We start from the raw sequence: 57,671 nt of genomic DNA on the forward strand, positions 1-57,671 counted from the left end.
TTCATAGGCCTTGGCGGCGGTTTCCAGTTGGTTGCCATGGTACTCAGCATTATTGCTGGATAAGTCGAAGACACCATTGACCTGCAAGATGACATCCTGCAGTTGCTTGTAGATCGCCAGGGAGCGATTGCTGCGGCCCTGAGAGGCCACCAGGAAGATCGGGATATCGAAGCCGGTGCGCTTGATGGCATCCAGCACTCCGGCGGCCAAGTCATCAACGCAGAGCACGGCGACAGCGACATCGGTAAAGTCCGTCTGATCGAATCGGACGATTTCGCGGGTATTACGAAAACACTCCCGGACCGCATCGCTGGCAGCGATTTTCAAAGCGTTCATATCCAGAGTCTCTCGGTCTGCTTGACGTTGAAGTTCCTGGGACGAGCACCTTCAGTGGCATCATGTCCCGGAGTCCGGAGCGATTGCCCTATTGGGTATAGTTCATTTTTACAATCTGTTACCCCTTGTCGAAATTTTATCGGTGAATGAAACACCCCATCGGTTGCCTCCAACCTTTGGGGTGCTGCTCATCCAGCCATCAGCTGCGCCCGACGGAACCTGTCACGGGCAGGTTCCCGAGCAGCTTGAGCCCGGTGCTCTTCACGAACGTCTCATAGTCCATCGGCTTCTCGATCCGGGTTTCTGCGTTAGGCAGCACGTAGGCCCAGGCACGTTGGGACGACGCGTCGTACACCAGCTTGAACAGGCGAGTCGGCACCCAGACCTGGTTGTCGCCGATGGTGGAGTGGCCCGGGTCAAAGAGCGGACCGGTAAAGACAAACACGTTGCCATCGGCGCGCTTGGCAAACTTGCGGACATCAGACTCGACCTTGCTCCAGATCTTGCGGTTGTTGGTCGGGTCTTGCGGCACCATGTTCGACAGCGCAAAGGATTGGGCCATCGCATTGGGGTTCGGGGCATCGGCTGCCGGGGATTGGTGGCCACGGTCCACGGCCGGGTGCTGGCTGCGGTAGTCGCTCAACTCGGCGCGCCCACTCTTGGGAATGCGTGGGTCCGGGTAGAACTGGTTGGTGCGCTCCTCCCCTTTGGCATCCTGCAACTGGGCCGCGTTCAGGCGTTCGACCACCACCAGCGGGGTCTTGCTGGTTTGCGAGTACAGCACCGCGAAGTTGTCGGAACACAGCGCCAGGGGTTTCATGGAGGCTGGTACTGTGGCCGTGTTGATCGGTTTCGCTGTCGGGAACAGGTCTGCGCAGCCGTCAAACGATGCCTGTTTCTGTTTGCTTGAATAAAGGTCCAGGGCCGCGTTCTGGCTGATCGAGCCCGAGCGGGACGCTTGTTCATGTTGCGCGGTGGGCGGCTTGAGGAGGTCCAGCAGACTACGGGCTTGTGCCCCGGTCGAGAGCAAAACAAGGGCCGACAGCCCAACTGCAATTTTGCGTAGGTACATGGGTTAAATCTTCGAATGGGATTGAGGGGTAAACGTACGGCGAGGCCCGATTCACGGAACCGGGTGGGGGGCGTTGCCTGTTATGTGGCGGCGATCATGCTTTCGCTGTCCTTGATCAAGTTACCGATGCGGGGCCGGTCGGTTCGACCGCTGAGGGTCGTGCGGGGTGTATGGACCACGACAAGATCGGTTAGTGCAATGCCGTACTCAGCAGCCATATTATTGTGACGCTGTGGTGGATGACTTATCCAGCACCGCTCGATACCCTTTCGCACCCTGGTGCCTGACGGCCGTTCAGGCCAAACGACACTTCATCCAGACGAACCAAAAATGAAATCCTCCGCAGGTTTGCTGTTGTCAGGTATCGAGCTGGACCGTGCCAGTTCCATCCCCTTGTACCGCCAACTCTACTTGCAGATTCGCAAACAGATTCTCAGTGGCAGAATTCAGGGAGGCGTGCGCCTGCCGTCCACCCGGACCCTGAGCAAGGAACTGCAGCTGTCGCGAATCAGCATTCTCAATGCGTTCGATCAACTGATTGCCGAAGGTTTTCTGACGTCGCGGACCGGGGCCGGAACCTATGTCGGCCATGAGTGGGAAAGCCGCGGTATCGATGACGATGAGCACAAGCGCCAGCCCCCTCGCCTGTCCGACCTGAGCCAGTCCATGCTGTCGTTGCGCAGCGATCATTTCCGCGGTGTTTCCTATGCCGACTGGGCGACCGGGAGCCCGACCTCGTTCCTGCCCAGTCACAGCGCCTACGATGCGTTCCCGCAATCGGTCTGGAAGCGCCTGTTGAACCGTCACCTGCACAAGCCGACCAAGGCCATGCTCGGCTATGGCGAACTACAGGGATTGCTGGCCCTGCGCGAGGCGATTGCCGAGTACGTCTTCGATGCCCGTGGCATTGATTGCAGTGCCGAGCAGGTGGTCATCGTGTCCGGCGCCCAGCAAGCCTTCAACCTGCTGGGCATGCTGCTGCTCAATCCGCAGGACAGTTTCTGGATGGAGGATCCGGGGCATATCGCGGCACGCATTGCGCTCCAGGCCCAAGGTGGTCAGGTCGTGCCGTTGCGTATCGACGAACAGGGGATCGATGTCCAGCAAGGCCTGACCCTGTGTCCTGACGCCCGCCTGGTGTTTACCACACCTTCCCGCCAGCACCCCCTGGGCGTCACCATGAGTTATGGGCGACGCCAGGAACTCATCGACTGGGCCGCCCAGAATCAAAGCTGGATCATCGAGGACGACTGCGACAGTGAGTTTCGCTACAACGGCCGCCCCCTGCCGGCACTCTATGCCATGGACCAATGGGCCCGGGTCATCTACGCCGGCACCTTCAGCAAAGTACTGTTCCCCTCGCTACGACTGGGTTACGTGATACTGCCGAACGCCTTGATCGAACCCTTCTGCACCCTGCGGGCGGTCATGGATCGCAGCCCGCCCACACTGCTGCAGGCCGTCACGGCGGACTTCATGCGCGAGGGCCACTTTCTCGGCCATATTCGTCGAATGCGCGCGCTGTACCAGGCTCGCCAGCAGGCACTGGTCGAACACCTGCAGAAACGGCTGGGGACTTTCTTCAGGATCACGCCGGTGGAAGCCGGCATGCACCTGATCGCCTGGCTACCCGCGCATCTCGATGACGACGCCCTGGCCAGAGAACTCGGCCAGCATGGCATTCATACCTATCCCCTAAGCGACTACTGCGTCGAACATGTGTTGCCGCCGGCGCTGTTGATCGGCTTTGCCAGCACCCCTGAGGACCAGGCCGAAGCGCGCGTCGAAGCGCTGGCCCAGGCGCTGGACAAGATGGGCTATCTGCAGCCGGCCACTTGACGCAAGGCAAGTGGTCTTATGATTTAACTGATAATGGATCTATCGAGAGTTCCTGACTGGCGCGATAAAGGCTGCGCCGGTAGACCCGGTGTCTGAACCAGGAACGACTCGAATGAACAATAAGATCCAGGAACGATTCAACGCCCTGCTCAGCCATAAGGCTGTCGAGGCCGAGGCTCCCCCCCTACTGACCGAGGCACTGGCCCGCCAGTTACTCGACCGACTGGCGCAACTGCGCCTGTTTGCCCATGCCTACCCCTTGCTGACCAACCTGACCCACGGCCGTGTCACACCTGCCGACCTGCTGGACTTCGCCTATCGCCACGAACTGCAGGGCCTGAGCCTGCACTTGCTCGACGGTGAGGAAAACAGCCTGAGCCAAATGACAGCCGCGCAGCTTCAGGCGTTCGCTGCCAAGGCCAATGCCTTGGGGCTCGATGTGCATCTGGAAATCAGCAGCACCCTGAAAAAGGATGTCGATCAAGTGATCGCCATAGCCAGGGCGCTGGGCACCCGCAACATCCGTGTCTACTCACGCTACGAAGGGGCGCTGTCCCAGGTCATGGACGTGATCGAGTCAGACCTGCACTACCTCGCGCAACAGGCAGACGAGCACGACCTGTTCTTCGACTTCGAGCAACATGAAGAACTCAAGAGCGGCGAGATCGCGCAACTGCTGAGCCGGCTGAACCACCCTCGCCTGCACGCCCTGTTCGATTTCGGCAACATGATCAATGCCTGCGAACAGCCCCTGGCGGCACTGCGCGCCCTGGCCCCGCACATACGCCAGACCCACCTCAAGGGTGTGCGCATCGTGCCTGAGCAAAACGGCTTCGGGCATTACGGCGTGCTGCAAGGCAGTGACGAAGACGACCTGCCCAGCGCACGCATGTTGTTCGAACTGCTGATGCTCGGCCAATCAACCCCGCAAGTGATCGCCTTCATTCTCGAGCAGGAAAACCACTACGTCGCCCCGGCGTTCCGCCAGGTCGACGAAGCCGCCGACCCGTTCATTGCATACCGGGAAATGAGTGAAACAGCGCTGCCGGAGGGCTTCTCGCTGGAGCGAATGCTGGCCGATGAGCACCGCTGGGCAAACAACCAGGTCGCCTACGTACGCGGTCTGCTGGCCGAGTTCCGCACCCTGGCCGAGTTGACCCTGGCCCATTGCGCTAACGCCTGAACCTGACGTGCCCATCGGCACTGCCTACCCAATCAAGCCTGGAGAACAATAATGACATCCCACGACAAGGCCAAATGGCTCAGATTCCTGATTCTCATCCTCGGTGGCGGCACCATCTACAAGCTGGCGAATCTCAAAGACGCCTTCTATATCCCCATGCAAGAGTTCATGGGGCTGTCCCACACTGAAATCGGCGTGCTGCTGAGCGCCAACGCCATCATCGCCACCGCGCTGTTCGTGGTGGGCGGCATGCTCGCCGACCGGTACGACACGCGCAAGCTGATCCCCCTCGGCCTGATCGGTACCGGCGGCCTCGGGCTCTACCTTGCGACCTTTCCGCCCTTCAGCAATCTGCTGGTTGTGTTCTGCCTGCTGGCCGTGTGTGCCGACTGCCTCTTTTGGCCTTCGCTGCTCAAAGCCATCCGCAACCTGGGTGACGACAAAGAACAGGGGCGCCTGTTCGGCTTGCTCGAAGGTGGGCGTGGCGTCATCGATACCCTGGTCGCCTTCTCTGCGCTGGGCGTCTTCGTCGCCATGGGCTCCGGTGAAAACGGCCTGAAATCGGCGATCTTCTTCTACTCGGTCATCGACATTCTTGCCGGCACCCTGACCTGGCTGCTGCTCAAGAGCGGCAAAACCCAGTCGACCGTCAAGCCGAAGAACGGGTTGTCCAACCTGCTCGAAGCCATCAAGGTGCCGGGCATCTGGCTGGTCAGCCTCAACGTGTTCATGGTCTACATCGTCTACTGCGGCCTGACCTATTTCATTCCCTACCTCAAGGAAATGTACGAACTGCCCGTGGCCCTGGTAGGCGCCTACGGCATCATCAACCAGTACTTCCTCAAAATCCTGGGCGGCCCTGCCGGTGGCTTCATTGCCGACAAACAGTTCAAGAGTTCCAGCCGCTATCTGAAGTGGGCATTCCTGGCGTTGTTGCCGCTGATGGGCGCCATCATGCTCATCCCGAAAAGCCCGGATTACATCTACGCAGGCATGGCGGCCACCCTCTCCTTCGCGCTGATTGTCTTTTCCATGCGCGGCGTGTTCTGGGCCCCCATGGGTGAAGTCGGCATTCCCCAGCACATCACCGGTTCAGCCTTCGGCATCGGTTGCCTGATCGGCTATGCGCCGGGCATGTTCGCCTACGTCATCTATGGCGCAATCCTTGACCACTTCCCGGGTCAACAGGGCTACAACTACGTGTTCTCGTTGATGAGCGTATTGGCCATTGTCGGGTTCATGGTGTCCAGCCTGCTGTATCAAGCGGTCCGCAAGAATGCCACGTTCACTGGCAAGGTCAGCGCCGCGCAAGCCTGAACATAGGCCGGGTGTATACGCTGCGGCGGTAACCGAATCCCCTCGGTTACCGCCGCACGGTGCCGCCATCAAAAGGCGAAATCGGCCTCGTCCATGGCCATCAGGCAATGGGCTCCGCCTCGCAGGCTTTCGCGGTGGCCACTGGCACGGGGCAGCACCCGGCGCCAGTAAAAATCCGCCGCTTGCAGCTTGGCCCGGTAGAACCCAGGTTCGTCGGTGCCTGCATCCAGTGCGGCTTGGGCACGCACAGCCGCCTGCAACCACAGCCCGCCCACCAGCACGTAAGCGCTGTACGCCAGGAAGTCCACCGACATGGCGCCGATTTCCTGCACATCACGCCGACACGCCTCGACCACTTCGTTACCCAGTTCACGCCACTCGGCGAGACGCTGCTGCATTGCCTCGGCCATTTCCCTCAGCGCTGTTTGCGAGCCGGCCGCATCGACATGCACGGCCAGTTCATCGATCAAGGCACCCAACTCGGTGGCGCCATCGCCCAGCACCTTGCGCCGAAGCAGATCCAGCGCCTGGATACCGTTGGTACCCTCGTATAGCTGGGTGATGCGGCTGTCGCGCATCAGCTGCTCCATGCCCCACTCGCGGATGTAACCGTGGCCACCGTACAACTGAACGCCCAGGCTGGCGACTTCCTGGCCGACGTCGGTGAAGAAGGCCTTGACGATCGGAATCAGCAGCGCCGCCCGACGACTCGCCTTCTGGCGAGCCTCAGGTTGCGGGTCGCCGTGTTCGAGGTCCAGTTGCAGGGCGGTGTAGGCCGCGAGCAAGCGGCAGCCTTCGCTCAAGGTTTTTTGCGTCAGCAGCATGCGCCGGACATCGGGGTGCACGATGATCGGGTCGGCACTCTTGTCCGGCGCCACCGGACCGCTGATGGCCCGCGATTGCAGACGCTCGCGGGCATAAGCGAGGCCACCCTGGAAGGCGGCCTCGGCGATGCCCAGTCCCTGCAGGCCAACCTGGAAGCGTGCATCGTTCATCATGGTGAACATGCACGCCAGCCCCTGATTCGCTTCACCGATCAACCAGCCTTGTGCGCCGTCGAAGTTCATCACACAGGTGGAAGCACCCTTGATGCCCATCTTGTGTTCCAGTGCGCCACAGCTCAGCGAATTGCGCGGCCCCGGTGTTCCATCGGCCGCGGCAATGAACTTGGGCACCAGGAACAGACTGATGCCCTTCACCCCAGCCGGAGCATCCGGCAAACGGGCAAGGACCAGGTGAATGATGTTGGCGGTCAGGTCCTGTTCGCCGCCGCTGATGAAGATCTTGCTGCCGCTGACCTGATAACTGCCATCGGCTTGAGGCTGGGCGCGGGTGCGCAGCAGGGCAAGGTCGGTACCGGCCTGGGGCTCGGTGAGGCACATGGTGCCGGACCATTCACCACTGACCATTTTTTCCAGATAAGCCTGTTTGAGCGACTCGCTGCCATGACGATGCAGAGCGAGCACCGCGCCTTCGGTGAGGCCGGAATAAATGCGAAAGGACAATGAGGCGGCCATCAGCATCTCGTGAAAGCTGGCCGAAACCAGCTGCGGGAAACCCTGGCCGGCGAACTCCTGCGGCCCGGTCATGCTGGCCCAGCCGTTATCGACGTACTGCCGGTAGGCGTCGCGAAATCCCTGGGGCGTGGTGACATGGCCGTCGATCAGCTGACAACCCTGCTCGTCACTGTTGCGGTTCAGCGGTGCGACCACTTCGCCGGCGAAGCGGGCGGCTTCTTCGAGGACGCCGTCGATGGTTTCCCGGTCCAGGCCGTTGTTCAACCGCTCACAATGCCCGCTGACATCGAACAGTTCGTGCAGCACAAATCGTATGTCGCGCAGGGGAGCTTGATACTTCATGGCAGGCCTCGTGGGTTGGCAGAGTGGAAAAGATTGCCGTCACCCTAAGCAGGTGCCTACTATTTTTGAAATTTCATTTTCATATGCCTGGTATTTGTAATTTGAATTTAAAAAGCTTCGATCTGAATTTGCTCCGGGTGCTCGATATGTTGCTGCGCGAACAGAACGTGTCGCGAGCGGCCGAGCGCCTGGCCCTCAGCCAGCCCACCGTCAGCAATGCCCTCGCCCGCCTGCGCTCACTGTTCGACGATCCCTTGCTGGTGCGGGTTGGCCGTCACATGCAGCCCACTTCCCGGGCGCTGGCGCTGGAGGGGCCGATTCGCGCGGCCTTGCAACAGATCGAACAGACACTCAATGCCGGGGAAACCTTCGACCCACGCCTGAGCCAACAGCAGGTGCGCATCGCCCTGACCGACTTTGTCGAACAGCTGTGCATGCCGCCCTTGTTGGCGCGCCTGGGAGAACTGGCGCCAAACCTGCGTGTCGACGTTGCTCACCTCGCCCCCAGCCTTCCTGCCGAACTGCTGGACCGGGGTGAACTGGACATGGTTCTGGGACGCTTCGAAGAAGTGCCGGCGCGTTTCACCCGCCGGGCCTGGCACAGCGAAACCCTGCGGCTGGCGGTGCGCAAGCAGCATCCGCTGGCACATCACACACTCACACTGGATGACTTCCTGGGGCTGCGCCATCTCTGGGTGAGTGGCGGCCAGTCGCGCGGCATGGTCGATCAATGGCTGGGCAAGCAAGGCCTGTCGAGGAAAATCGTCTACACCACACCCAACTACCTGCAGGCGGCGCACCTGGTCGCCCATTCAGACTTGAGCGTCGTCCTGCCGACCCAGTTGGCCAATCAATTCGCGCAGCTGTTACCGCTGCAGGTGTTCGAATTGCCGTTCGACGTCGGCTCGTTCCACCTCGAACTGGTGTATCTGGCGCAACGCCAACATGAGCCGGCGCTGGCGTGGCTGATCGAGCAAATCCTGGCAGTGCGGCCGACTTGAACGGACGATGGTCTGGCTGATCATCGGTGGTGTCTGGTACACCCGTGAAACTGTCGGATCGCTATGCAGTGAACTACTGTCAGTCATGGGCGTGGCGCCCACAGCCAATCTCCAGATATCCGTTGAGTTGCAGGGTTTCCAACCGACTTATCACGATGATCACGGAACCAGGCCGATGGAAAAAGATGCAAGAGTCGAATCAAAAAACCAGACGTTTACCCCGCCGGAAACTGAGGCCCCGGGCGAGCCAGCCCCTGTTCCCGGTGTGGCTGGCAATGGCATCTGGCGCATACGCCTGGGGGGCCAGGCGCGCAACCTGAGCCACTCGACCCAGTTTGTCATTGCCGCCGCGGTGATCCTGGGGCTGACCATGTTCTTCGTCGGCAATCTGGTGAGCGAACGGATAGAAAACGCCGCCGTACATAGCGCAGCAGAAGCAGCCGCCCAGTACATGGATACGTTTCTGGAGCCCTATGTGCAGGAGATGAGCCGGGACAACGCCCTCTCGGTTGCAAGTGTCCAGTCCCTGGACCGTCTCGCGGAAAACCGTTCGCTCAAACAGCACATTGTCTCGATCAAGATCTGGCGAGCGGATGGCACGGTGATCTACGGCACGAACAAAGCCATCACCGACCGAAAATTCCCACTCGATGAGATCACCGAGGCACTCAAGGGCAATGTGGTTACCGACCTCAAAGACCTGGACGAGGATGAAAACGAGTTCGAGCGCAAGCTCAACGTGCCGCTCTATGAGATCTACGCACCCCTGCGGGACTCACGTACCGGAGAGATCATCGCGGTGGGCGAATTTTATGAAAAGGCCGACAGCCTCAAGCGCGAGATCGATCGCGTCCGGCAGCAGGTATGGGTGGACGTAGGCACCGCGACACTGGCGATGCTGACGCTGCTCTTCTTCATCGTGCGACGCAGTGACAAGATTATCCAGCGACAGCAAGTGGCATTGCGCTTGCGGCTGCAGGAGCAAACCCGCTTGCACATCAGCAATGCCGAACTCCAGCACAAGATGGCGACGGCTACCCAGGAGTTTTCCCGGGTCAACGAACTCACCTTGCGGCGCATTGGTGCAGACCTGCACGATGGGCCTGCGCAGTTGTTGACCTTGATTCTGATCCGCCTCGACGACCTGGCCGAAAACTGCTCCACTGTCGATCAGGAGTCTCTGGAAACCATTCGTGGCGCCGCCACCGACGCATTGAGTGAGGTCCGCGATTTATCACGGGGCCTGGCACTACCGGAAATCAACGACTTGAGCCTGGAGGAAGAGTTGCAACTGGTCGCGCAACGGCACGAGCAACGCACTGGCACCAGGGTCACATTAACCATGGATCAGCTACCGGAGGCCGCGCCACTGCCGCTCAAACTCTGTTTGTACCGTTTTGTGCAAGAAACCCTCAACAACGCTTACCGTCATGCCAACGGCGAGGGTCAGGTCATCCGGGCGCAATACGTTGATGAGGTACTGAACATCAGCGTCAGGGACGGTGGTCCGGGCATGACGGAGGACGCCATGCTGCTCGAGACATCCGGCAGAACCCGATTGGGGCTCGCCGGCTTGCGTTATCGCGTTGAATCCCTGGGCGGGTTGTTCAGCATCGACTCCAGCGCCTCGGGTACGTCGGTCAATGCACAGTTCAAACTCTAGTCAGAGCCGCTGCGGGCATCCATTTGTGTTTTCCCTTCGCCGTTGTGAAGGCGCCCGACGGCTTCGCGCTCCCAATGACGCCGTAGAGCCGTGACCGCTTCGACGCGATTTCGGGCGTGCAGTTTGTGCATCACGCAGCCCATGTGGTGCTTGACGGTTTTTTCGCTGATCAACAGCCTTGTCGCGACTTCCCTGTTGGTCAGTCCCTTTGAAACTTCTCGAATGACCTCCTCCTCGCGGTGGGTCAGATCAAAATTGGGTGTTTGCGCTTCGTGCTTCTTGCTGTTACTCAGCAGTTTGTCTGCAAACTCGGGGGTGATATAGGTCTCACCCTTGGCAACCGCCCTGATTGCCAGGATCAGTTCCGGTCCGCTGACGCCTTTCAACACATACCCGCGCGCGCCGGCATCCAGTGCCAGAAGGGCGTCATCTTCGGATTCCGAAACCGTCAGCATCAGCACCTTCACATCCGACAGTTCAGAGGAAATGAACCGTACCGCGGCAAAAACATCCCCCGGCATATTGACGTCCATCAGCATCACGTCCGGGCGCACCCTCTGGGCAATATCCCTGGCATCCTGCGCATTGGCGCCCTGCTCCACGACTTGAAGATCCGCCCGTTTCCTCAACGTATTGGCAACGCCCTCACGCAACATCGGATGATCGTCGGCTATGCCGATGCGAATGGATGGACTCATGACCCGCTCCCGAAAGGATAAGCACTCGAACATTAATTGATTAATAGCAGGGAACCGGGGGTCACGCCGCTCACCAATCGTATGTCCCAGGTGCCAGGCGTTCGAAAGTCAGACTTAGGTCGGATGAAACCGGATCTTCATCCAGCAATTAACCTTACAAAACACTTTACCTTTAGAGTTCAACTATTTGTTTTAAAAGGTTATTAAACAGATAAACAAACAAAGGGCTTGATAAAGCCCGGATCTGCCTTTCATCCGACCAACAGTCGCTCTTCTGCCCTCAGGCACAGCCCTGGATCGCCACTGTTTTACAAAACCGGTGGCGCGGACGTTCCGCTAATCCTCGAGGAGCCAATAATAGATCCGCCCCTTTATGCCCCTTCAAGTTGATCGCGCAAAAACTCGATGAACCGCTGGGTTTTCGCCGGCAACAGACGCGTCTCGGTCAGCGCATACACTGAAACCGCAGTGGCGTGCCATTCAGGCAAGACCTTGAGCAGCTTTCCATTGATCAGGTCTTGTTCAGCGATGCCTTCAGGCAGCAAAACGATACCCAGGTCCAGTGATGCCAGGCGTCTGAGCATACCGACGCTGTTGAGTTCGAATCGTCCGCCCACATCGACCTCCACGCGCCCTGCGTCGCCGGACAACGTCCAGCGGTCTGCACCTGGACCGCGCAATCGCAAACACTCGTGGCGGCTCAAATCCAGAGGCTGCTGCGGGGCACCGGACATTTCCAGATACTTGGGCGAGGCATACAGGCCGCGCCGCAAGCTGGCGAGTTTGCGGGCAATCAGATTTGAGTTCGGCGGTTCTCCCATTCGGATCACCACGTCCACCGGATCACTGATCAGATCCACCTGGCGCGGGCTCAGATCGAACTCAAAACTGATACCGGGATAAAGCCGGGCAAACTCCGCGATCAATGGCGCCAGGTAGACAGTGGCGAAGTCCACCGGCAACGAAGCCCGGAGCAACCCGCTTGGCCGGGCCAGCATCTCCCCCAACTGTTCGTGCGCCAAACGGGCTTCATCGACGATCCGTTTGCAGCGCTCAAAGTACAACTGGCCAGCCTCGGTCGGTTCGATCTTGCGTGTGGTGCGGTGCAACAGCCGCAAGCCGATGCCTTTCTCCAGCTCGCTTATACGCCGGGACAGGGTCGAGTTGGGGATCCCCAGGGTTTCTGCCGCACGACTGAAACTGCGCGCCTTTACCACCTCGACAAACAGCGCCATATCGTTGAGATATTCCACGGCATTATCCCATTAGTGGATTAGTCATTTCTTTTTTCGCGGATTTATCCCGAATTCGAATTGATCAATCATAAACACATCACCTAACTTGCTGTCAGGAGAGTCATCATGAGCTACGAAAAATTCAGTGCAGACAATGCCGCCCTGCTGTTGATCGATCACCAGGTGGGGACAATGGGCTGGGTCAAATCCATTCCGTTCCAAGAGTTGAAACGCAATGCCCTGATGCTCGCCAAAGCGGCCAGTATCCTGAAACTGCTGGTGGTGCTGACCTCCAGCATGGAGGAGTACGCACAAGGCCCGCTACTCAGTGAACTGGAGCAGATCCTGCCTGCCGAGTTCGCTTCGCGAGTCAAACGCCTGGGTATCGTCAATGCCATGGACGATGAAAACTTCGCCGCCGCCGTCAAGGCTACCGGGCGCAAAAAACTGATCATTGCCGGTGTCACCAATGACGTCTGCACCGTTTACCCGGCCCTTAGCCTGGTACGTGACGGCTTCGAAGTTCAGGTAGTCGCTGATGGCGGTGGTTCACCCAGCGTCATGGCCGATGACATCGCCCTGCGCCGGATGGACAAGGGCGGCGTGACATTGACCACCACCAACCAACTGATTGCCGAACTGGCTGGCAGCTGGGCGACTCCAGAAGGTGGGCAGTTGGTACAAGTGCTGATGGAAGCGCTTCAAGGTTAAGACGTTTACGCGGTGTACCCGCAACAGTTACATCTGTCAGCCCGTGTGCGCAGCCTGATCGATTTCCTGGTTGAGCGTTTCAGGCACATTGACCACCTGGATGAAACGGCAGGCCTGCACGACTGAACAGCCTGGCCCGCAGTCACTTCGGCCAACCGCGGGCAGCGATGAAGCCGGGGTGAATGACAGCATTCGGCCATCGATACATTCAGAAAGCGGCCACTTCTTTTGGCCCGGACACCCCGCACAATCGCACCCTGTATTGGGGGATATTCCCCGCCATCGGGGGCCTTCACCCTGGCTGCCCATACGCCAGTTTAAAGCCGGCAGGCAAGGGAGCGAGGCGTAGAGCCATTAGTCACTTGCTGTCACTTTTGGCGGGAAATATGCATCACTCCCATCCCGGCTCGACATCAGACATTTCGCCAGCCGGGCTGGAGGCAGTGGCTCGATGCCCATGCATTGCCACGCTCCGAGGAACCCGTCAGAGGTGTTTGCGATGAAACTAGATACCGGAAGGTCGAAACCTAGTGCATTGTCCAAAACCAGACTGGCGCTGAGCATCTCTGCTGCCGTGATCATGTTGGGGCTGGGCTTGTCCCAGACCCAGGCAGTCCCCCTCGACAACACCGATCCACCGCCTCCTACCGACCCATCGGCGTTCACCAACCCGCCCGCCGACCCCGATGCCGCATCGCGGGACTTGCTCAAGCTGCCTCCCGCAAACGTCGGCGCCTTCGACTTACCCAATGGTGTGACCGGTAACCGCAAGACCCCCTTGGTCGACAATGTGCTACCACCCGATCAGCAAACCAGCTTCAATATCCCCACTAACGGTAATCCCAGCCCGGTGTTCGGGGTTCAACCGTTCACACAGAAGCTTGAACTGTTCGAGGAATTCGGCTCGAACAAACTGGATGCGACCGACCCGCCATCACCTGTTCCATTTCCGGTTCCGACGGTGGGCCCCGCACCGGCGCAAGATCCATTGAAGGTGGCGCGTAGCGGCCCGTCGCCGGATGCGCTGGACGCTTTTCTCAGGCAGCCGGCATTGACGCCCTTCCCGACAGAGTTCTCCAATGTACTGGACCGCAATCCCTGGAAGGCGCAGATCGAGGATTTCCTCAATCGCCGAGTCGATTCGCCCGCAGAGGGCCGGCCGCCGGGAAAAGGCTGGTCGCACCAGCGTTTCAATGAGTTTTTCCCGCGCGACGCCTTCAAGACGGTGCAAGCAGGCGCGCACGTCAACAGCGGCTTGCGTGATCGTATGCAACGGCATAACTACGCCGTGGGGGAATTTGCGCCAGGCGGGCTCTATCACAACACCAACGGCAACCCGGCCAACGAGGGCACGACCAAGGGCATTCAAGTGCAGTTTCACGAAAACTTTCCTGTCCAGGACCATAATGCGTTGTGGACATTCGATGGCACCTTTCCGCCCAAACTGCTTCTAGTACGCTATGGCCAAGCGATGCTGATGCGTCATTACGATGCCTTGCCCATTGACCCATCGGCCAACCGGGGCTTTGGCCTGCACACCCTCACCACCCACGAACACAACGGCCACTCGCCCGCCGAAAGCGACGGCTTTACCAACGCGTTCTTCTTCCCGGGCCAGTACTACGACTATCGCTGGCCGATCCAGTTGGCCGGTTACGACACCATCAATACCAGCGCTGAGGATCCGCGTGCGGCATTCCCCTGCGACCCCGGTGAAATCCTGTTCGTCAACGACGCCAGCCCCGGCTTCAAGACCTGCAACAACGGCACCATCAAGATCCGTGGCGACTGGCGCGAAACCATGAGCACCCACTGGTTCCACGACCACATGCTCGATTTCACCGCGCAGAATGTCTACAAGGGCAATGCGACGATGATGAACTACTACAGCGCCGTGGACCGTGGCAACGAGTCGGTCGACGACGGGGTCAACCTGCGCGTGGCCAGCGGTTCGGCGTTGGGCTGGGGTAACCGTGACTATGACGTCAACCTGACGATCGCCGACAAGGCCTGGGACCAGGCCGGCCAGTTGTGGTTCAACCCCTTCAACACCGACGGTTTTCTCGGTGACCAGGTGCTGACCAACTGGGAGTACAAACCCTTCCTGGACGTACGTGCCCGCCGCTACCGTTTGCGCATTCTCGACGGATCGGTTTCTCGCTACTTCAAGCTGGCGCTGGTGCGTCAGGTCAATGGTAATGGTGGCGAGTTTCCTGGCCCGAACAACTCCGGGATTTCCTATAACCGGGTGCCGTTCCACATGATTGCCAACGACGGCAATATCATGGAGCACGCGGTGCCGTTCGATGGCAGCCTGGACCTCGATGGCGACGGCGACACACAGGACAACAATGCCATTCTGCCGATGCTGGGCGTTGCCGAACGCTATGACATCGTCGTCGACTTCGCGAAAAACGGCATCAACCCGGGCGACAAGATTTTCTTCGTCAACATTGAGGAGCATGAAGACGGCAAGCGTCCAAAACGTGACATTCCATTGGCGGATGTACTCTCCGAGAAGTACCTGCCCGTTGTCAGGCAAACCAGCAACGGGCCACAGTGGGTCAACGGTGACCCGGGCGTGGGCCTGTTCCTGCAACTCAACGTCCAGCCTTACACCGGCCAGGATGTCAGCATGAATCCGGTCGACTTCGAGCCCGCCAAGCCTGGCAAGCCCGAGGGCAGGTTCATGATCCCCTTGCCCTTGCATCGTGATGACCCTGCCGATATCGCCCGGCTTGCCCAGGCGCGGCACCGCACCTTTATCTTTGGCCGCTCCAACGGCACGGACTTCAAGCCCTGGACGATCAAGACCGATGGCGGCAGAGGCTTCGGCATGGACCCGCGCCGGATTTCAGCCGCGCCACAACTGGCCACTGGCCCGACACCGGCAGGGTTCAAGGGTGAAGGCACGCTGGAAATCTGGAAGATCCAGAACGGCGGCAATGGCTGGACTCACCCGGTGCATGTGCACTTCGAGGAAGGGGTCATTCTCACTCGAGGTGGCAAACCGCCGCCAGAATGGGAAAAAGGCGCGCGCAAGGATATCTACCGTGTAGGCCGCGATTCCGACAGCCTCGACGATGTCGAAATGGCCATACACATCCGTGAGTTTGCCGGTACCTACATGGAGCACTGCCACAACACACAGCATGAGGACACGTCGATGCTGCTGCGCTGGGACTCTGAGCACCCGGGCCAGTTCCAATTGATGCCCACACCCTTGCCTAGCTGGGACGGCGTGAAATTCGTGGCCTCGGTTGCGTTACCGACATTCCGTACGGGAGATGGCGTCGGGCCACAGGCCGGGGTCAACAATGACCAGGAAGATAGCAGTGGTAGTGGTAGTGGCAGCAGCAGCAGCAGCGGCAGCGGCAGCGGCAGCGGCAGCAGCAGCGGCAGCAGCAGCAGCAGCGGCAGCGGCAGCGGCAGCAGCAGCAGCGGCAGCGGCAGCAGCAGCAGCAGCAGCAGCGGCAGCGGCAGCAGCGGCAGCGGCAGCAGCAGCAGCAGCAGCAGCGGCAGCAGCAGCGGCAGCGGCAGCAGCAGCAGCAGCGGCAGCGGCAGCAGCAGCAGCGGAGGTAGCGGCAGTGGCCGTGTCAGCGGAGGCAAAGGCTAGCATCGTCTATCAAACGGCTGATTATGTCGTCAGTGAACTGCCGCAGTTATTTATTCAAGCAATAACCAAAGGTTCACAAATGCTGACTTAATGAACATTCAAGCGTGGGAATATCTGGAGCCATGAATTCGCTCCCGCGCTTGATCCGTCACCAGTTGCACCCTTCCCTCCCGAAGGTGCGGGCCCGTCCGTTGCCGCGCCTACCCACTTGAGGGCAGCGGCAGCGATTCTCGCCAGCATTCATCACAGGATCAGTGAAAACGTCGATCCGGGCGACCCGGTTGAAGGCAACGGCGACGTCCCAATATGCGAAGAAACTGTCCCGCTGCGCCCATGGCAACGCGCCCGCGATACCTACTATAGGACCGGCCTCTCTGCCCAATCGGCAGGGTCGGTTACCTATAACCGGATGCACATATTGCGCACCGCCGTACAAGCACGGACTGGAGACAACAATGACAAAAGTCGCCGCAACCCAAGACACTCCTACACCCCTCACCCCCTCGGCACCTGCCATTATCCGGTCGTCAGTGCGCCAGCATTCGATCAAGGTGCAGATTTGCTCCCCCGCCATCGGTGCCGAACTCAGCAACATCAACCTGGCCGATGCGGCCCAGGACCCCGAACTGATCGCGCAAATCCGGGCACTGTGGTTGAAGCACAAAGTGCTGTTCTTCCGCGACCAGGACATCACCCCCATGGAGCAACAGCACTTCGCCGCGCAATTCGGCGAACTGGAAGGTCATCCCCTGGCGCCGAGCCATCCGGAGGCGGACAAACTGCTGATGCTGTACCGCAACCTTGACCCGGGCAAGCCCAAGAGCTTTGTCGAAAAGGCCAGCCGCGAAAACCTCTGGCACACCGATGTCACCTTCAAGCAGGCACCGCCTCGGGGAGCGATATTGCGCTGCGAACAGGGTCCTGAATCCGGCGGCGATACCCTGTGGTCCAACATGGTGATGGCTTACGCGAACCTGCCCGAAAGCATCAAGCAAAGGATCGAAGGTCTGTACGCAAAGCACAGTGCTGACCAGACCTTTGGCGCCCAGTTGCCCCGTGAACAGCGTCACGCCATGGCCGCGAAGAATCCCGCCGCTGAACATCCTGTGGTGCTTGTTCATCCCGAAACCGGCGAAAAGGTGCTGTTCGTCAACTCCGCGTTCACCACCCATTTCTCGAACTTCTTCAACTTCGAGGACATCCGCTACGGCCAGGACTTCATGCCGGAGGCTCATCACCTGATGAACTACCTGACCTCTCAGGCCGCAATTCCGGAGTACCAGGTACGCCTGAAGTGGCGAACCAACACGATTGCCATGTGGGACAACCTGCAAGTCCAGCACTACGCCGTGGCCGACTACGGCAATGCGCCAAGAAAGATGCTGCGCGCCACCCTCGCAGGTACCGCGCTCAGCTGATTCGAACAGTCTCCCCAGATCCACCAGAGCACCCGACCATCAGCGATTGTCGGGTGGCCCTGGCTGCCGATGAATACTCGATCTGAACCGCATCAATGGAGATAGACATGCTCTACGAACACGTCGACACCGCCGTCATCGATGGTCAATCGCTGCCGTGGGTACCCTTTACGCCCTATGCGCAAAACGTCCTGCTGAAGTACTTCAAGCTCGACCCGATCCGTGGTGAATGGATCGTCATGATGAAGGCGCCACTGGACATGCAACTGCCCAGGCACCATCACACGGGGACTGTCATGGTCTACACGATCGAAGGCCAGTGGAAATACAAGGAGCATGACTGGGTCGCCGGCCCCGGCAGCATCGTCTACGAGACGGCGGCATCGGCTCACACGCCTGAAGTCGTCAGCACGGGTGGCAATGACGGATACGTGCTCACGCTGGTTCATGTGACGGGCGATCTCGCGTTCCTGGACGGCAACGACAACATCGTCGCGCTCGAAAACTGGAAGTCTGGATTGCATCGCTATCTTGCTTATTGCGAGCAGCATGACATCGCACCGAAAGACCTGACGGCATTCAACTGAGTAACAGTCATTGCTGCGAAAGGAGCGAATGGGGGGGCGAGCACTCAAGCGCGCCCCCATCGTCAGAACTGCTCGAGAAACGTCAGGAGCAGTTCATTGACATGATCGGCGCTTTCTTCCGCGGCGCTATGACCCACGCCGGGTAGCAGTACCTTCTTCTGTAACCCGGGTAGATAGGTGTCGAGTTGTTCGTAGAGCGCGCGGATTTCGACCGGCTCCAGTGACGGGTCGGCGGCACCACCAATGAACAGGCTCGGCTGGCGTACCACCGCACCGTCGAGAAACGCGGTGATCTCCCAGTTCCGGTCGCGACAGCGGTAGTAGTTCAGGGCACCGGTAAACCCTGTGCGCGTGTACTCAGCGACGTAGTAGTCGAGCGCCCGTGCGCTCAACCACGACGGGAACTCGCCCTTCGGTTCAGTGAAGGCGTTGAGAATCGGCTCACCAGGCTCGACGAACAATCGCCAGCGTTCAGCGCCGACAGCGCTGCCAGAAATCGAGTAGAAGACGCTGCGCAAAGTCTTGCGCGGATCGCTGGCCAACTCGCGGTCCGGCTTGTCGAGCTGCTGGAAATACAGGTGGTGATACACCCTGCCCTTTGCCATTGCCTGCAAACCTGTGGTCGGCTTGACCTTGCCGCGCGGAGGCACCGGCGTATTGAGCATCACCAGGCCACGGAACAGATCCGGTCGCAACATGGCCGCCGCCTGGGCCACCCAGGCGCCCAGATCGTGCCCGATAATCACCGCGGATGTTTCGCCCAGACTCGCCATCAAGCCCACCATGTCGCCGACGGCCTGACTCATGTCATAGGCTTCAATGGCATCGGGTCGATCGGTTTGGCCAAAACCCCGTTGATCGGGGACCACCACCCGATAACCGGCCTCGGCCAACGCCACGATCTGGCGCCGCCACATGTACCAAAGGTAGGGAAATCCGTGCAGCAGGATGACGAGCGGGCCCTGTCCCTCGTCGATGTAATGCATGTGTATGCCGTTGAGTTCGGCAAAGCGGTGGTTGAATGCATCAGGGTCGTCGGCATCCACCTGCTCCATTGCAGCGAGCGGCTGACCGACGCGCATTGCAGTGTGCGTATCCATTATCTACCTCCGTCTTTTTGTAGTTGTCGACTTGAAGGTAGCCCTGGGAGGCTGTCATGCACTAAGCTCCTCAGGACACAATCTTGTGAAATTGGGACACGGGGACGCATGTATACCCTGACGCGAAGTGCCAGCCTTACCGCCTATGAGCAGGTTGCCCGCTCAGTGGGGCTCGATCCATTTCGCATGCTGCGGCTGGCCAGGTTGCCGACCAGTGTCCTCGACGATCCGAACATCATGATCAGCATCGATTCGGTGGGTTGGCTGCTGGAGGAGTCAGCCCGCCTGTCCGGGCAAGAATCCTTCGGATTGTTGCTCGCGCAAACGCGGCAACTGTCCAACTTCGGCATGCTCGCGCTGCTCATCCGCGAAGAACCGACACTTCGCGCCGCCTTGCAATCCTGCGCGCGCTACATGCGGTTGCATAACGCCGGAGTGGAGTTGCGACTTGAAGATGCAGGCGACCTGGTGCTGCTGCATGTGGGTGTGAATATGCAGGGTGGTCACGGTGTCTGGCGCCAGGCCATCGAACAGTCGACGGGCATTGGATTGCGGACCTTGAGCGTGCTCACGGGCAATACGTTCCGCCCGGTAAGGGTCAGTTTTACCCACGAACGTCCTTCCAGCCTTGAAGTGCACCACCGCGTGTTGGGAACAGCGATCGAGTTTTCCCAGGAATTCAATGCCATCGTTTGTCGGGCCCGCGATCTGGACATGCCAATCCCTGCGGCTGACCCTGCGTTGCATCGTGAGGTGAAGCGATCGCTGGACCTGCAGTTGGCTAACCTGCGCGACGAACCGACGCAGCGGGTACGCCAGATCGTCAAGATGCTGCTGCCAGGCGGACTGTGTTCTGTCGATGGGGTGGCCCAGCATCTTGGCATGCATCGACGCACCCTTAACCGACACCTGGCGGCCGAGGGAGAGAGTGTCACAACGATCATCAATGCTGTTCGTGCTGAACTCGCCGAAGAGTATCTGGCCAACAGCAAACGCCGACTGTATGAGGTGGCCGAACTTCTTGGCTTTTCCTCGGCCGGTGACTTTTCACGCTGGTTCCGCAGCCAGTTTGGCAAGACACCCTCGGCTTGGGCCGCCTCCTGCCGGGAGAGCAAGGCGACACCTGCGCATTAACCCACCTGCCATGCTCCAATCCGAGACGCGTTACCTGTTCGACGATGGCAATGACGTGTTCATTCTTTGTAGTAAGCGCTAGCGTCGTCGAGTTTCAACTTCGCGGGTACCGCCTGCTTCGCCGTTTCGGATCCGGTCGACAGGGGTACGCTCTGCGTGACGTTGGACATCCGGGTGATTTCCACCTGCACTTTATCCTTGCCGAGCAGGTAGTCGGCCAGTTTCTGGGAAAACGGCCAGTAGTTCAGATCGGCTGTCAGGGTCAGCGGCCCGACGGCGTCGGCCGGCACCAGGAAGGAGAACTCCCCGATATCGTAGCCCTTGGGCAGAATGCGGTTGTCCGAGAGAATCTGCGTGGCGTTCCAGACCTCGACGTCCAGCGGATTGCCGTCCTTGTCGCCTATGTGCACCTTGAAATTTCGTGTGTTGACCTCGGTCTTGCCGTCCTTGATCGAACCCAGGCGATAGATCTCGCGACCACTGGCATCCTGCACCCGAAAATCGATCCACATCTCCCGACCCTCTGGAAAGCCGGTCGGCAGCTTGTGCCCGGCGCCGACGTTGGTCACTTTGACGGCTACCGAGGTGTATTGCCCGGGCGTCATGGCTGTCGGCACTTGCTCGAACTTTATGTCCCCGGCGCGCGTGAGCATGTCGCGTGCGCGTTGCGCGCCCTCCTCCTGACCGAGATGCTTGAGCATCATCGCGTTGGCCCCGCTGAACCAATGCGAGGCGACCTCCTCGCGGTCAGGCCCCATGATCGCGGCCTTGCCCGCAAACCCCGGCATGTGGCAACTCTGGCAAGTCACATTGTTCAGGCTGTAGGTGCTCTCCTGCCATTCATCGTAGGTGCGCTCCACCGCCACGCTGCTGAAGGGGTGCGTGACGTTGTGGCAGGTGCCGCAAAAGTCCGAGCGGGTGTGCAGAGCGGAATACACGGTGTCGTGATAAGGCGAAACGGCATCCCGGCGCGGGCCGAACTTGGTCGGTTTGCCGTGTGCTCGCGGGCTCAGGACATAGGCGCCGTTGTCGAGGCCCGTGCGGGCACTGATGTTGTGGCAGGTCTCGCAATCGACCCCGGGCATCGGATGGTTCTTCGCACTGTCTTCAATCGAGGAGCGGTTGACTTGCGAAGTGATCTGCCCGGTCGTGAGACCGATCGGGGTATGGCAGCCAGTGCAGAAGTTATCGACCTTGCCCTCGGTGGCTGAACTCGCACGCTTGAGCAAGGCCCGATAGATGGGTTCATCCCAGGCCTGGGACATCATCGACGAGCGCCACTGCTTGTAGATCTCCGTGTGACAAGCGCCACAGACCTGGGCATTGTCAAAGTCCTTCACATTCAAGATCAGGTTGCCGGTGGTGTTGGCCCGATGGGGAAAGAACGGCATCCCGCCAATCACATGCATGAGCCTGGAGCGTGCCGGCTCCACCCACTTATCGTTACTTTGATTGTCATTGCCCTGAGGTTCGTCGGCCGCCACCAGCGTTACCGTGAGCAGGCAAACCATCGTCCATGGAATGATCAAGGCCGAAAACGGGTGCAGCGCTGGCTTGGAGTGCTTCATAACAACTTCCCCTGGACAGTTGCAGAGGATGACTGCGGCACTTCCATTGAGTAGCCAGGGGTATTTCGTGATGCAACCCAACGGTTACATCAATCACTCAATGGGGGGTACTTACAGCTCCACGGCGTCCCGACACCTTTCATGAACGGGATACCCTCGCTCAGCAATTACCCTGCCATCGATGTAACAATACTTGTCGGCACGCCTGAACGCCCCGCAAACATTGCTCGAAATTAGAAATTCCCGAGCTGATGGAGACGCGAATCCTGCTGGGGAATCGCGCCCATTAGCGGGGGGAATTCACGCCGAAATCGGGGGGATTCAGATCAATGGCCAGTCCTGCGGTACAACCGCCGCACAACATCCGATAGCCGTATTACCCTGCGCAAAGGGTTTCTGCGCACAGTGCACCTCGCAAATCCGGGGCCACTCACTTTACTGGATACGACTTACTCTCTGTCCTTGGTCGACCGGATGAGACTGCCCCGTAACTTCACAATCGCCTTCTGCATCTGCACGAAGTCGTCGGGGTCAAGTCCGGTTTGCGGGAAGCCGTCTTCGGTGAGGCCTTCACGTAGTTTTCGCCCCTCTTTGGTGAGACTGATCCGCACCTGGCGTTCGTCTTCCGGGTCGCGCTGGCGCAGCAGATAACCCATCGCTTCCAGCTTCTTCAGGATCGGCGTGAGGGTATTGGATTCGAGAAACAGCTTTTCGCCGAGGCTGCCAACGGTCTGGTTGTCTTCCTCCCACAGCGCAACCAGGGTGATGTATTGCGTATAGGTCAGGCCGAGCCGTTCGAGCATCGGCTTGTAGGCCTTGCCGAAGGCCAGGTTGGTGGAATAGACCGCAAAACACAGGAACTCGGAGAGTTTGAGATCCAGGGCGGATGTCTTGTCGGTGTTTTTCATGGGCGTTCTCTTGGTTCAATCTGGCGAGGCTGAAACTATACGTCGTACGCGATGGTATCGGTAGTGCGTATAAACACCGACGGCCGGCTCACCGGGAAGATCCCCGGTGAGCCGGCCGTGCAGTGGGTTATGCCGTCAGGACGTTGATGTCGACATCAATGTTGCCGCGTGTGGCCTTGGAGTAAGGGCAGATGGAATCGGCGTTGTGGGCCAGTTCAGTCGCCACCCCTTGGTCAAGCCCCGGCACTCGCAGGGTCAGTCGGGCCTGGAGGAAGTAAGCCGCGCCGGTCTGGCCCAGATCGACTTCAATGTCGACGGCGGTGTCGGTCGGCAGTGTCACTTTCATCTGCTGGGCGGCCAGCCCCACCGCTGCGATATAGCAGGCCGACCACGCTCCGGCGAACAGTTGCTCGGCTTTCGGGTGTGGCTGGACGGCAGTGAGCACATGTGCCGGTGTGTCGCTGCCGGGGGACGACAGCACGATGTCGAGGTTGCCGTTATGGCCGCGCGAGGTGTTGCCTGCGCTGTTTCGAGTGGTGTGGGTTTTGCCGCTGGCCAGTACTTTTTCGATCTTGCTCATGGGGACTTCCTCAGGGCTTTATATTTCGTGCGATTATATCGCATGCGTCGTTTGTGATAATTAAAAGACAACGTTCATCAATTGGCGTGTGCAATGATCCAGTTGTTGCCGTTTTGGCCATGGGAAGCGTGAGCGGTCGAGATAAACATTGTGCGGCTGCTTCCGGTGTTCATGGCTGAATCTCCAAACGGTCAGGGTTGTCGTTATTTTTTATCGCTTTCGATCAGATCGCATGCGATGCATTAATACTCAACCAAAGCCCCAATGATGTCAAAGCCTATTTTATGCCTTGGCGATGAGCGGTAGACGCGAGACCAACCCCGCTGCCCTCCTCCTTGTCGAAAGGATGAGGGGCTTCTCAGCGTTTGGGCCGTTGGTTAAGCGCTTCGGATCGCTTTCACGCGCGACGATCAACGCGTTGGCGCTGAAATGAAATGGACGTATTTCACACGAAAAAAACCGGCCATTCGAGCCGGTTTTCTTTGAACTCTGATATCCACACGCACAAAAAACCCCTCACGAGGAGGGGGTCTGATGTTTGAGCGGTTCAGACGGTTTCACCCGCCTCTTCCCGGAATTTCGTCAGCTCAGCGCAGCGCAGGAATACCCGCAAACAGCCACGAAGACTCTTGAACCGGAGTCGCTTCGTTGCGTTTACGCGCCCACTCGGTCAGCGCCACCATCATCGCAAAGCCGAGCACGATCAACACCGGATAGGCCATCAGCAACTCGGTGAGCGAATACTTCCAGGCCAGCGGTCGACCGACACCGAGCATGGCGGCATACAACCAGGACACGCCCGACAGTGCGCCAGAGAACAGGGCAAACATTCGTACATTGACCTTAAGATCAAGCAACGAACTGGCCTTCAACATTGCAGGCAATACGTAGCGGTGCAACAACATGCCGTTGAACGTCAGCAACAATACAATAATAACTTTGGCTTGAAGTTTCGGATTGGCAAAATAGGTCATGCCTTTATCAAGGTAATCAATGCCTATAATCGCAGCTCCGGTGACCCACAAGAATATCAACGCATTGGCAACAGACTTCTGAAGACTGGCCATATGTTCATTATCGTGCCCCGACGACACACGACCTTTCAGTAAGTCCTTGACCATTGCGGCATCGCTGGCGAACACCAGGCCAATCGCTACGCAGCAAGCCAACAGATGAACGTACACAACGCCTAAACGCAAAAACTCCATGGATTCTTTCTGGCCGATCAGGCCGATCATTGTATTAATATCCAAGACTACATCTCCACTTATAGCAGCAGTGCAAATTGACCATGCCCCAGGCATGCGGATTATTGATTCGCACCTGCAAGGTCAAGTTGGCAAAGATTGAAGCAACTAAATAATTTGGTATTACAAGAGAGAGCGACTCGCCCAGCGAGTCAGTGATGACGGCATACTATCACTCCAGGTCTCAGGTAAAAAAAATCCCCATGTGCATTCCATTCAATGCAGATGAGGTATACGTCCATTTTTCTAGTGAGTGCAGCGGGAACCTAAGGATCCGCCTGCTGGGAAATCAGAGCCCAGCATATCCCGATCGTTCATTTTTTGAGCAAAAACATCGACAAACGGTACTGTTTCCAGCACCTGGGAACGCCTGCCTCTTCGGCTGAAACCCGCGTCGCTACGCAGCTGAATCGTTTCCTGTTCCATGCGGGAAAAAAAACCGCTATTGCGCTGAACTTTCGTCGCCAGACCCGACCAGTGGCTCAATTTCCTACCGGTTACCGGCAAGTTCGAGTCGCCTGCAGTCATCCGCAAACCACTTCGAATTGAGCGCTCATTCAGTACTGGCAATACAGCATCCAGAATCGGAGCTGCTACGCTTGAAAAACAGCTTCGACACTTTCCAGGATGCCAGTGCACGCGCGCCCTGGGGGCTGATGGAACAGTCGCATTACCAGATCCTGTGCCCGAGCGAGTCAGACTTCGTTGAGCAAAGGAGTGGACATGCCCCCCCGCAAAAGCAAATCTGCCGACGGCCTGGCAAAGCCATCGGACGACACCGGTGACGATTCGGTCTTTCTCTCGCGCAAGGAGCGTCTGTTCGCAGGCGAGCAACTACGCGAACGCCTGCCGCATTCGGTTCACGCCGAATGGAAACCACCCGGCAAGCGCCGCGACCCTATCGAACTGCTCGAAGAGTCCAACCGCTTTCGACTGCCCAACCTGGTGCCACTGCGCTACGGGCGTATGCTGCGCAGTCCATTCACCTTTTTACGCGGCTCCGCGGGGTTGATGGCGCATGACCTGGCCACGACCCCAACCACTGGCGTAAAGGTGCAAGCCTGCGGGGATTGCCACCTGATGAATTTCGGGTTGTTCGCGACACCTGAGCGCAACCTGATTTTTGACATCAACGATTTCGACGAAACGCTCCCGGCCCCCTGGGAATGGGATGTCAAACGCCTGGCGATCAGTTTTACCGTGGCCGCGCGCGATAACCGACTCAACGATAAAGACGCACGGGACATTGCCGTCAAATGCGCTTGCGCTTACCGCGAGGGCCTGCGCAAATTTTCGAAAATGGGCCCGCTGGATGTCTGGTATGACCGCCTGGATGCCCAAACGATCATCGATATGGCGCCCAATGCCGAGATCAAGAAAATTCGCGAGCAAGTGATCGCAAAGGCCAGGTTGCGTCTCGGTGATTACCTCTACCCCAAGATCAGCAGCGAAGTTGGAGGGCGGCGGCGACTGATCGATCAGCCGCCTTTGCTTTTTCATGTGTATGAAAAGGGCTTCAAGCAGCGAGTCCGTAGCGCATTGCATGATTATCGCTTGTCGCTGCCCCATGAACGACGCGTGCTCTTCGATCGTTACCGTCTCGAAGACATTGCCGTCAAAGCGGTCGGGATCGGAAGCGTGGGGACCTATTGTTTCGTCGGGCTGTTCTTTTCCGCGGAAAACCACCCCTTGCTCCTGCAATTCAAGGAGGCCTGTCCCTCGGTATTGGCACCCTATGCAGGCAACAGCGACTACGAGAACCAGGGGCAGCGTGTTGTCACGGGGCAGCGACTGATGCAGTCCTCCAGCGACATCTTCCTGGGCTGGACACGCGGACAAAATGGCCGGCACTTCTTTGTACGCCAGTTGCGGGACATGAAAATGTCAGCGCCCATCGAAGGCGTTTCCGCGGCACGGATGAAGATGTACGCCGAGTGGTGTGGTCATACCCTCGCCCGTGCCCATGCCAAATCCGGGGATGCGGCGCTCATCAGTGGTTACTTGGGCAAGCTGGACTCTTTCGACCAGGCCATCGGCAAATTTTCCATCGCTTATGCCAATCAAAATGCGAAAGATCATGCTGCGTTGATAGCTGCAGAAAAATCAGGGCGGATCCATGCGCTCAGGGAAGAAGAGTAATGAGGCCGACCCAAGAGCCTATCCATGGCCCTGCGAGCAGCAGAGCCATGGATGGGCCGGATCAGCCGCGAATGAACGTCAGCAGATCCTGTGCGGGTACTCCCCTGTCTGGTCATGCCCAAGGTCAGCGCCCTTCCAGCTTTTTCACGACCTCATCGGTCGTCATCAGGCCGTTGGCGATGTAGCGGAAGTTGACCAGCGCGCTACCGTATCCATCGCCGTCAGGCAGCTTCGGGCCGGCGACGGCGTCACGTACGACAACCACCTCGAAACCGCGCTCCAGAAACTCGCGAAGGTGCGATTCGACGCACAGGTTGGAGGCCATGCCCGCCAGGATGATTTTGTCGACCCGCTGCTTGCGCAGCTGCAGCATCAGGTCGTTGCTTTGCGGGCCATACAACTTGTGCGGTGAGGCGACGAGGGTCTTGCCGTCTTCGATGAAGGGTTTGAACTCCTTCATGAAGTCGGCACCCGAATTGCGGAATCCATCGAGCGTCAGAGCGCCCTTGCGGTCGAACATACCCAGCTTGTGCTGAACGGTCTCCGCTGGCGCCTCAAACTTCCACTGATGATCTTGGGGATAGTAGTAGTGTGGCGAGATGGCGACGGTCGCTCCGGCCTGCTTGAACGCCGTGAAAAGCCGGGTCAGATTTGGCACCAGATTCTGCTCGGTAACGCTCTGGCCGAAGACCGACCAGCCCGCTCCCTCAGGGCTCATGAAGTCGATCTGCGGGTCGATCACGACCAGCGCGGTTCGACTGGAATCCCATTGAAAAGTGGAAGCTGGCAGCGCCGGTTTGGCTGGATCGGCGTAGGGGTTCTCGGCGGCGAAACCGATGCCGGGCGCCATCAGGATCGCCCCCAGCAAGGTGGCGCAGGAGATGAGTCTGGCAGGATGAATTCGGTTGAAGGTCATGTTGCACGTCCGCAATGTGGGGGTGGTGCAATTACGGTACGGCGAGAAGACGGCACGAAATGGACATATATCCCTGGATTTCGGCCGACAAGCCCAGGCACCTTGCATGAGGCGGTTGGGTTCAATGCCCCCACGTGACCTTCCCGACAGCAAGCGCGTACCATGACCCCATTCAGACTGTGGATGTTCCGTGCATGCAGCGTCACATATGTTTCCTGGTCTATCCGGGCTTCGTATTGCTCGATCTGAGTGGCCCGCTCGAAGCCTTCTCCAACGCCAATCGCGCACGCCCTCCCGGCTATCGATTCACTGTCGCGTCCCTTGAGGGCGGATTGATCAGCGCTTCGAGTGGACTGCAAGTCGCGACCGAGGCCTTGCAGGTGGTCGACCAACTGGAGCGCCTGCGTATCGAGTCGGCGCGGCCACTGGTCGAGGACGGCCTGCAGACATTCGAAGAGATCGCCAGGTGCTTCGGATTCGGCGATGCCGACCACATGCTTCGCAGCTTCGTGCGAGTCGTGGGGCGCACGCCACAGGAACTGCGGCGCAGCGCCCGTCAGGCCAAAGGCAATGGTTCCGGGAAAAACGCCGATCCATCGCCCGCGTAATCGAAGACGTTTACAAGTCCCGGACCTGGCTCAAGCCAGCAACTCTGTGATCCACCGGGCCTGCCGCGCGATGTCCTGCACCGTTTCCTCGGGCACGGCCTGCTGCGACTGGGCAAAGTGGCTCAGGGTCTTCTGTTTCTGGCGCAACTTGCGCTGCCACTTGACGAGGAACGCCGGACTGCGGGCCTGCATCTGCAATGGGCCGAAGTACAGCTCTTGGGCGGTGTAGATCACCGGTCCGGAGTGCTCGGCGACGATGATTTCATAGTCGAAACGATTTTCTCGCAGCACTTCCTCGCAGAGGATGCGGTAACCATTGTCCATCAGCCACTGGCGCAGTGGCTGCTCGCCACCGTTGGGTTGCAGGATCAGGCGCTCCTGACCGCTCAGGTACGCCTTGCCGCTGTCGAGGATGTCGCGGATGGTTTCGCCGCCCATGCCGCAGAGGCTGACCGCCGTAATCCCGTCTTCCGGCTCGATTGCCGCCAGGCCATTGGCCAGGCGCACGGTAACTTGCAAATCCAGGCCGTTCTCGCGCACGGTGCGGTTGGCCGCGTGGAACGGCGTCAACGCCACTTCGCCGGCTACCGCCGCCGCGATGGCGCCACGGCGCATCAATGCCACCGGCAGGTAACCGTGATCCGAGCCGATATCGGCCAGGCGCGCACCGGCTGGTACATGTGCCGCCACGCGCTCCAGGCGCATGGACAATGTCTGATCGTTCAACTGCGGCCCCTATTCACCACGAACGTCCGGCGCCTTTGGCCGGATCGGGGCGTGATTCTGCGGAGCAATGCCGTGCATTTCAAATTTATGTGACAAGGGCCATGGCCCCTTTCACGCAATCACTCGTGCATACACCGATCTGTCGACGTTGCCACCGGACAGAATCACCCCCACCCTTCTTCCCGACATGGCTTCACGTTCCGAGATCAGCGCTGCCAGCGCTGACGCACCGGCTCCTTCGGCAAGGTTATGGGTATCGGTGTAATACACGCGCATGGCTTCGGCGATCTGGTCATCGCTGACCGATACGATCCGCGCCGCACCTGCCGCGTAGACGGCAAAGGCTTCGGGAATCGGCTTGCGCACGGCCAGGCCGTCGGCAAAGGTATTGGCCGAGGCGGTTTCGCGAATCGCGCCAGCGTCAAACGACAACTGTGCGGCCGCCGCCTCCGTGGAAACCACGCCAACCACCTCTGTTTCCAGTCCCAGCGCATCGCGGGCGGCGATCACCCCGCAAATCCCCGATCCACAACCAATCGGCACATAAACGGTGTCCAGGTCCGGCGCTGCGGTGAACAGCTCCAGCGCATAAGTGGCGACGCCTTTGACCAATTCGGTGTGAAACGGCGGAACCAGGAACAGGTCATGCGCTTGCGCCAGGCGGGCAGCCTCCTCACGGGCATCATCGAAATCGCGGCCATACTCGACCACTTCAGCACCAAAACCGCGCATGGCGTTGTTCTTTTCTACCGAGTTACCTTGCGGCACGACGATCAACGCCTGCAACCCCAGTGTGCGAGCCGCCAGTGCCAGGCTCTGCCCATGGTTGCCGCGGGTAGCGCTGACAATGCCCTTCGCGCCCGGGTGCTCGCGTTTGAGCCAGCGCATGAACGTGATACCGCCGCGCACCTTGAAAGCACCGGTAGGCGTGTGATTTTCGTGTTTGACCCACACCGTGCAACCCAACCGCTGAGCCAGCAAGGGCCAAGGGTACTGGGCGGTGGCGGGCATGACCTGGTAAACCTGGCGAGCGGCCTGTTCGATATCGTCGCGAGTCAGTCTGTGCATGAGGGGTCCCCCTGAGATTTTGCCCAGTTTGAACAACGGCGCCGTATACCGGCTTTCAAAAAACTGACCTGACTTTTGTCCCCTCTCTTCACTACTATGGTGTCCATGAGTCATCGAAATCGCCCGCCGCCGCCACTGCTGTCCGAACCGGTCCGTCGTATCGAGGCCGGCCCATGGGCGATCGAATTGCTCCCCGGTAGCGCCTACGCGACCCGATATGTCGCGACCCAGGCGGGAATCGGCTTCGCCTTCGACAGCCAGCGAGGCCTGCACGCCATCGGCAGTGACCGAATACGCCCCTTCGATGCCGTACCCAACGGCCTGGCGTTCGTTCCCGCCGGGTGTGACGTGTTGTCCGAATCCCCCCAGGGCGGTGAATATCTGCGGGTGATACGCACCGACGGTATGGCGTTGGTCGGGGATCGTGCCTTCAACAATCGCATCGACCGGCAGGCCTCTGCCCTCGCGTGGCGAATGCGCGCCGCGCTGTTGCTGGCCTCTGTGGAGGACGATTGGGAAGCCTGGGCACTGGCGTTGTCCGAGCGGGCGACGGGTAGCGAAGCGGTGGCGACAGCACCCCATGGCGCGATAACCGGTAGCCGGATGCGCTTGCTCGATGAGTTCATAGATACAGGCCTCGATGGCCCGTTGAGCGTACCGGCGATGGCGGGCCTGCTCGAATTGTCCGAAGGATATTTCATGCGGGCCTTCAAAAACGCCACCGGCAAAAGCCCGCACAGTTACCTGATCGACCGACGCCTAGCCAAGGCCCGCGCCCTGATGCGCGATTCCACCGCCACCCTGACGGAGATCGCCTACGCCTGTGGTTTCAACTCCCAGGCGCACATGGCGACCACCTTCAAGCAACGCCTTGGAGTGAGTCCGGCGCAGTTGCGTCAGTCTTTGGGGTTACGTTAGCGCCAGGTTATCAGCCGGTTTTTACCGATTGGCGACTCAACCGTGCTGCTTTCGGCCAGGCAGGGCCTTACAGGCATTGAGGGAAACGCCCAAAAGAAACTGTGGAACCCAGGGAATCGAACAGTGTCGCAGCGGTCCAACACGCGGCAGGACAATGGGTGCAAGATGCCCAACGTATCGCCTGCCGACCGCCATTGCCCATGGGAGAACCCATTGTCAGCTGTATTTTTGCGTCAAGTTTTCCGGTTAGCGATCGTGCTCTTTTGCGCAGGCACCTCGTCCTCGGTTTTCGCCTGCCCGGCCGGGCAGTCCCAGGTCTGCATGGTCGCTTGTTTTTGTGCTCCAGGTTCCGAAGAGGAAGCGGGATCAATCTTCGACGACATGAACCAGATGGCGGCCTCTGGGTTGCAGAGCTGGATTGTGCAATCGCGCGACTCTGCGGCAACGGGCGATATCCGGCCAATTCCGCTGAATATTCGGGCCCAGCTCGAACCCTGGTACGACATTCAAGTGCTCGATTCGGCGCGCTACAAGGTCGGCGATGATGTGGAACTGAACGCCGCAAACACCATGCTGCAGAATCCCGATATCCGTGCGGTCACCCTTATCGACATCATCGTCTTTCGAAATGCCGAAGATGCACTGAACGATGTCGCGCTGTGGGCACATGAATTGAAGCACGTGCAGCAGTACCAGCAATGGGGCAATCACGAGTTTGCCACTCGCTATACCCGTGATTACGAAGCCGTCGAGGCGCCTGCCTACGAGATTCAAGCCCAGGTCTCCAAAACGCTGCGAGCCAGCCAGGCTCGGGTAGAATCGCCTCGGCTTCCTTGAGTTCAAAGGGTCAAGCCTGGTCAGGTAACCATGCAGAGCTGGCACCGGCCCCACTCATGCGGATTGTCTGCGCCAGGTGCCGGGGGATGTACCGAACTGGCGTTTGAATGCGCGACTGAACGCGGCTTCGGAATCGTAGCCAACGGCAAAGCCGATTTGCGCCACATTGCCGCGACCTTCGCGCAACTGTTGAGCCGCCACGTGCATGCGCCACAGCGTCAGGTATTGCATCGGTGGCTGTCCGACCAATGCCGTGAAGCGCTCGGCGAACACCGAGCGCGACATGCCCACCTCGAGCGCCAGGGCTTCTGCGGTCCAGCCTTCGGTTGGGCGAGCATGCAGTAGCGCCAGGGCGCGCCCGATATGCGGATCGCGCAAACCCGCCAGCCACCCGCGCCGCTCAGCGGGAAGGCTGGCGACATACTGGCCGACAGCCTCGACGAATAGCAGTTCGGATAGTTTGGCGATGACCGTTGTCGAGCCAACGCGTCCCGCCGCGATTTCACTGACAGCAAAACGGAAGGAGCTTTCGATCCAGATGCCTGAAGCCGTCGCCCGCAGGTCCAGCTTCAATAAGGAAGGCAGCGACGAAAGCAGCGGGCTGAAGGGAGTTTCCGAACCGAGGAACCCGCACAACAACTGCGTGGCCTCGCCGCCCCCGCCGTACTTGATCCTCGAAATGCCGCCGACTTCTGGCGGCTGGATGACTTCTCTGGCCGGCATGGGCGCAATGCCCAGGTCACTGCCAAAGGAATGAGCGTCGTTGCGAGGAAGCAGAACGAGTTCGCCAGCCCTTACCTCGATGGCGGCACCACCGTCGATTTGAATTTGCATGCACCCCGCGGCGACAAAGTGCGACGCAATGATGTGTCGAGGTGCCGCCAGGAACGGTTTGCAATCATCCGCCGAGATTCTGCCGTTGATGCACCAGGGCGCAGTGAGTTCCGCCTCGAGGAAGACCCCTCCAGACAACCGAATCACACGCAAGACATCAGAAAGCGCATCCAACACTTGACCGCCCTCCTTTCCGGAGTCCGGAGCAGGTATTCAGGCGCACCGGTCATTCACCGCCTGAACTGCGACGCCTAGATTAGCACCAACGCGGACTCAGCGATCGAGATTGTCCCCAGAGGTTTCACCTGAGGTCATTGGCTCCGACGTCACCCGAAATTGCCCCATTCCAACTCAACCAGGGCAGCAGGAGATCCATATGAACAGCGTCGTTACCCTACCCGGCTCAGCGTCAGGCACCACCGCCCGTTATGCGCAAATGGTCAGCTCTTCGAAAAAGTCCGAATGGCAGATCGATCGCGATCTGCTCCAGGACCGCAGTTTCGACTTCTCGCGCAAATTCCTCCCCGACGGACTGTCGCAGATCGATCGCCTGACCTTTCTCGATGGGGCCGAGGCGCGCCTGCTCAGCCAGATTCAGGGCCGGACCTATGCGTACATCTTTGGCCTGGTCGAGCGTTTCATCAGTGCCAAGATGCTCGATCAGGGTCGGGCCCATGTATTTGACAATCAACTGGCGCTTGAAGCGCTGGTGCGTTTTTCCAACGACGAGATCAAGCATCAGGAACTGTTCCGGCGCATGGAGACGATGATGAGTTCGCATTTGCCAGCAGGATATCGTCAGGTTGCCGATCCAAACGAGGTGGCGCGTGCGGTACTGGCGGCCAGCACCTGGTCGGTGCTGGCGCTGACCTGTCATATCGAGCTGTTCGTTCAGGCGCACTACGTGCAAAGCATCGCCCCGCGCGAGGAGTTGTGCCCGCTGTTCAAGGATGTCTTCAAATTCCACTGGAAGGATGAAAGCCGCCACGTCGTACTCGATGAACTGGAGTGGCGGGACGAACACGCGAAACTCTCGCCCGCCGAGCGCGACCTGGCAGTGACTGATCTGATTGCGCTGGTGGCGGCCGTGGACGCAATCCTGCAGGCACAATCGGCAGCCGATGCCGACTATTTCATCAGCAATGTTTCACGATCGTTCAGTGTCGATGAGACGGCGCAAATCAAAGCCTGCGTGCTGAGCGCCTACCGCTGGCAATACATTATCTCGGGCGTACGGCATCCACACTTCGGCCGACTGCTGACGCAGATGACAACGCCCGCACAGATGTCCCGGATTCAGACTGCACTGGCACCCATCATGAGCAATTGACCGACAGCGTGCGACCGACTGCTCGTCGGTCGCGCTGCGGGATGACGTGCTGATAATGATTGATTGAGGATGGCGGCCATGACGATACCGATGTGGATGCTGCTCGGGTTTGCGACCTGGACCTTGCTGCTGTTGATGGCAACCGTCGGGGTCTATCGCTGGGTCGGGATCCTGTTCTCCAGTGTTCCGATCGCCTCTTTCCGCAGCGATCGGCTCGAAGGCGAGGATTGGTATCGGCGCGGGACCAGGGCACACGCCAACTGTGTGGAAAACCTGCCTGTCTTTGGCGTCATCGTATTCGTGATTACAGCCCTTGATGTCAATGGCTCAGCAGTGAACTACTTGTCCACGCTCGTCCTGATCGCTCGCGTGTGCCAGTCACTGGTTCACGTATCCCATGAGCAAACCAATGCGTTCGTGGCGATTCGGTTTACCTTCTTCAGCGTTCAACTGGTGTGTTTTCTTGCACTCGTTGTCATAGCCGCTTGTTATGGAATATGACTATCTGCCCGCTAGTCCTCAAAACGCCCCGTGGAATCTCGATCGCGCTCGTAATGTCGAGTGAGCGCAAACGCCGGCAACCAAGCCTCGCGCCGTACAGTCCAGCTCTCGTAGGTTGGCGTCAACTGGTCAGGGGCATCCAGGGATCCCAGGTTCACTTCGATTTCGTCTGCGCTGCGCGAGAACACCGACGAACCGCACTGCGGACAGAAATGCCGCCCGGCGTAGTCACGGGTTTCGCCCTCGATTGTCACTGCATCCTGATGAAATATCGCGGACGCGTGGAACAGCGCCCCATGATGCTTGCGGCAGTCGAGACAGTGACAAACGCCAACCCGGAACGGGCGCCCCGACGCAACAAGGCGCACCTTGCCGCACAAACAACCGCCGGTGAATCGGTCCATGGGGTGTCTCCTCCAGGCCGTCCGAAACGGCGTATCAGCGTGGAAACAGGAGCGTCACGGCGGCGCGAAAGCCCCAGCCTTGCGGGCCGTCTTCCGGGCTGTCGAGCCAGTAGCGCGGGCCGGCCTGCACCGTCAATGGTTGACCGCCGATCTTCAACAGTTGGGTGACTGTGAGGTTGACCGGTACCGACCATTCGCGCGATTGCCAATTGTAGGTCGACTCGGTGTTCACCCCGTAGGTTGTGAGCGTATGGGTGGTGTACGAGAGGAAGGGTTGCAGGAAGGTCTGGTTGACCTTTTCCTTGTTGTCCGGCGGGCTGTCGTCCAGGCCCCAGATATGGTTGGCCAGAATGCCTCGGGTCCAGCCATTGGACTGCTTCAACGCCACCGCCGTCGGGCCGAGGCCCCATTGCTCGCTGCCGAGCAATTCATCACTGCCGGTCGGTATCAATAACGCCGGGCCACCACCGAGTATCCAGCCACTTTCCGTGGGCTTGGTTGGTGAAAAGAAAAAACTCTGGGTGATATCGCCGCTGCCGGATTTGTCCGCCGCGCCATTGGGGGCCAGGCCGTGCTGGTCGATGATCGGCAGAATGGTCCGGGAAATGAGGTTCCAGTCTTCGTTCAAGGCAAACGGCAGCACAGGCTGGATATTGGTGACGCTGTGCATGCCCTCCCCGGTCGGCCCCATCTTCTGGTCCCAGTTGTACTGCACCGGCAGGCTGTACATCGCGGCGACCGGGTTAAGGGCTTTCTTGGCCAACTCTGCCGAATCTTCGGCCTGAGCCATCGGGATGAAGCCCAACGCAACGACGAGTGTCGACGCGGTACACATCCATCCTTCTTTCAAATCCATCTCACTCACCTGTAGACGCCAAAACCGGCGTTGCAAAGGGTTAGCGTAGGCGACTGTGATCGATGTGCAATTTTTCCCGGCTCCGTGTTTAACAGTTTTTGAGAGTTATTGATTCGGATTATCCCGCCGCTACGGGCAGCATTCGGCCCGCATTGACCGGCGTGCAAGCACCTGCTTTGCGTAACCGACCGGCGAGTATCAGTGCCTGAATACAAGGCACCCGGACCAATGCCCGGGGCCAGGTCGGAACCCGAATGACAACTTTCATCACTTGAGAACCAAACACATGGGCATGTCGAACAAATGGATTGCGGGTATTGCTTTGAGCTGTGTATTTCAGGTCGGCTGTGTCTCGAAAGTCGCGCAGCAAGAGCAATACTCGGGCTTCCTGGGCAATTACCAGGGCCTGGAGGAGCAAACTACGCCGAGTGAGCAGAAAGTATTGCGCTGGGTATCGCCCGGGTTCGATCCTCGTGCGTACTCCACTGTGGTGTTCAGGCAGATGGAACTGTACCCATCGCCGCAGCCGACCGCGCGCGTCAGCCTGAAGACCCTGCAAGACCTGCAATTGATGGCCAGCGACAGCGTCAAGCTCGCCTTTGCCCGCCGCTATACGATCGTCCCTTATCCGCAGCTGGCGCCGACCGATTCGCGGTCGCTGATCCTGCAAGCGGCGATCACTCACGTCAGCGCCAATAATGAAGGCATGCACTGGTATGAGGCTGTTCCGATCGGCGCCATTGTCGGGGCGACACAAGCAGCCACCGGGCATCGGGATCAGACCGCCGAGATGTACATCGAAGCCAACCTGATCGACGCCAAAACCGGTATGCCGGTCGCGAAGATCGTGCGCAAGGTATTCGGCGAGACCGTCAAGAATGCCGAGCAGCCGATTGTTGCCAATGACTTCAAGGTTGCACTCAAAGGCATGACAGACGATATGCAGGCCCTCCTCCTCAAGCGTTGACGCTCAGGCAGACCCCATCGCAAGCAGACCGGCATGGGGTTTCAATGTGATACCCCGCCGCGTTTTCCCTCTGACAAACCGTTAGCCGTGCCAACGCCTGACGCGAGACTCATGATGAAAATACCGGCCCATACCCTGGCGATCCTGATGCTGTTGCTGAGCACCAGCGCCCTGGCGGCGACAGTGATTCCCCTCAAAGGTCAGACCTCCCAGACCATCCAGCAGGACACCAGTGCCTGCCAGTCCCAGGCCAACGCGCAACATCCGGTGCAAAGCACCGTGCCCTCCGGTGGCCGGGTCAAGGGCGCCGCAACCGCAGCGGTAGCCGGTGCGACGGCGGCAGAAGTTCGCGGTCGTCAACATGAAAACCTCTATGACCAGATCGACGACGATACCAAGCAAGACTATCGCCAGAACCGGGCACACAGTGCCGCAGTTGCCGGCGCCGTCGTGGGGGGCTCCAGGCAACGCCAGGAGCGCCGGCAGAATCTGAGTGAGAGCGAACAAAGCGTTACCGCCAACAACTCCGTCTACAGCAGCTGCCTGCAACAACGTGGCTACGATGTCTTGCCTTGATCGGCGACGACAATGGCGTGAAGCGTTTGTCTCCCTGTAGTCATGCTCTCTTCCTGGTTTCTGGCCGCCTGCGCCTTCTTAAAAAAAAACCCCGGGCCCTTTATGAAAGGACCCGGGGCAAAGCCGTAGAACGAGAGGTGAGGATCGTTTACGCCGCGACAAACAAACCAAGACCGCGATGTGCGTCAACGCTCCTCGAGATCCATTTAAATCGGTAACGTCCCTGGTTCAAAGCTAATAAGAATCAAAAATAATCCTTAACAAGCCACGCACACAAAAACACAATCATTTATTTGTATCCTGATAGTTCAGGCTGCAATTGAAGCCTGTCGAAACAGCCAAGTTAGTTCATTCAGGCGTGGCTGCGCGCAAACCCACCTGCCCCAGCTTGCAGTTTTCGGATAGCGCAGTTAATCCATTCCAAGCATTATTCGCGGTGTCCAAATCGAAAACCATGGGTCAACCAGCAATGCTTTTCCTTTGTATGATTGAACTGATACCTCTGACAGGCAGGGCTGTTTGCCGAACCGCACGCCTCTGAAACGAGACATTCCAGCATTGTAAATGCAACACACAGTGCTCCTTCCGCCTGGCCCTCATCTTCGTTCACTTCCCAGACCAGAATGTACCGAGCCAAATCCGGCCCCTATACTCAGGCCAGCACCGCCTGAACGGAAGATTTCTATGAGCTACACCTTCAAGTTGAAAAATGGCGCCGTGGCGGTATTCGACCCCGACAACGCCATGCTTTCCATTACAACACCCCATGGAGATGTACAGAATTCCACGCTAGGTAGAGCTGAGTCGCGTCTGTTGGACCTGCTGCTCATGGAGCCAGGTGTCACCAAAAGCCGCGATGAAATCATCGACTACACCTGGAATGACCGCGTGGTTGCCTCCGGCAGTTTGAACCAAACGGTTTTCTCACTACGCAATATTCTCAATGACAGTCGGGATCACGAGATCTTGATGACTGTTCCTCGACGAGGATATTGCTTCAACCGGCAGTGTGTCGTCGATGCACAAGCAGATGTACCAGCACCCGGAGCGGAAACAGCGCAGCCACCCGCGCCCATCACTGAGCAACTACCGCCACCGGGTGGTGATGAAATACTGGCACCTTCAGGTAAAATCAGTAAATCCACCCGCATTACAAAGGCCCAACTGATCGCTTATGTCGTTACGTTGGCAGTCGTTGCCTTTACTATTTTTCAATTCGACTTCGACGCGCCAAAAATTGAAATTTCCAGTATCGACAAGAATGGACTGGTCATACACGCCGTGGGCAGCGATCTTGCCGAGGCTCAAACGCTGATGGATCTGTCGGTCAAACAAACTGAACAGCTACCGCCAAACCTGAAGGGCCAGGTCTGGATCAACCTGTATAAAGCCAATTATTCCGTTTCGTGCATCCGCCAGGATCAAAGCACTGCAAATCTGCAATTGAACAGCAGTGAAAGAGACCTCGCCTTGATGATTCGTCAATGTTTGGAAGTCACCTTATGAAGTTTGAATTTCCGCAAGCCGTTCACTGGCCTCTTATAGGCTTGATCAATGCGATCTGCATTTTTTTTCTTGTCTACTCTCCTTCGCACTACATGGAAAATATCAGCTACCAGACAAAATCCCGACAATGGCTGGAGGATCTCAACCAACTCAACACCGAAGAGTACCTCACTATCGGGCATGGCCGGCTCACTGGAACCACGCTGGAAAGCCTGAATGGAAAAATCCGCAATGCGACCATCTCGGCCAATATAATCGGAGAAAGCAATACACACGTCGAGATCAAAGTCAGCAATATCAAACTCAGCCAGGACAATGAACTTTTTGCCATTGAAAAGACCCCTGACCTGTTCTTCAGGCGTCAATACGTCTTGCAGGAAGGCGCCATTCTAAACTACGAATTGATCCCGACCCAGGATAAAAGCGCCGTGTGTTTTTACATCCATGAACTTGGCCGCTTGCGCTGCATGAACCATTAATCAGCCTCCCGAACCGACTCGACACCCGCCTGGCACAGGTTCTCATCAAAGATTCTTCAAACAAAAATAATACTTATTGATTTGAATCAAACGTCCCTCCTGCCAAAAATCCCTCGCCGATAATCCTTGGAATCGAGCCTGCTTGACTCTCGCCCGGGACAATGCCCTATACAGGAGAATCAAGTGAAAACCATGCATTTCCTGCGTACCCGCAAATCGACGACTTTCGGATTCCTGGCGGTCTTTTTTCTGTCTGCCATGCCACTTTATTCGTTGGCACACGACGAGCGTTCCGTCGAAAGCACGACCATTGAATATTATGAAATTGAAACAAGCCCGGATGACAGCCAGAAACTGTCGCATCTGAAAATCCACAGTGATAATGAGTATCAAACGGACGAACAGAACAGTGATTCTGCTCTCCCTGCCCCGCCACAAAGTGATGCCGGCATGAGCTACGCCAACAGGCTCATACTACTCTGAGCAGCGTTGTATTCGCAGGGGCAAGCAGTGACTGACCTCTTCCGGCGACCTGGCAAATATGAGTTATTGACTTTGGCAGGCACCATCGAAGTGAGATTATTTGCAGCCCAAGTCGTGGCAGAGATGCAGCTGACATTCTGCTCTGCCTGAATCAACTGTTAATAAGGAATCGCCTCGATGCTACTGAAAAATTTCGTCACCGTATCGTTTGGTTTATTGCTTTCCCTCAAGGCCATGGCCGACGACAAGGGCGTCTACAGTGCCAAATTGACGAGTGTCGAAACCAACAAGAAGGCCCCAAGTACCGTGAAAACTGGCTATCAGGTAAAAACCGGTTATCGTATTGACGACTTTTACTCCTTTACCGTTGCAGCCATTGACCCGATGAAACCCCAATCGCAGATCTTCAGTTCGAAAATCGATCCGCGCAACGTTCAACACATGGACGACTCACCGTTGGACTGCAAGTACGCATTTTCGGCGGAGCTGGAACTGATCCGGGGACTCTGACAACCCGATCAAAGCCGATGGAAACGGGGTCGAACTTACCGACAGAAAGAACGCCCAATCGCGTATCTTCTCCATGACTGCCCGTCAGGCTTGACCCTAATCATTTAACAGATGAGCCTTAAAATTCATGAGTATCGCACCGCCCGACGAGATCTTTCATTTGTCTTCTGCCTTGCCGAGCCAACTGAATAGAACAATAGGCAATTGGGAAATGAGCCTTATCCCGATTGAGCATGAGGCGCGCATTCGGCAACACAAACTCTTTCACAGCCCCGAACTGCAGTGCAGTCGCCTTGAGTTCGACTCATCCGTGACCCTGGTCAGTTCTGTTCCTGCCGGATTCGTGACATTCGCCATCTCCCAGGCCCCGATTGGTCGCCCCGTCGTAAACGATCACAAACTACGGCCTGACGAAGTCATCGTATTGCACAGCGATGAATCAGTGCATTACACCTGCGAACCGAATGAAACACTTTTCACCATCACCACGACACTGGGGCACTATGACCGATGCCGCCAAGATCACTCTGTCATAGATATCCTTGCAAACCGGACAAACCACAGCTATCAGGCTGAAAACTTTCAATTCATTCAATCGGCCATTCAAGCCATCAGTGCTTGCTGTGTCGATATCAACGACACGGCTTCAGCAGAACGCGATGAAGCACAATGCTCTGCGATTGGAAGTGCGGTGCTTGCTTCACTATTGCAATCGTTGACACCCGCAGGCGGTGTCAGGCGCAAAGTCCCGACAAGAAGAAAGGTGGCGATAGAAGCCATACAGTACATTCATGAAAACACAAAAAAAACGCTCACTATAAAGTCGCTCGTAAGGCAACTTGAAACCACCACACGCACTCTGCATTTTGGCTTCATTGAAACGTTCGGGATGTCGCCAATCGCATACATCAGAAACTTGAGACTCGCCAGTGCCCGTCGCGACCTGATCAATAAAACCTGGCCCACCGTGACAGAAACCGCGATGTTCTGGAACTTTCACCATCTTGGCCGGTTTTCCAAGGCGTATCAGATCGCTTACGGAGAGACGCCGTCGGAAACGGCCAGGCGCAACACCGCCAGGCCCAGGAACCCGACCTCACCCGTTTACAATCAGGTCGCTGGGGTTAGAAATTATCGTTAACAGGCATTTACCAAATGCTCCGTAAATGATGATTTATGACTTTCCTCGATTAACCGCAGATATCCAAAATTGCTTATTTGCCTACTCAAGGAGATAAGCATGCAACATCGAATAAACACGCTGCCACTCAAGCAGAAAATCGCACTGTGCATTACCCTCTATGCAAGTGGCATCTTATTGGCCTGGGTCATTGACTGGTACTGAAGTCGTTTAATCCGCGACTACAGGATGCACAGTGAAATAATGATACCTCGGGGTTTTTCGATGGTTGCCGCATATAAAGCGTTACTTGGAAGGCACGCAGTCACTGTCTGTCTGATTGCTGCAGCAGGCTGGGCCGCATGGTTCTGTGCTGGAGGGCTCGCGGAACAATTCATTTCACGGAAGTTGAATAACGTTTATGCCGATCTACGTGCGGCTCAAGTGGAGCCCAATGCGCAGATCGACAAAGTACTGGAAACCCTCGACGATCTTGATCGCTCGAGTCAGGAATGCTCCGCCGAGCAATACTCGCAACTGGCTGACCTGGTCAAAAACCTGCGATTTGTTGATCAAGCGGCAATCCAGTTGCCCAATGGCAAGATCTGTTCCTCCTACGGACAAGAACTCCCGTCGATACTGGCCGGTAGCGAGAAACGCAAGTTCTCCGTTGGAAAGCGAACCTACTGGGTGGACTCTGCTCACACGGATTCTGCGGACACCGACTTTATCATTGTGTCGGAACAGTCAACCTACGTCTGGGCAAACAAGAAAATCCTGCTCGACAATTTGAAGTTTCCCGAGGACCTGCAACTGGACCTCATAGGCCCCGGCGGTGCAGTGCCCATTGCCTCTACGGGCCCCAGGCCGCTGACGGTGCAGAAGCCATTCCACCTGGAAGAACTGGTTACCTCGGCAGACAAGGTCCTCATCGCCTTTGCGGGCAACCGAAATGAACTGATCGCTGTCATTTCTCTTCCGCTGAGCTACCTGACGGTCCTCAAATTCAAATTATTCATTGGTCTTGCGTGCGTGTTCGTAGCGCTGCTCTTGCTCGCAAGGTGTGCTCAACGGCATTACACCTCGACCGCCGTACGGCTTCGCAATGCCCTGAAAGCCAACACGCTGGGTGTTCACTACCAGCCAATCGTCAACTTGAAGACCGGCTATCTGGTGGGCGCCGAATCACTTTCCCACTGGAACGACAACGGCACCCAAGTGCCTGCGGATGTTTTCATTGCGGTGGCGGAGAAGTCTGACCTGATCCGCAAACTTACGCGTTCGGTGATTCGACAAGTGGCCGAGGATTACAGCACCTACCTTTGGGCCTGCAAGGACTTTTACATTACGGTCAATCTTTGCGCCCAGGATATTCAGGACCCGAGCTTCCCCGACTATGTGGCCAGCGTGCTCGCAACCTACAACATGCCTGCGTCCGCCATGACGTTTGAAATCACCGAAAGGACCTTGCTCGATCAGAAGCCTGCCGCCATGCAATTGCGACGGCTTCGTGCGTGTGGACATCGCATTGCCGTGGACGACTTCGGTATCGGCTATTCCAACCTCTCGCTTCTGGATTCGGTGCCTTTCGACATTCTGAAAATAGATCGCTCGTTCATCGCAGACGACAAGATCGCGGCCAAGGATGCCCTGTGGCGCCACATTGCCCATCTGGCCAAGTCGCTGAGACTCAAGGTCGTAGCCGAAGGTGTAGAGACTCAGGAGCAACTGCCGCATCTGGTTTCGGAGGGGGTTCTACTGGCGCAAGGCTGGTTGTTCTCCAAAGCGCTGCCAATCCAGGCGTTGGCAAGACGCTACTTTCAATGCCCGGCAAACATCCCGCCCTACGACCCCAAAATATCAATCAATGACTTCTATTAACCCCTGATGGCCCCTCAAATGCTCGCCGAACCCTAACACCAGACAACCCTGTACAAGGACTCCACCACACATGCTACTTCGAAACCTTGGCTTCGCTTCACTGCTATCGCTGCTGTCTTTTCAGGCGCTCGCTGATGACAAAGGTTTATACCTTGGAGCGGGCGTAAGCAGCATACAGACCGACGAATCCAGACTGGACGACGACGACACCAGCTACAAGGTTTATGCCGGGTATCGCGTCAATAGCTACCTGGCCTTCGAGGGCGCCTACGTCGATCTCGGTCAATTCAAGGACAAAAATGTCGATTTCGAAGGCAAATCGGCTCAGGCTGCCGCCCATGTCGGCTTTCCGCTGGGTGATCGGATGCGGGTGTTCGGCAGTGTCGGTGCTCATGCCTGGGACGCCGACGGCAATGCCACCGACGACGATACCGGGGTTGATCTGACCTACGGTGTCGGCCTGGAGGTCGATGTCTTTCGCAACATCGGCCTGCGCGCTGAATACGAAGTTCTGGAGGTCGGAGAGATCGACCTGAACCAGACGACCGCATCCGCCTACATGCTTTTCTGACACCGCTACAACTGAGCGGCCTTGCGGGTCGCTCAACGCACCCTGCGCAACGTCCCCCGCCCTGGCACCGGGCCCGATAACCGGTGCTCAAGTGTGCCTTTGCTCCCGCAATACACCCTCCCTCGCCACAGCAGTCACTACGGTTGCAAAATCGCTACCCCGCCACCACAAACACAATGATCGGCCCACACACCGCCAGCAACACATTGGAAATCGCATAACACACGGTAAAACCAATCACCGGGGTGTTGCTGCCAGACTGTTCGATGATCTTGTTCATCGACGCCGCTTCGGTCTGCGCACCGGCCAGGGCGCCGAACAGGATCATCGGGGGCAGGCGCAACACATAGCGGCCGAAGTACAGCGCCACCAGCGGTGGCACGATGGTGACCACGGCGCCGGACAGCAGCAATGCCAGGCCTTGTTCCTTCATCGCGGCAAATGCTGCCGGGCCCGCCAGCAGGCCGACCACCGCGCCGAACGCGGTCAAGCCGAATTCGGAAAACGCCCATTGCGCGGCGGGCGGCAACGCGCCGATTTCCGGGTGGCGCGAGTTGTACCAGCCGATCACCAGCGCGGCGACCAACACTCCGCCACCGATGCCCAGCTCCACGGGGATCATCCCGACATGGGTCGACAACAGCCCCAGCAACGAGCCCAGCACCATGCCAAGGGCGTGCACGGCGATGTCACTCTTGTAGTTGTTCTCGCGAATCCGCCCTAACCGCTTGGCCACCGCCTCGACACTGGCGGTGCGGCCGGTCAGGGTGATCACGTCGCCTCGACGCAGCACGGTGTTGGGCAGCAAGGGCAACTCGTAGCCCTGGCGGGTGATGGTATTGATGAAGCAGCCCAGACGCCTGGCGCTTTCCAACCGGCTTTTTGCCTGATGGATTGTCTTGCCGGCGAACTCAGGCGAAGTCACGACGATGTCCACCTCGCGGGTGGGGAAAGACAAGGATTCGGCATGGTCGATTTCCGGCCCGATCCACTGGGTGAGCGTGCCCACGGCTTCGCGCAAGGCGTAGACCCCGACGATATCCCCGGCCATCAGCGTGAAAGCCTCGTCACGCTCGAAGACTTTGCCTGCACGCACCACGCGCTCGACAGTCAGCGACTCGTACTGTTTCTCCACATCGGCAATGCGCTGCCCATTCGCCGAACCGTTGGCGGCCACCTGATGGGCACGCACGACAATGCGGGTGTAAGGCACGGTGATCGCGTCTTCTTCCTTGGCGATACCCAGCTCCAGTTCCAGCTCCCGTGCCGACGCCTTGAGGTCCACACCCAGCAGCTTCGGAGCAATGCTGCCGACGAAGACGATCAGGCCGATGGTGCCGAACAGGTACGTGATCGCGTAGGCAATCGCCATGTGGCTGTTGAGTTGGGCCCTGGCCGCGGTGTCGATCGACAGTTGATTGATGGCGCTGGTGGCGGTGCCCATGATCGCCGTATCGGTCAGTGCGCCGGCCCCGAGCCCGGCGGTGAAACCGGCGTCGAAGTCGAACACCGCATTCATCAGCAGGATCGCCGCCAGCGCCGTCCCGCACAGCACCACGCTCAACACCACCAGTTTCAGCGTCCCGCGATTGAGGCTGCCGAAAAACTCCGGCCCGCTCTTGAAGCCGACCGCGTAGATGAACATCACGAAAAACACCGACTTCAATCCGGTCGGCACTTCCAGCCCGATCTGGCCGATCAGCAGCCCCATCAGCAGCGCACCGGCCACGGAACCGAGGTGAAAACTGCCGATGTGGATGCGCCCGATGAACACGCCCAGGGCAATGGCCAGGAACACCGCGATTTCCGGGTCAGTCCGCAGGGCGTGGAGAATGAACTCAAGCATGGTGCGAACTCCCTTTCAGGCGAAAAATCACGGTTCCTTCGGTTCTTGTGCCGGGGCCGGGTACCACTTGTCCCTGGGCACCCATTTCTCTTGTAGCGGATCGCCCAGGTAGTGCGGCGACATGATCTGCACGCCGTACTCGTTGAACACATCCTGGATGTTGGCGTGCAGCATGCTCAGCAGCACGGCGCGCGGCCGAGGCTGGCTGGGAATGGCCTGGGCCACCAACCGGTATTCCGGGTAGAAGTCCGACAATGCCGTCTGGAATACCTGGGCCGGCGGCACTTCGAGAATCCCCGGCGTGCGTTTCGCGGCCTCCAGCAGCATCGCCTCCACCTGCCGCCACGGCGTGTCGTAGCCGATGGTCACGATGGTGTCGACCACGTAACCGGGGCCTTGTACCACCCGCGAGTAGTTCTTGGTGACGGAACCGGTGATCATCGAGTTGGGCAGGGTCAGCACCTCGCCCAGGCCGGTGCGAATGCTGGTGGTGAACATGCCCAGTTCAGTCACCGTGCCTTCGTAGTCGCCGATGCGCACAAATTCGCCGGGGCGCAGGGTTCGGGTGTAGGTCAGGATCAACCCCGCCGCCGCCTGGCCTACCACGCTGGTGGCGCCCAGGGAAATCATCAGGCCGATCAACACCGACAAGCCTTTGAAGGCATCGGTGCCGGCACCTGGCAGGTACGGATAGGCCATGGCCAGGGCAAACAGCCAGATCGCCAGGGATGTGAGGCGTTGGGTCGGTTGCAGGGTTTCATGGTTCAGCCAGCTGAGAGTTCCCGGTGCAGCCATGCGCCGCAGTATCCGCCGCATGAACGCCGTTGCGCCGCGGGCGATGAAGAAGATCGCCAGCGCCACGCCCAGCCCGGGTATGGCACCGACGATCCCTTGCAGCAGATATTCGCCGAGTTCCAGCAGATAGTTGTTGAGGCTCTCTCCCCAGGGACGGGTATAGGGAAAGCGCGACAGGACAAAGCCCAGCCATTCGTACGTCAGCAGCAACACGACGATCCAGCGCACCAGCTCCAGCAAGCGGCTGGCCAACGGATACAGGTAATTGGCGTCGACCAGCGGAACCCGTCCGACTTTCAGGGCCTGGGTGTGCCGATGCATCAGTTCAGGCAGTTTCTTCAGCGCTCTGCGCCGCAGGTACGACATGCCGAACAGCAGCGCGATGTAAACGCCTGTGGCGATCAACGCGGCGACTACGGAGCGTAGGATCAACTGCAGGCTACGGGCCTCCCGGGTTTCGGCCACAACCTGGCGCAGCCGGTCGGCCGCGGCTTCGGCGGCCTGCTGTACCGTGTCGTACTCGGTCTCGTCGAAATCCTTGGGCGAAACGATAAAAGCGCGCCGGCTACCCAGCAGCACCATGTAGCTTTTCATGATCGGGTCGATGGTGACATTGAGGTCGTCGGCGTCGTCCAGCTCTTCACCGATCACCGCTTTCGCCCGTTTGACCCGGGAGGCCGGGGCCTCACCGAGGATGGTCGCGCGAAACACCATGATGCTGCGGTTGGCCACTTTCAATTCAACGGGAGCATCAACCACTTTCGGCGCGTCTTCGGCCCACAGCTGCACCGACCAAAACATCCCGAAAACAGTAAACATTACAGCGAGCAGCCTGCTCCGCATGTGTCGGATCCTTACTTCACAAAATTCAAATCGAGGGTACGTACCGCAGCGTAGTTCACCGATGAACGGTTGTCAGATTTGAGCTACAGGCAGTTTCCCCATGGGTCTTTTCCCTTGAAACAATGCCCCGACACCCGCCCATGAAAGTGGCTCAAGCAGCAGAAAGTGCGTTCCTGGCTCGATCCCGAAAACACTGAAGATCCCTGCGGGAGCGAGCTTGCTCGCGATAGCGGTGGGTCAGGCACCGGGATGTCGAATGTGCCGACGCCATCGCGAGCAAGCTCGCTCCCACAGTGTGTTGGGTACCTGATTTAAGGATTGACCTGATAACCCTTGCCCTGCAGACAACTGCTGTAAGCCGACGCGGTATTCGCCTGGGTGGTTTTCTCGTCCGCCCGACGTTCCTGACGCTGGCGCGAGCCACCGACAACCATACCGGCCGCGGCGGTTTCCTTGGCGCGGTCCTGGCGGACGTTCTGTTTCACGTCACTGTCGACACGATCATCATACGCATCGTGCTGATTACTGCGCACACCAGACGCCACGGCGCCGGCTGCAGCCCCCACCGCCGCCCCTTTGACCCGCCCGCCGGATGGCTGCGAGGACGTCGATGAAGCCTGACTGTTGGCAATGCTGTTGCATTCGTTGATGTCGGCCTGGGTTTGTTGCGAACTTTGCCCTTTCATCGGCACTACTGATTGTGCCCATCCCGGGCTACTCAAAACCGACAATGCGATGCACAGGCAGACCGGTGAAAACCTTTTCATGATGACCTCCGACAGGCTTGCCACAACGGGCAAGCCTTGGGGCGACTGGCGGATGGCAAGCGACGTCATGCGTCGCCCTGCTGATCGGGTGGAACAACTGAAAAGTGTAGTTCAACGGTCCCGCCGAGAAGGACTTCCGAACAAGCGGTGGGTGTTGTGTGGGAGCGAGCCTGCTCGCGAAGGCGGTCGACCAGCCAGCATCTATGCCGGGAGTACTGGCGCCATCGCGAGCAGGCTCGCTCCTACAGGTCTATCGGTGATCTGGAGACTTGTGGTTACTCAGGCGGATCGAGCTGATCCAGCGCCCGGTTCACCGCCAGTTCGCCGAGCATGATCACTTGCGCAATGCCCAGCAGCGCATTGCGGCTGCTGCCTTGCAGATGATCCACCAGATCAGTGGCCATGACATTGGCCGACGCCAGCGATTCACAGGCATGCACCAGTAAGGTCTCGACATTGAGTTCGGGATTGACGATGAACATGGAGCTGGGTTTACGCGGCGTGGCCATGATGCCGGGGCCGGGTTTGAGGTAATGATCGAGGGCGCGCTCGGCGGCTTCGTGGAGTTTTTGGGAGTCGAGGCTTTCGTACGGGGATGTCGGATCGGTGTCCGGCGGGTTGGGTGTGACTTTGAACATAGTGAAACTCCAGTACTTATAAGTTGGAGCCATCACTTTCGCTACCAAACGAATGGTGGTGGCCATGCACAGGTTGGTAGACCGGAGTACTGGAGCCGGCGCCTCCGAAGAGGCCCTGCGCATGACCACCATAAAAAGCAAAGACCAAAACATGCATCTGCTTGATGTGTCGCGCGCCAGACTCCGGGCTACCAAACCCGATCGCTGTTGTTTTCCAGCGACCGGCCAACGATAAAACCCACCCCCAAGACGCACAAGCCGGCGGATTCTGGCGTAGCTGTAGGCAATGACGCAAGCCGTTGTAGCTTGCGGGAAGTAACGCTGACAGCCGTTAAACAACCCTTGAACACACGTCAATTTGAACTGCAAATACAAAAACTGTGGGAGCGGGCTTGCCCGCGATGGCGGTGGCTCACTCAACATAGATGTTGAAGCTAATGCCCCAATCGCGGGCAAGCCCGCTCCCACAGGGATTTGTGTGGGTACTCGGGCATCTGCAACAACACCAATCATTGTAGGAACGAGCCTGCTCGCGATGGCGTCAGTGCAACCTACGCAATATCGGCCCCCTTCCTATCAGTTCTGCTAGTACCCGCCGAAAGCAACTCAGCCCAAACTCAGGCGTTCACCTCCCTGAGAGTTGGAGTCACCATGTCTTCCCCTCGACAAGTCCTGAATTGCCGTTATCGCTATGATCCCCTGGATCGCCTCACCAGCCACACCCTGTCCGATACCCCGGAACGTCATCGCTTCTACTGTAAAAGCCGCCTGGCCACCGAGGTACAGGGTGCGGTCGGACACTCAATCGTCCAGCACGATGACCTGTTGCTGGCGCAACATCAGCGCCAGAACGGAGTGCTCGACTCCACTCTGCTAGCCACAGACCTGCAACGCTCGGTGCTGAACACGCTCAAGAGCGACCGACAACCACAACCCATCGCCTATTCCCCTTACGGCCATCGGACCGCCGAAAGCGGTTTGACCAGTTTGCTGGGGTTCAACGGCGAACGGCCGGATCCGGTGACCGGGCACTATTTGTTGGGTAATGGGTATCGGGCGTTTAATCCGGTTTTGATGAGATTTAATAGTCCGGATAGCTTGAGTCCACTTGGGAAGGGCGGGTTGAATGCATATGCGTACTGCAAGGGAGATCCAATTAATTTTCAAGATTCGAGCGGGCACCTTTTTGCTAAAGTCTTTGCCAGTGCTGGCAATCTCATTGAAAGTTTATCAAGGCGTGCCCCAGCATCAAAATTAGCCCCTAAGCTATCATCAGATATGCCACGCACTATTTCAAATGAACTAAAAAATGCGGTGCGCTATAAAAACGGATCTGAGCGTGTAATTGGCACCCATCCAAAATCGGCCACAAAAATCGTTCAGTTACATATGAGTGCCTCAGGAGACTGGATCGAGACCACAACGCTAACCCCGAGTCAAAATAATCTGAGCCTTGTATACAGTAGCGGGGCTGGCACCCGAGGCGGCAGAGTTTGGCCCATGCTTGAAGACAGAGATGCTCCTCGTTTCTACGTAACTTACAACAACACCCGAACTTCCCTGCCAGCCGATAACTATCATACCGCCTCGTATGGATACCTTACAGCTGATGACTTTAACAGCAACACACTTAGTTTTGAGCCATTAGTTAGGCAGCCATATGGCAGAGAGAGCTACCCTGGCTTTGAAACATCAGCGCCAAGTTGGACGTCCGGAGAAATCAGAACAAAATGAGTCGATGGGACGTCATAGATGAACTCCCCACGCTTGAGCGGGGAACTCATTTATGACAAGGGATCAGTCAATGTAGGTGCTGATGTCTAGTTTTTGCTCCCTCAAGGATTAAGCATCCTTAGCAGCCGTTTGGTGGAGCGGATATAACCGCTCATCAAACTCCGCCAACTTCGGAAACACCAGCGGCTGATCATCACTCAGATACTGCAGCCGCTGCCCGTAATCAACCAGAAACTGCTCTGATGTACGGCACATGCCACGCCACAAACGGCTCCAGCACATCAAAACCAACATAAGCCAGCGTGCCACGCAAAATCGGCCGCAACATGTCCTCCAGCGGGCCATAAATCGCGCCCTCGCCAAACATGTGCTCACGACCACCCAGGGTCACTGTCACCAGCGCTTTTTTGCCGGCCAACCCGCCCTGATCATAGAAGCGCTTGCCGCCATAGCAGATGCCGGACACCAGCACCCGGTCGATCCAGCCCTTGAGCATGGCCGGGGTGGAGAACCAGAAGATCGGGAAGTTGAGGATCAGCAGGTCGGCCCACAGCAACTTGTCCAGTTTGAACGGCACGAGCCACCTCCGGTAGCGAGCGGTGCGGCGAACCGAGTTGCCAGCGAAGTCGTCAGCACAAACAGCGCCCCCCGATCCCTCCCAACTATCAGTTCTGCTAGTACCCGCCGAAAGCCATTGATCCGATACTCAGGCGTCCATACCCCGGAAAGTCGGAGCCATCATGATCTCCCCTCAGTACATCCCGATTTGCCACTATCGTTACGATCCATTGGATCGCCTCACCAGCCAGACCCAGGCGGATACTCCGCCACGCCAGCGTTTTTACTGTAAAAGCCGCCTCGCTACGGAAATACAAGGGACGATCGGACACTCAATCGTCCAGCACGACAATCTACTGCTGGCGCAACTTCAGCGCCAGAACGAAGTGCTCGACTCCACCCTGCTCGTCACGGATCTGCAACGCTCGGTGCTGAACACGCTCAAGAGCGGCCGACAACCACAATCCATCGCCTATTCCCCTTACGGCCATCGCTCCGCTGAAAGCGGCCTGAGCAGTTTACTGGGGTTCAACGGTGAACGACCGGACCCGGTGACCGGGCATTATTTGTTGGGCAATGGGTATCGAGCGTTCAATCCGGTTTTGATGCGGTTTAACAGTCCGGATAGCTGGAGCCCGTTTGAAAAGGGTGGTTTAAATTCATATGCCTATTGTTTAGGGGATCCCGTTAACGCTTCAGACCCCAATGGGCATGTTTCCCTTTTTATAAATGAGCAACTTATCCGCTGGGGGCGGCGGGCAGCCGCGCGATTAGTAGCAAAAAACAATAACATTGTTATTTGGGATTATGGCTCAAGCCAATTCGTAGCCAAACTAAGACCTGGGACAACTCCAGAACAAGCAGTTACTGCGCGAGCCAAAATTCATGAAATGACCTACTTAGCGGATTACGCCCCTAAAAACACTAAATTTCACAACGATTTTGAAGAAGCAAAAAAACATGCAGAAGCAATCGAGCGGCTGACTGGGCGGCCTGTGAGTACTAACGAACGACTAAATTTTTTTAAAGGCATCGCCGGAAGTGAGCCAGATGCACCAATGCTAGATTATTCAACCCAGAAGCTATTCCAATTCGTGGCAGGGGAACCTGATCTCAACATACCGATATTTCAACGTCCAAGCACCCAGTTAGCTAGGGAGTATTCCAAAGAAATATACAACATAAAGAGTTCAAACACGCCTATATACAAGACTGAAGCCCGGCGGCTTGAAATGCTCCACTTTCAGGATGGTTTTTTCCGAGAGATTCAAGACGTTCGCTCCACGCAGTAATTCAGCAACAGCTGGACATCAGCCAATTAACTGTTGCGGCTGATGTCCTTATCGCGGTGTAGAAACGGGGGACATCTTTTACAAACGAAACCGGACAAGCCCCACAGGGGGTGTGGTGTCATTCAGGCATTCGTGGCCAGCGGATAGAGCTTCTCATCAAACTCCGCCAACTTCGGAAACACCAGCGGCTGATCATCACTCAGATGCTGCAGCCTCTGCCCATAATCAACCAGAAACTGCTGACGCGCCTCATCACTGATATACGGCACATGCCACGCCACAAACGGCTCCAGCACATCAAAACCAACATAAGCCAAGGTGCCACGCAAAATCGGCCGCAGCATGTCCTCCAATGGCCCATGAATCGCACCGTCGCCAAACATGTGTTCACGACCGCCGAGGGTCACGGTCACCAGCGCCTTCTTCCCGGCCAGACCACCCTGATCATAGAAGCGCTTGCCGCCATAGCAGATGCCGGACACCAGCACCCGGTCTATCCAGCCCTTGAGCATGGCCGGGGTGGAGAACCAGAAGATCGGGAAGTTGAGGATCAGCAGGTCGGCCCACAGCAGTTTGTCCAGTTCGGCCTGGATGTCCGGCGCCAGTGACTGGCTCTTCACGCCCAGGCGTTGTTCCAGGGCATAGACCAGGTACTCGGGGTCTTCCCTATTGGAGAAGTCCGCGTCGCTGGCCACCGGGTTCCAGTTCATTTTGTACAGGTCGCTGACCTGCACTTCATGGCCCTGGGCTTCGAGGGTGGCGACAGCCTGGTCACGCAGGGCGGCGGTGAAGGATTGCGGCTCCGGGTGAGCGTGGACGATCAGTACTTTCATGGTGGTTCCTTAGACTTGTTCCAGCGTATCGGTTGAAGGTGTGGAGTAGCAACATCGTGGGTGGTTTACAGTTTGAGTCGCCAACCGTCACACCTGGATCGCCTTCACTTCGACGAACTCGTTCAGTCCCTCCTCACCCCATTCACGACCGTTGCCCGATTGTTTGTAGCCACCGAACGGCGCGTGGTAATTGAACGCCGCGCCGTTGAGGAAACACTGGCCGGCGCGTAGTTGCCGTCCCAGGTGCAAGGCGCGCTCGGCATTGCCGGCCCAGACGCCGCTGGACAGGCCGAACGGCGAGTCGTTGGCGATCTGGATCGCTTGCGCCTCATCGGTGTAGGGAATCAGGCACAGCACCGGGCCGAAGATTTCTTCCTGGGCAATGCGCATGCGGTTGTCGACATCGGCGAACAGCGTCGGGCTGACATAGAACCCGCGCTCGAAAGTCGACGGCGTGTCGCCGCCGCATAGCAGTCGTGCGCCTTCCTGTTGACCGACCTTGATGTAGTCGAGCACGGTGCGTTTTTGCCCGGCCGAACACATCGGGCCGAGGAAGCTTTGCGGGTCGAGGGGATCACCCATGCGCAGGCTCAAGGTTTCCGCCAGCGCCAGTTCCACGGCTTCGGCGTAGCGGCTGGCCGGCAGCAGCATGCGGGTCAGCGCAGTGCAAGTCTGGCCGGAGTTGATCATCACGTCCTGCACGCCGTAGCGCACGGCAGCGGCCAGATCGGCATCTTCGGCGATCAGCAACGGTGACTTGCCGCCCAGTTCCAGGCACACGCGCTTGACCGAAGGCGCCGCCGCCTGCGCGACGCGAACGCCGGCGCCGGTGGAGCCGGTAAACGACACCATGTCCACGTACGGGTGTTTGGCCAGCGCTTCGCCGACTTTCGAACCCGGGCCGCTGACCAGGTTGAACACACCCGCCGGCAGGCCGATGTCCTCGATCATTTGCGCCAACAGGAAGGCATGCAGCGGGGTTTCCTGACTCGGTTTGACCACCACCGTGCAACCGGCGGCCAGTGCTGGAGCGAGTTTGCCGATCAGCTGGTGCAGCGGGTAATTCCACGGGTTGATGAACGCGCAGACACCCACGGCCTCGCGGATCACCAGCGAGTTGCCGACTTCGCGCACCTCGTCCATGAGATGAGCCAGTTCGACGTACTGCTCAAGGCCAGTGATCGGCCCATCGACCTGCACCGAGCGGCACCATTGCACCGGCATGCCCAGTTCCGTGGTGATGACCGCGGCCATTTCATCGGCACGATTGCGCAGTTGATCGGCCAGTGCGCGGATGTAGCCGGCACGCACGCTGGACGGTGTGCGCGACCATGAAGCGAAGGCCCTGCGTGCAGCCGCCACGGCGTTTTCGACATCGAGTTCATCACCCAGCGGAACGCTGCCGCAGACTTCTTCGGTGGCCGGGTTGATCACCTCGGCGATGCCCTGCCCCGACGGAGTTTGCCAGCGACCATCAATAAACAGTGTCTTGTGATTAAGCATGAACCTGGGCCTCCATCAATTCTTGAGCACAACGAGCAATGCGCTGGCAGGCATCGCGCAGCGGTTCGGCGCCGACCACCAGACCGACGCGAATATGCCCCGCCGCGCTCGGACCAAAGGCCTCGCCCGCCAGGACCGACACGCCGTGGCGATCCAGCAACCGGTCGGCAAACGCCTGGGCGCTGAGCCCGGTCCGGCGGATATCGAGCATCACGAACATCCCGCCATCAGGTTTCAACGCCCGCACGCCGGGGCAATCGGCCAGGCTGTCGCACACCAGATCGCGACGCTGGCGATAGGCTTCGCGCATGGCTTCGAGTTCCGGCAGGTTGCTTTCCAGGGCGACCACGGCAGCGTCCTGAATGAAATCCGGCGAGCCGTAGAGCATGCACAACGCGAGGTTTTCCAGGTGCGCGGCCAAGGATGGCGGCGCCACCACCCAGCCGACGCGCCAGCCGGTCATGGCGTGGGATTTCGACAGGCTGTTGAGGGTCGCGGTGCGCTCGGCCATGCCCGGCAGGCTCGCCGGGCTGACGTGTTCGCCTTCGAACAGCAATTCGCTGTAGACCTCATCGGAAATCAGCCAAAGGTCGTGGGCGATGCACAGTTCAGCCAAGGCAGTCCAGGTGCTGCGCGGCAGACTCGCGCCCGACGGGTTGTGAGGGCTGTTCAGTGCCAGCGCCCGGGTGCGCGGGGTGATGCGCGCGGCAACGTCTTCGGGCAGCACACGGAAGCCGTTTTCCGAGCGCACAGGCACCGGCACCACCACGGCACCACAAGCACCGAACACCGCTTCATAGGTGACGTACATCGGTTCGGCGACGATCACTTCGTCACCCGGATTGAGCACGCATTGGGCCACGCTGAACAGCGCACATTGCGCCCCGGCCAGCACGGTGACTTGATCCGCCGAAACGGATTGGCCGCTGCGCTGTTGATGACGCTTGGCGATGGCTTCACGCAGGGCACGCTTGCCGCGCACCTCGGCATAGTGAGTGTTGCCGCTCAGCAGGCTGTCGATGGCGCCCTGCACGATAGGCTGTGGCGTGTCGAAATCCGGATCGCCCACGGACAACAGCAGAATGTCTTCACCCTGCTCGCGCAGTGCCAGGGCGCGGTAGTGAATGTCCCACGCTGCGGCGCCGTCACCAGCGATTCGTTGAGTCAGATCGGAAAAGCGCATGGTTTCATCCCCTTGAAATACAGATCAATGCGCACAGGCATGTTTGAGTTCGATCAGGGTCACGCCGTTACGCTTGAAGCCTTGGCACAAGTCGGTCTGCAACTCGGCCAGGCTTTGCGGCTGAGTCACGGTGCAGCCAAAGGCACGAGCGAGGGCGGCGAAATCCGGGTTGCGCGGCAGCACGCCGATGGGTTCGATATCCAGGCCGATCATGTCGTCGCGAATCTGCCCCAGGGCGTCGTTGTTCCACAGCAGCACCACCAGCGGGCTGTCCAGTTCCTCGACAGCCGTGGCCAGTTCCTGGGCGGTGTAGAGGAAACCACCATCGCCCACCAGCACCAGGCCCGGCCGCTGTGGCGCGCCGAACTTGGCGCCGATGCCAGCCGGCAGGCCATAACCCAAAGTGCCGTAGCCGGTGGGATGCAGCCAGCTGCGGATGGCCAGGCTGTCGAAGGCGTAGTTGCCGGTGTAGGCCAGTTGGGTCATGTCGGTGCTGATGAAGGCGTTGTCCGGAAGCTCCGCAGCGATACGGTCGAGAATCGATTGATGGATCGACTGCAACGGGCCATGGCTGGCCTTGACCGCTTCACGCAGGGCGGCGACCGAGGCAATCGCAGCGCCGGCGTCGCGCACATCAGACGGCAGACGCTCAAGCAAACCACTGAGGGTTTGTTGTGCATCGCCATGCAACGCCACGGCGCATGGGTAGAAGTCGTTGAACTTGCGCGGGTCGATGTCGACGCGCAGCAGTTCGCCATTGAGCGGCAGGCGTTCGCGCCAGAAGTCGGTATCGGCCATTTCGGTGCCGACCGCCAGTACCACGTCGGCCTCGGCGATCAGCTTCCAGCCCGGCTCCACACACAGGGATGAGCCAGCGTTGAGCGGCGCATCCGGCGGCAGCAAGCCCTTGCCGGCGACGCTGGTGAACAGCGGCGCAGCGAGCCGGGTGCTGATCTCCTGCAGCTGCGAAACGGCATTGAGCGCACCACCACCGGTGATGATCATCGGTCGCTTGGCAGCCTTGAGCCTGGCCACGGCTTGATCGATGACGATGGCGGATGCCGGGCCACGACCCGGACGACGCACCACCTCATTGCTCCAGTCACGGGCAATCGGTGCCGATAGCACGTCCAGCGGCACCGAGATGTGCACCGGACGCGGGCGCTCGCTGTCGAACACCGCGTAGGCGCGGGCGATCAGTTCCGGCAGGTCTTCAGCAGTCAACGCCACGGCGGAGAACGCCGTGATCGGCGCGGTCATCGCCCGCTGGTCCTGGCACTCGTGCAGGCTGCCCCAGCCCTTGCCCAGGCTGGCGCTGTGGTTGACGCTGGAAATCACCAGCATCGGAATCGAGTCGGCGTAGGCCTGGCCGATGCC

Annotated in this window: 51 protein-coding genes and 2 pseudogenes (1 of these 53 running past the window's edge); 28 read left to right on the plus strand and 25 right to left on the minus strand. The window is 58.5% G+C overall.

What is annotated here, in order from left to right:
• Together VC35_RS00075 and VC35_RS00080 are read right to left on the minus strand one after the other, a co-directional pair.
• The coding region (locus VC35_RS00075; RefSeq protein WP_046037013.1) for an Orn/Lys/Arg decarboxylase N-terminal domain-containing protein at positions 1 to 336 on the minus strand (336 nt) is incomplete at its 3' end.
• Positions 337 to 535: 199 nt separating this feature from the next.
• Positions 536 to 1,408 (minus strand): DNA/RNA non-specific endonuclease, encoded by an 873-nt coding sequence (locus tag VC35_RS00080; RefSeq protein ID WP_046037014.1) that lies wholly within the window; start codon positions 1,406 to 1,408, stop codon positions 536 to 538.
• Between the two features lie 330 nt (positions 1,409 to 1,738).
• Between VC35_RS00080 and pdxR the strand changes: the two genes are divergently transcribed.
• The 3 genes from pdxR (at position 1,739) to VC35_RS00095 (ending at position 5,747) form a co-directional block, all read left to right on the plus strand.
• On the plus strand, positions 1,739 to 3,247 hold the full coding sequence (gene pdxR, locus VC35_RS00085) for a MocR-like pyridoxine biosynthesis transcription factor PdxR (protein WP_046037015.1): 1,509 nt from the start codon (positions 1,739 to 1,741) through the stop codon (positions 3,245 to 3,247).
• A gap of 112 nt (positions 3,248 to 3,359) precedes the next feature.
• Complete coding sequence (locus tag VC35_RS00090) at positions 3,360 to 4,430, plus strand: sugar phosphate isomerase/epimerase family protein (RefSeq protein WP_046037016.1); 1,071 nt, start codon at positions 3,360 to 3,362, stop codon at positions 4,428 to 4,430.
• Between the two features lie 51 nt (positions 4,431 to 4,481).
• The gene (locus VC35_RS00095; protein WP_046037018.1) at positions 4,482 to 5,747 is read left to right on the plus strand and encodes an MFS transporter; all 1,266 of its coding nucleotides are present in this window, start codon (positions 4,482 to 4,484) and stop codon (positions 5,745 to 5,747) included.
• Positions 5,748 to 5,815: 68 nt separating this feature from the next.
• Here VC35_RS00095 and VC35_RS00100 read toward each other — a convergent pair whose 3' ends face one another.
• Positions 5,816 to 7,606: an acyl-CoA dehydrogenase C-terminal domain-containing protein gene (locus VC35_RS00100; protein WP_046037019.1), complete on the minus strand. Its 1,791-nt coding sequence runs from the start codon at positions 7,604 to 7,606 to the stop codon at positions 5,816 to 5,818.
• Between the two features lie 83 nt (positions 7,607 to 7,689).
• On the opposite strand from VC35_RS00100, the gene VC35_RS00105 reads away from it, so the two are divergent.
• Positions 7,690 to 8,607: a LysR family transcriptional regulator gene (locus VC35_RS00105; protein WP_046037021.1), complete on the plus strand. Its 918-nt coding sequence runs from the start codon at positions 7,690 to 7,692 to the stop codon at positions 8,605 to 8,607.
• A gap of 175 nt (positions 8,608 to 8,782) precedes the next feature.
• Complete coding sequence (locus VC35_RS00110) at positions 8,783 to 10,270, plus strand: sensor histidine kinase (protein ID WP_046037022.1); 1,488 nt, start codon at positions 8,783 to 8,785, stop codon at positions 10,268 to 10,270.
• On the opposite strand, the gene VC35_RS00115 is transcribed toward VC35_RS00110, so the two are convergent.
• Positions 10,267 to 10,968 (minus strand): response regulator, encoded by a 702-nt coding sequence (locus VC35_RS00115; protein ID WP_046037023.1) that lies wholly within the window; start codon positions 10,966 to 10,968, stop codon positions 10,267 to 10,269. The two genes, VC35_RS00110 and VC35_RS00115, sit on opposite strands and share 4 nt — an antisense overlap.
• 371 nt (positions 10,969 to 11,339) lie before the next feature.
• Positions 11,340 to 12,221, minus strand: a complete 882-nt coding sequence (locus tag VC35_RS00120) for a LysR family transcriptional regulator (RefSeq protein ID WP_046037024.1) — start codon at positions 12,219 to 12,221, stop codon at positions 11,340 to 11,342.
• Between the two features lie 108 nt (positions 12,222 to 12,329).
• On the opposite strand from VC35_RS00120, the gene VC35_RS00125 reads away from it, so the two are divergent.
• The 5 genes and pseudogenes from VC35_RS00125 to VC35_RS00140 all read left to right on the plus strand — a co-directional run bounded on the left by VC35_RS00125 (position 12,330) and on the right by VC35_RS00140 (position 18,535).
• On the plus strand, positions 12,330 to 12,914 hold the full coding sequence (locus VC35_RS00125) for an isochorismatase family protein (RefSeq protein ID WP_046037025.1): 585 nt from the start codon (positions 12,330 to 12,332) through the stop codon (positions 12,912 to 12,914).
• Positions 12,915 to 13,040, plus strand: a pseudogene (locus VC35_RS29805) (LysR family transcriptional regulator); the annotation flags it as partial.
• Positions 13,041 to 13,494: 454 nt separating this feature from the next.
• Positions 13,495 to 16,530 carry a multicopper oxidase domain-containing protein gene (locus tag VC35_RS00130; protein ID WP_259674418.1) on the plus strand — a complete coding sequence of 1,012 codons (3,036 nt, stop codon included), beginning with the start codon at positions 13,495 to 13,497 and terminating at the stop codon, positions 16,528 to 16,530.
• Positions 16,531 to 17,075: 545 nt separating this feature from the next.
• Positions 17,076 to 17,948, plus strand: coding sequence for a TauD/TfdA dioxygenase family protein (locus VC35_RS00135; RefSeq protein WP_221174473.1), 873 nt, complete (start codon positions 17,076 to 17,078; stop codon positions 17,946 to 17,948).
• Positions 17,949 to 18,055: 107 nt separating this feature from the next.
• Positions 18,056 to 18,535 (plus strand): 2,4'-dihydroxyacetophenone dioxygenase family protein, encoded by a 480-nt coding sequence (locus VC35_RS00140; RefSeq protein ID WP_046037027.1) that lies wholly within the window; start codon positions 18,056 to 18,058, stop codon positions 18,533 to 18,535.
• A gap of 62 nt (positions 18,536 to 18,597) precedes the next feature.
• Here the strand turns inward: VC35_RS00140 and VC35_RS00145 are convergent, their stop codons facing one another.
• Complete coding sequence (locus VC35_RS00145) at positions 18,598 to 19,635, minus strand: alpha/beta fold hydrolase (RefSeq protein ID WP_221174472.1); 1,038 nt, start codon at positions 19,633 to 19,635, stop codon at positions 18,598 to 18,600.
• A 108-nt stretch (positions 19,636 to 19,743) separates the two neighbouring features.
• Here VC35_RS00145 and VC35_RS00150 point away from each other — a divergent pair, with 108 nt between their 5' ends.
• Positions 19,744 to 20,769 carry an AraC family transcriptional regulator gene (locus tag VC35_RS00150; protein WP_046037028.1) on the plus strand — a complete coding sequence of 342 codons (1,026 nt, stop codon included), beginning with the start codon at positions 19,744 to 19,746 and terminating at the stop codon, positions 20,767 to 20,769.
• 59 nt (positions 20,770 to 20,828) lie between these two features.
• Here VC35_RS00150 and VC35_RS00155 read toward each other — a convergent pair whose 3' ends face one another.
• The 4 genes from VC35_RS00155 to VC35_RS00170 form a co-directional block, all read right to left on the minus strand.
• Entirely contained in the window at positions 20,829 to 22,337 is a 1,509-nt protein-coding gene (locus VC35_RS00155) for a multiheme c-type cytochrome (RefSeq protein WP_046037029.1), read from the minus strand.
• Positions 22,338 to 22,786: 449 nt separating this feature from the next.
• On the minus strand, positions 22,787 to 23,245 hold the full coding sequence (locus tag VC35_RS00160) for a MarR family winged helix-turn-helix transcriptional regulator (protein ID WP_008051025.1): 459 nt from the start codon (positions 23,243 to 23,245) through the stop codon (positions 22,787 to 22,789).
• A gap of 127 nt (positions 23,246 to 23,372) precedes the next feature.
• Positions 23,373 to 23,825: an Ohr family peroxiredoxin gene (locus tag VC35_RS00165; RefSeq protein ID WP_046037030.1), complete on the minus strand. Its 453-nt coding sequence runs from the start codon at positions 23,823 to 23,825 to the stop codon at positions 23,373 to 23,375.
• A gap of 587 nt (positions 23,826 to 24,412) precedes the next feature.
• Positions 24,413 to 25,063, minus strand: coding sequence for a hypothetical protein (locus VC35_RS00170; protein ID WP_080925219.1), 651 nt, complete (start codon positions 25,061 to 25,063; stop codon positions 24,413 to 24,415).
• Positions 25,064 to 25,795: 732 nt separating this feature from the next.
• Here VC35_RS00170 and VC35_RS00175 point away from each other — a divergent pair.
• Positions 25,796 to 27,211, plus strand: coding sequence for a DUF2252 domain-containing protein (locus VC35_RS00175; protein ID WP_046037031.1), 1,416 nt, complete (start codon positions 25,796 to 25,798; stop codon positions 27,209 to 27,211).
• Positions 27,212 to 27,335: 124 nt separating this feature from the next.
• On the opposite strand, the gene VC35_RS00180 is transcribed toward VC35_RS00175, so the two are convergent.
• Positions 27,336 to 28,127: a cysteine hydrolase family protein gene (locus VC35_RS00180; protein WP_185754719.1), complete on the minus strand. Its 792-nt coding sequence runs from the start codon at positions 28,125 to 28,127 to the stop codon at positions 27,336 to 27,338.
• Positions 28,128 to 28,321: 194 nt separating this feature from the next.
• Between VC35_RS00180 and VC35_RS00185 the strand changes: the two genes are divergently transcribed.
• Positions 28,322 to 28,735, plus strand: coding sequence for a helix-turn-helix domain-containing protein (locus VC35_RS00185; RefSeq protein WP_046037032.1), 414 nt, complete (start codon positions 28,322 to 28,324; stop codon positions 28,733 to 28,735).
• Between the two features lie 30 nt (positions 28,736 to 28,765).
• Here VC35_RS00185 and VC35_RS00190 read toward each other — a convergent pair whose 3' ends face one another.
• Together VC35_RS00190 and VC35_RS00195 are read right to left on the minus strand one after the other, a co-directional pair.
• Positions 28,766 to 29,461, minus strand: coding sequence for a tRNA (adenine(22)-N(1))-methyltransferase (locus VC35_RS00190; protein ID WP_311132819.1), 696 nt, complete (start codon positions 29,459 to 29,461; stop codon positions 28,766 to 28,768).
• 111 nt (positions 29,462 to 29,572) lie between these two features.
• Positions 29,573 to 30,529: a threonine dehydratase gene (locus VC35_RS00195; RefSeq protein ID WP_046037034.1), complete on the minus strand. Its 957-nt coding sequence runs from the start codon at positions 30,527 to 30,529 to the stop codon at positions 29,573 to 29,575.
• 96 nt (positions 30,530 to 30,625) lie between these two features.
• Between VC35_RS00195 and VC35_RS00200 the strand changes: the two genes are divergently transcribed.
• Together VC35_RS00200 and VC35_RS00205 are read left to right on the plus strand one after the other, a co-directional pair.
• The gene (locus tag VC35_RS00200; RefSeq protein ID WP_046037035.1) at positions 30,626 to 31,447 is read left to right on the plus strand and encodes a helix-turn-helix transcriptional regulator; all 822 of its coding nucleotides are present in this window, start codon (positions 30,626 to 30,628) and stop codon (positions 31,445 to 31,447) included.
• Between the two features lie 165 nt (positions 31,448 to 31,612).
• Positions 31,613 to 32,284 (plus strand): eCIS core domain-containing protein, encoded by a 672-nt coding sequence (locus VC35_RS00205; protein WP_259674414.1) that lies wholly within the window; start codon positions 31,613 to 31,615, stop codon positions 32,282 to 32,284.
• A gap of 54 nt (positions 32,285 to 32,338) precedes the next feature.
• On the opposite strand, the gene VC35_RS00210 is transcribed toward VC35_RS00205, so the two are convergent.
• Positions 32,339 to 33,295 carry an AraC family transcriptional regulator gene (locus VC35_RS00210; protein ID WP_046037037.1) on the minus strand — a complete coding sequence of 319 codons (957 nt, stop codon included), beginning with the start codon at positions 33,293 to 33,295 and terminating at the stop codon, positions 32,339 to 32,341.
• 199 nt (positions 33,296 to 33,494) lie between these two features.
• On the opposite strand from VC35_RS00210, the gene VC35_RS00215 reads away from it, so the two are divergent.
• Positions 33,495 to 34,448 (plus strand): diiron oxygenase, encoded by a 954-nt coding sequence (locus tag VC35_RS00215; protein ID WP_046037038.1) that lies wholly within the window; start codon positions 33,495 to 33,497, stop codon positions 34,446 to 34,448.
• A 78-nt stretch (positions 34,449 to 34,526) separates the two neighbouring features.
• Positions 34,527 to 34,949 (plus strand): MAPEG family protein, encoded by a 423-nt coding sequence (locus VC35_RS00220; protein ID WP_046037417.1) that lies wholly within the window; start codon positions 34,527 to 34,529, stop codon positions 34,947 to 34,949.
• A gap of 11 nt (positions 34,950 to 34,960) precedes the next feature.
• Here the strand turns inward: VC35_RS00220 and VC35_RS00225 are convergent, their stop codons facing one another.
• Both VC35_RS00225 and VC35_RS00230 read right to left on the minus strand, forming a co-directional pair.
• The gene (locus tag VC35_RS00225) at positions 34,961 to 35,353 is read right to left on the minus strand and encodes a GFA family protein (protein ID WP_046037040.1); all 393 of its coding nucleotides are present in this window, start codon (positions 35,351 to 35,353) and stop codon (positions 34,961 to 34,963) included.
• A 34-nt stretch (positions 35,354 to 35,387) separates the two neighbouring features.
• On the minus strand, positions 35,388 to 36,209 hold the full coding sequence (locus VC35_RS00230; RefSeq protein ID WP_046037041.1) for a hypothetical protein: 822 nt from the start codon (positions 36,207 to 36,209) through the stop codon (positions 35,388 to 35,390).
• A 286-nt stretch (positions 36,210 to 36,495) separates the two neighbouring features.
• Between VC35_RS00230 and VC35_RS00235 the strand changes: the two genes are divergently transcribed.
• The 9 genes from VC35_RS00235 (at position 36,496) to VC35_RS00275 (ending at position 44,302) form a co-directional block, all read left to right on the plus strand.
• Complete coding sequence (locus VC35_RS00235; RefSeq protein WP_046037042.1) at positions 36,496 to 37,176, plus strand: DUF3313 domain-containing protein; 681 nt, start codon at positions 36,496 to 36,498, stop codon at positions 37,174 to 37,176.
• Between the two features lie 114 nt (positions 37,177 to 37,290).
• A complete protein-coding gene (locus VC35_RS00240) occupies positions 37,291 to 37,752 on the plus strand; it encodes a YMGG-like glycine zipper-containing protein (RefSeq protein WP_080925220.1) in 462 nt (153 codons plus the stop codon).
• A gap of 684 nt (positions 37,753 to 38,436) precedes the next feature.
• Positions 38,437 to 39,258, plus strand: a complete 822-nt coding sequence (locus VC35_RS00245) for a transcriptional regulator (RefSeq protein WP_046037044.1) — start codon at positions 38,437 to 38,439, stop codon at positions 39,256 to 39,258.
• The gene (locus VC35_RS00250) at positions 39,255 to 39,737 is read left to right on the plus strand and encodes a hypothetical protein (RefSeq protein WP_046037045.1); all 483 of its coding nucleotides are present in this window, start codon (positions 39,255 to 39,257) and stop codon (positions 39,735 to 39,737) included. Before VC35_RS00245 ends, VC35_RS00250 begins: the two co-directional genes overlap by 4 nt.
• A 192-nt stretch (positions 39,738 to 39,929) precedes the next feature.
• Positions 39,930 to 40,220 carry a hypothetical protein gene (locus VC35_RS00255; protein ID WP_046037418.1) on the plus strand — a complete coding sequence of 97 codons (291 nt, stop codon included), beginning with the start codon at positions 39,930 to 39,932 and terminating at the stop codon, positions 40,218 to 40,220.
• A gap of 177 nt (positions 40,221 to 40,397) precedes the next feature.
• The gene (locus VC35_RS00260) at positions 40,398 to 40,730 is read left to right on the plus strand and encodes a hypothetical protein (protein WP_046037046.1); all 333 of its coding nucleotides are present in this window, start codon (positions 40,398 to 40,400) and stop codon (positions 40,728 to 40,730) included.
• Positions 40,731 to 40,857: 127 nt separating this feature from the next.
• On the plus strand, positions 40,858 to 41,871 hold the full coding sequence (locus tag VC35_RS00265; RefSeq protein WP_046037047.1) for a helix-turn-helix domain-containing protein: 1,014 nt from the start codon (positions 40,858 to 40,860) through the stop codon (positions 41,869 to 41,871).
• 264 nt (positions 41,872 to 42,135) lie between these two features.
• Positions 42,136 to 43,731 (plus strand): EAL domain-containing protein, encoded by a 1,596-nt coding sequence (locus VC35_RS00270; protein WP_046037048.1) that lies wholly within the window; start codon positions 42,136 to 42,138, stop codon positions 43,729 to 43,731.
• A 70-nt stretch (positions 43,732 to 43,801) separates the two neighbouring features.
• Positions 43,802 to 44,302 (plus strand): outer membrane beta-barrel protein, encoded by a 501-nt coding sequence (locus VC35_RS00275; RefSeq protein ID WP_046037049.1) that lies wholly within the window; start codon positions 43,802 to 43,804, stop codon positions 44,300 to 44,302.
• Positions 44,303 to 44,456: 154 nt separating this feature from the next.
• Here VC35_RS00275 and aspT read toward each other — a convergent pair whose 3' ends face one another.
• The 4 genes from aspT to VC35_RS00295 all read right to left on the minus strand — a co-directional run bounded on the left by aspT (position 44,457) and on the right by VC35_RS00295 (position 49,191).
• Positions 44,457 to 46,148, minus strand: a complete 1,692-nt coding sequence (gene aspT / locus VC35_RS00280; RefSeq protein WP_046037050.1) for an aspartate-alanine antiporter — start codon at positions 46,146 to 46,148, stop codon at positions 44,457 to 44,459.
• A gap of 27 nt (positions 46,149 to 46,175) precedes the next feature.
• The gene (locus VC35_RS00285) at positions 46,176 to 47,786 is read right to left on the minus strand and encodes a mechanosensitive ion channel family protein (RefSeq protein WP_046037051.1); all 1,611 of its coding nucleotides are present in this window, start codon (positions 47,784 to 47,786) and stop codon (positions 46,176 to 46,178) included.
• 311 nt (positions 47,787 to 48,097) lie between these two features.
• The gene (locus tag VC35_RS00290) at positions 48,098 to 48,553 is read right to left on the minus strand and encodes a YMGG-like glycine zipper-containing protein (protein WP_046037420.1); all 456 of its coding nucleotides are present in this window, start codon (positions 48,551 to 48,553) and stop codon (positions 48,098 to 48,100) included.
• Between the two features lie 275 nt (positions 48,554 to 48,828).
• Positions 48,829 to 49,191, minus strand: a complete 363-nt coding sequence (locus VC35_RS00295; protein ID WP_046037053.1) for a DUF6124 family protein — start codon at positions 49,189 to 49,191, stop codon at positions 48,829 to 48,831.
• A gap of 651 nt (positions 49,192 to 49,842) precedes the next feature.
• Here VC35_RS00295 and VC35_RS28455 point away from each other — a divergent pair.
• On the plus strand, positions 49,843 to 50,925 hold the full coding sequence (locus VC35_RS28455) for an RHS repeat-associated core domain-containing protein (protein ID WP_080925221.1): 1,083 nt from the start codon (positions 49,843 to 49,845) through the stop codon (positions 50,923 to 50,925).
• A 108-nt stretch (positions 50,926 to 51,033) separates the two neighbouring features.
• Here VC35_RS28455 and VC35_RS00305 read toward each other — a convergent pair.
• A pseudogene (locus tag VC35_RS00305) lies at positions 51,034 to 51,493 on the minus strand (NAD(P)H-dependent oxidoreductase); the annotation flags it as partial.
• 172 nt (positions 51,494 to 51,665) lie between these two features.
• On the opposite strand from VC35_RS00305, the gene VC35_RS28335 reads away from it, so the two are divergent.
• Positions 51,666 to 52,775 (plus strand): RHS repeat-associated core domain-containing protein, encoded by a 1,110-nt coding sequence (locus tag VC35_RS28335; protein WP_052960532.1) that lies wholly within the window; start codon positions 51,666 to 51,668, stop codon positions 52,773 to 52,775.
• A gap of 122 nt (positions 52,776 to 52,897) precedes the next feature.
• On the opposite strand, the gene VC35_RS00315 is transcribed toward VC35_RS28335, so the two are convergent.
• From VC35_RS00315 to VC35_RS00330, 4 genes are all read right to left on the minus strand, one after another.
• Positions 52,898 to 53,608 carry an NAD(P)H-dependent oxidoreductase gene (locus VC35_RS00315; RefSeq protein ID WP_046037056.1) on the minus strand — a complete coding sequence of 237 codons (711 nt, stop codon included), beginning with the start codon at positions 53,606 to 53,608 and terminating at the stop codon, positions 52,898 to 52,900.
• An 87-nt stretch (positions 53,609 to 53,695) separates the two neighbouring features.
• A complete protein-coding gene (locus VC35_RS00320; RefSeq protein WP_046037057.1) occupies positions 53,696 to 55,111 on the minus strand; it encodes an aldehyde dehydrogenase family protein in 1,416 nt (471 codons plus the stop codon).
• Positions 55,104 to 56,294, minus strand: a complete 1,191-nt coding sequence (locus VC35_RS00325; RefSeq protein WP_046037058.1) for a pyridoxal phosphate-dependent aminotransferase — start codon at positions 56,292 to 56,294, stop codon at positions 55,104 to 55,106. The genes VC35_RS00320 and VC35_RS00325 overlap by 8 nt, the downstream gene beginning before the upstream one ends.
• A 24-nt stretch (positions 56,295 to 56,318) precedes the next feature.
• Positions 56,319 to 57,671, minus strand: partial view of a 5-guanidino-2-oxopentanoate decarboxylase gene (locus VC35_RS00330; RefSeq protein WP_046037424.1) — the 3' portion only. Its footprint extends 255 nt past the window's final position; the window shows 1,353 of its 1,608 coding nt (coding positions 256-1,608); the start codon falls outside the window, past its right edge; the stop codon is at positions 56,319 to 56,321.

It is taken from the genome of Pseudomonas fluorescens (genome assembly GCF_000967965.1).
Lineage (GTDB): Bacteria > Pseudomonadota > Gammaproteobacteria > Pseudomonadales > Pseudomonadaceae > Aquipseudomonas > Aquipseudomonas grandcourensis.

Coding starts and splice junctions, on each gene's coding strand:
- VC35_RS00080 (WP_046037014.1), bottom strand. CDS start 1,408: ATGTACCTACGCAAAATTGCAGTTGGGCTGTCGGCCCTTGTTTTGCTC.
- pdxR (WP_046037015.1), top strand. CDS start 1,739: ATGAAATCCTCCGCAGGTTTGCTGTTGTCAGGTATCGAGCTGGACCGT.
- VC35_RS00090 (WP_046037016.1), top strand. CDS start 3,360: ATGAACAATAAGATCCAGGAACGATTCAACGCCCTGCTCAGCCATAAG.
- VC35_RS00095 (WP_046037018.1), top strand. CDS start 4,482: ATGACATCCCACGACAAGGCCAAATGGCTCAGATTCCTGATTCTCATC.
- VC35_RS00100 (WP_046037019.1), bottom strand. CDS start 7,606: ATGAAGTATCAAGCTCCCCTGCGCGACATACGATTTGTGCTGCACGAA.
- VC35_RS00105 (WP_046037021.1), top strand. CDS start 7,690: ATGCCTGGTATTTGTAATTTGAATTTAAAAAGCTTCGATCTGAATTTG.
- VC35_RS00110 (WP_046037022.1), top strand. CDS start 8,783: ATGGAAAAAGATGCAAGAGTCGAATCAAAAAACCAGACGTTTACCCCG.
- VC35_RS00115 (WP_046037023.1), bottom strand. CDS start 10,968: ATGAGTCCATCCATTCGCATCGGCATAGCCGACGATCATCCGATGTTG.
- VC35_RS00125 (WP_046037025.1), top strand. CDS start 12,330: ATGAGCTACGAAAAATTCAGTGCAGACAATGCCGCCCTGCTGTTGATC.
- VC35_RS00130 (WP_259674418.1), top strand. CDS start 13,495: ATGTTGGGGCTGGGCTTGTCCCAGACCCAGGCAGTCCCCCTCGACAAC.
- VC35_RS00140 (WP_046037027.1), top strand. CDS start 18,056: ATGCTCTACGAACACGTCGACACCGCCGTCATCGATGGTCAATCGCTG.
- VC35_RS00145 (WP_221174472.1), bottom strand. CDS start 19,635: ATGGATACGCACACTGCAATGCGCGTCGGTCAGCCGCTCGCTGCAATG.
- VC35_RS00150 (WP_046037028.1), top strand. CDS start 19,744: ATGTATACCCTGACGCGAAGTGCCAGCCTTACCGCCTATGAGCAGGTT.
- VC35_RS00155 (WP_046037029.1), bottom strand. CDS start 22,337: ATGAAGCACTCCAAGCCAGCGCTGCACCCGTTTTCGGCCTTGATCATT.
- VC35_RS00160 (WP_008051025.1), bottom strand. CDS start 23,245: ATGAAAAACACCGACAAGACATCCGCCCTGGATCTCAAACTCTCCGAG.
- VC35_RS00165 (WP_046037030.1), bottom strand. CDS start 23,825: ATGAGCAAGATCGAAAAAGTACTGGCCAGCGGCAAAACCCACACCACT.
- VC35_RS00170 (WP_080925219.1), bottom strand. CDS start 25,063: ATGATCGGCCTGATCGGCCAGAAAGAATCCATGGAGTTTTTGCGTTTA.
- VC35_RS00175 (WP_046037031.1), top strand. CDS start 25,796: ATGCCCCCCCGCAAAAGCAAATCTGCCGACGGCCTGGCAAAGCCATCG.
- VC35_RS00180 (WP_185754719.1), bottom strand. CDS start 28,127: ATGACCTTCAACCGAATTCATCCTGCCAGACTCATCTCCTGCGCCACC.
- VC35_RS00185 (WP_046037032.1), top strand. CDS start 28,322: ATGCAGCGTCACATATGTTTCCTGGTCTATCCGGGCTTCGTATTGCTC.
- VC35_RS00195 (WP_046037034.1), bottom strand. CDS start 30,529: ATGCACAGACTGACTCGCGACGATATCGAACAGGCCGCTCGCCAGGTT.
- VC35_RS00200 (WP_046037035.1), top strand. CDS start 30,626: ATGGTGTCCATGAGTCATCGAAATCGCCCGCCGCCGCCACTGCTGTCC.
- VC35_RS00205 (WP_259674414.1), top strand. CDS start 31,613: ATGCCCAACGTATCGCCTGCCGACCGCCATTGCCCATGGGAGAACCCA.
- VC35_RS00215 (WP_046037038.1), top strand. CDS start 33,495: ATGAACAGCGTCGTTACCCTACCCGGCTCAGCGTCAGGCACCACCGCC.
- VC35_RS00220 (WP_046037417.1), top strand. CDS start 34,527: ATGACGATACCGATGTGGATGCTGCTCGGGTTTGCGACCTGGACCTTG.
- VC35_RS00225 (WP_046037040.1), bottom strand. CDS start 35,353: ATGGACCGATTCACCGGCGGTTGTTTGTGCGGCAAGGTGCGCCTTGTT.
- VC35_RS00230 (WP_046037041.1), bottom strand. CDS start 36,209: ATGGATTTGAAAGAAGGATGGATGTGTACCGCGTCGACACTCGTCGTT.
- VC35_RS00235 (WP_046037042.1), top strand. CDS start 36,496: ATGGGCATGTCGAACAAATGGATTGCGGGTATTGCTTTGAGCTGTGTA.
- VC35_RS00240 (WP_080925220.1), top strand. CDS start 37,291: ATGAAAATACCGGCCCATACCCTGGCGATCCTGATGCTGTTGCTGAGC.
- VC35_RS00245 (WP_046037044.1), top strand. CDS start 38,437: ATGAGCTACACCTTCAAGTTGAAAAATGGCGCCGTGGCGGTATTCGAC.
- VC35_RS00250 (WP_046037045.1), top strand. CDS start 39,255: ATGAAGTTTGAATTTCCGCAAGCCGTTCACTGGCCTCTTATAGGCTTG.
- VC35_RS00255 (WP_046037418.1), top strand. CDS start 39,930: ATGCATTTCCTGCGTACCCGCAAATCGACGACTTTCGGATTCCTGGCG.
- VC35_RS00260 (WP_046037046.1), top strand. CDS start 40,398: ATGCTACTGAAAAATTTCGTCACCGTATCGTTTGGTTTATTGCTTTCC.
- VC35_RS00265 (WP_046037047.1), top strand. CDS start 40,858: ATGAGTATCGCACCGCCCGACGAGATCTTTCATTTGTCTTCTGCCTTG.
- VC35_RS00270 (WP_046037048.1), top strand. CDS start 42,136: ATGGTTGCCGCATATAAAGCGTTACTTGGAAGGCACGCAGTCACTGTC.
- VC35_RS00275 (WP_046037049.1), top strand. CDS start 43,802: ATGCTACTTCGAAACCTTGGCTTCGCTTCACTGCTATCGCTGCTGTCT.
- aspT (WP_046037050.1), bottom strand. CDS start 46,148: ATGCTTGAGTTCATTCTCCACGCCCTGCGGACTGACCCGGAAATCGCG.
- VC35_RS00285 (WP_046037051.1), bottom strand. CDS start 47,786: ATGCGGAGCAGGCTGCTCGCTGTAATGTTTACTGTTTTCGGGATGTTT.
- VC35_RS00290 (WP_046037420.1), bottom strand. CDS start 48,553: ATGAAAAGGTTTTCACCGGTCTGCCTGTGCATCGCATTGTCGGTTTTG.
- VC35_RS00295 (WP_046037053.1), bottom strand. CDS start 49,191: ATGTTCAAAGTCACACCCAACCCGCCGGACACCGATCCGACATCCCCG.
- VC35_RS28455 (WP_080925221.1), top strand. CDS start 49,843: ATGTCTTCCCCTCGACAAGTCCTGAATTGCCGTTATCGCTATGATCCC.
- VC35_RS28335 (WP_052960532.1), top strand. CDS start 51,666: ATGATCTCCCCTCAGTACATCCCGATTTGCCACTATCGTTACGATCCA.
- VC35_RS00315 (WP_046037056.1), bottom strand. CDS start 53,608: ATGAAAGTACTGATCGTCCACGCTCACCCGGAGCCGCAATCCTTCACC.
- VC35_RS00320 (WP_046037057.1), bottom strand. CDS start 55,111: ATGCTTAATCACAAGACACTGTTTATTGATGGTCGCTGGCAAACTCCG.
- VC35_RS00325 (WP_046037058.1), bottom strand. CDS start 56,294: ATGCGCTTTTCCGATCTGACTCAACGAATCGCTGGTGACGGCGCCGCA.